The sequence below is a fragment of the Paenibacillus glycanilyticus NBRC 16618 genome (genome assembly GCF_004000805.1).
Lineage (GTDB): Bacteria > Bacillota > Bacilli > Paenibacillales > Paenibacillaceae > Pristimantibacillus > Pristimantibacillus glycanilyticus.
This window is the reverse complement of sequence record NZ_BILY01000016.1, coordinates 1-57671: the sequence shown is the minus strand read 5'-3', so window position 1 is coordinate 57671 and position 57671 is coordinate 1. Positions and strand designations below refer to the sequence as shown.

The window sequence follows — 57671 nt, the reverse complement described above, 5'->3', positions numbered from 1 at the left end:
TCTCGATCCTGCTGACATTGATCGCTTTCGCGGCTGTCGCCGGCGGTGAGATTAACACCGACTTCATCTACATCATTCTTATCGGCTGCGCAATCTTGCAAGTATTTGTACAGATGGCGTTCTGGATGCATATGAAGGATCGCGGCCATACGTTCGCGATTATCGGTATCCTGTTTGGCGTATTCGTCGTATTCACGTGTGTCATCATGGCGGAATATTGGGCTTGGTGGTAACGTTATTGCATAATTGAAAAGAGGAGGGTCCCCAATACAGTTACGGGCCCTCCTTTTTTGCAGATATTTGAAAGGAGCTGCCATCGATGCTTGGCTTACAGTATTTCAGCTTTGAAGAGTTGTGGACCCCATGGTTTTTGTTCTTCATGATCGCCGTTGTGATTCTCTACTTCTATCTGATTGGACCATGGCGGGAGAAGCATGCACCGCACGCGGATAAGGCGACAGTCTGGCAGAAAATCATGTTCGTGAGCGCAGCGGTCATGTTCTACCTCGTGCAGGGAGGCCCGTTCAGCTTGCTGGGCCACATGATGTTTACGTTCCATATGATAGACATGTCCGTCTCTTATTTGATTGTGCCGCCAATGCTGCTGCTCTCGGTACCACCTTTTATCTGGCAGAGAATGCTCGCTGCCCAAGGCTGGAAGAAGCTACGCTTTATGACGCATCCGATTGCGGCGATTTTAACGTTTAACATGTTGTTCTCGCTCTATCATGTACCGCTTCTAAACGATTATGTGATGACGCATTTCTGGCTGCACCGGCTTGTTTATTTTATCCTGCTTGTTGCGGCCATGTTGATGTGGGCACAGATCGCGAATCCGGTACCGGAATGGAATCGCCTTACCGATCTGAAGAAGATGGCCTATGTATTTGCCAACGGCGTACTCCTGACGCCGGCTTGTGCTTTTATTATTTTCGCGAGCACGCCGATGTATGCGGTATATAGCAATCCCGATACTTGGGTGAAAGCGATGGGGTATTGCGTAAGCGATCCTTCCCAGCTGCTTACGCTGTTTGATGGACCACAGTTTTTCAACCTTCTGGGAAGCCCGGAGGAGGATCAGCAGCTTGGCGGTATCGTCATGAAGCTGCTGCAAGAGTTCATGTACGGCGTCATTCTGGCTTATATCTTCTTCCACTGGTTCAAACGCGAGCATAAGGATGACGATGTAACAAATGCGACAAATGAAGCGCCAATTGATCTGCCCAACATGAACAAAGGCACGGTATAATAAAGCGGATAATTCTTTTTAGGTGGGATAGCATTGGACAAGTACACAATTTTTCCTACGATCAGTACGAGCTTTATCGTCATAAGCGCGATTCTGGTCGCGATCGGCTGGAATCTGGCTATTAAGCGGAGGCTCGATCAACATAAGAAAGTGATGATTGCCGCGGCTATTGCAGCTCTCATCTTCTTCATCATCTATTCGTCCCGGACCGTACTTGTCGGTAATACGGAATGGGGGGGACCGGATAGCTTAAAGCCTTATTACTTAACCTTCTTGTTGTTCCATATCGTTCTTGCAACGGTAGCAGCCGTATTTGGCATAACAACACTTGTACTGGGCTTCAGGGAGAAATACGCGAAGCACAGGAAGTGGGGAAAAGTCACTTCGGTCATCTGGTTCTTCACGGCGATTACAGGCGTTGCCGTGTATATCCTTCTTTATATGATGTATCCGGGAGGCCATACCAAGCCGGTTATTGATGCGATTTTTGGCTGGTAGGATTGTATTCCTGAAAAGCTAGAGTGTGTCTCAGTTCATGAGTCACACTCTCTTTTTTTGTCAAAATGGTAAAATCTGTTGACTCTTTAGCGTTGCTGTGTATATACTGTGTATAAGGATATACACAGTATAATGACTTTGCTTCGGAAGGAGAGAGGCTTTTGAATTTACGGCAAGGAGCCTGGCATATTGCTAAGCATGAGCTTACGCGGGATTGGGTTGGAATTTTATTTACTTTTTTATTTAGTCTGTATCTAGCTTTGATAACAATTGCGGTCTACAACGATACGGAAAGAATCATGTCTTGGGTGCTCGATATGATCTTTATTGTTACATTCCCAAGCTTGGCATTCGTAATGAACAAGACGACGATGCGTTTCTGGCGGGAGGATACCTTCACCGGCAAGCTGGCCGAATGGCGGACGCTGCCGATTCCGCTCTCCCACCTTGTAATCGGAAGAATGCTTCAGCTGGTTATGGTGCTGGCCTTGGTACTGACGTTATTTTTCACGACTCAATATATACTGGTTGACCGTCTGCATGACCATTTATCTGTCGGAGCTTATCTGTTGTTCGCTTTATTCTGGTATTTTTACGCCCTATCGATGGCTGTCTTGTACGTGTACTTTGAAATCGGTCATACCGGAAAGGCCTACGCGATGTTCTGCTATATCAGCGTTGTTATCTATGCGGCAATTTGCGCGGTGCTTGGTTTTTTCAATGCCGGTATCGTGCTTGGATTGCTGGACGGACTAGAGAAGGGACAATGGTGGTATACCGCAGCCGCATTCCTCGTATGCGTCATTACGATGTACTTGGGCTATATGATTATCAAAAAGCGGCTTAAGAGCCGCCATTATACAAAAAAGATTACGGTAAGCTCCTGATTTGGAAGAAGGTGAGACTGTGTGGCTGCCAATTCATATTAACGAACAAAGCGCGGAACCGCTCTATTATCAGATTGAAGTACAGCTAAGAGCGCTAATCGTAAGCGGGCAGCTGGAAGAAGGAACGTTATTGCCCTCTATCCGGGAGCTGGCGCAGCTGCTCAAATGCAGTGTGATTACGGTGCGTCGGGTTTATCAGGATTTGGAGAATGAAGGGCTGCTCCGGACGAAGCAAGGAACCGGAACCTATGTAGCCCGGATTGAGCAGAATGCGATGGACCGGTACCGTCTTGACGCGGTTACGGAAGCGCTCGAGGCGGCCGTTGAAGCCGGCAAGCTTGTACAATGCACGCGGGAAGAGCTGACGAAGCTGTTCCGGGAAGTGCTGGATCGAAAGTTTGGAGGGTAGAAGATGAACGAAAATGCAATAAGTTTGAAGGAAGTTGAGCTGCAACGGACGCATTTTCAACTGGGACCCATTCAGCTCGAAGTACCAAAGGGTTACGTGACGGCCATCGTAGGGCCTAACGGCTCTGGTAAAAGCTCAACCTTTAAGCTCATTCTGGATTTGATTAAGCCTCAAAAAGGGGTTATCAAGCTTCTGGGTAAAAACATTTCCGAGGATGAAGACTGGCAGACGAAGAGCAGAGTCGGTTTTTTGCCGGAGTTGTTCTCCCCGCATGATAATAGACTGAAGGCTTCTGCCAAGACGGAATTCGTGAAGAAATGGTATCCCGAATGGGATGTGAACCGTTATCAGGAGCTGCTTCGGCTATTTGAAGTCGATGACGGCATCAAGCTTGGCAAAATGTCCAAAGGGATGCGGCGCAAATACGAATTCGCATTAATTCTGTCGCATCACCCGGAGCTGCTTCTCTTGGATGAGCCTTCGTCGGGACTTGACCCGCTGGCTTGGCGGACGATGATTGATGTCCTTCACCGTTACATGGAGCCTGGCGACCGGACGATTCTGATGGCGTCCCATATCGTTGAAGAAGTGAAGCGTCTCGCCGATTATATCGTATTTATGATCCATGGGCGCGTGCTAGGCGTATACGAGAAGGATGAGCTGTTCGGAAGCTGGCATGCCTTCTACGTGCATGGGGAGCAGGTTAACCGCAAGCGGGTTCAAGCTATGCCGGGCCAATGCGGGATTGAGGATACTGGCGGCGGTATGCTCCGCGTTATTACGCGGATGGCTCCGGATGCGGAAGACTGGTGCGGGCAAGAACATATTACGATTACGCACCGGCAGGCTTTGCAGCTGGATGATATTTTGGCCATATTGGTTGAGCAGGAACGGACACGGCTCCGGGCATAATTTATTAGATTAAGAGGGAGGATTTATAGATGAAGCCATTAATAGTAGATCAAGTGCATAAGCAGTACGGTGAGAAGAAGGCGGTTAACGGAATCAGCTTTGAGGTGGAACAAGGGGAAATTTACGGATTGCTTGGAGCCAACGGTGCCGGCAAAACAACAACGATGCGGATGGTGCTGGGACTGATCTATCCGGATGAGGGCAGGATTTTGTACAACGGCCAGCCTTATACGCAAGAGCAACTCAGCATGCTGGGCTACTTGCCGGAAGAACGCGGATTGTATCCGCGCGTTAAGGTAAGCGATCAGCTGATATATCTGGCGCAGCTGCGCGGGATGAACAAGAAGGACGCGGATGCCAACCTGAAGCGTTGGCTGGACCGGTTCGAGGTTCCCGAATATTACGGCAAAAGAGTCGAGGAGCTGTCCAAAGGCAATCAGCAGAAAATCCAGTTTATCGCTTCGGTTATACATCGTCCGCGTATCGTTATTTTGGACGAAGCTTTCAGCGGTCTTGACCCGGTTAACGTGGAGCTGTTGAAGTCTACGGTTAAGGAATTGCGGGATTCCGGAACTACAATGCTGTTCTCGACGCACCGGATGGAGCATGTCGAGGAGTTATGCCGCAACATTACGATTCTTCATCGTTCGAATCCTGTTCTGCAAGGCAGCTTAAGAGACATCAAGAAACGTTACCCGCGGGAGAAGGTTGTTCTTCGCACGGAAGGAGAAGTTACCGGCCTTGAAGGGCTAAGCGGGGTAACCGGTGTGCAAAAGCATGAATACGGCTACGTGGTTGGCATTGCGGAGGAGAGCTCGGCGTCGAATATTTTGCGCCATGCCCTAGAGCAGACGACCATTCACAAGTTCGAGATTATGGAGCCGACATTAAACGAAATCTTTATTAAAGTGGTAGGCGGTGATCTGCATGAATAGTTTCTGGACGGTAGCAGGCTTCACGATGAAGAACAAGTTCAAGGGTAAATCCTTTCTCATTACGACGTTGATCTTTGTCGTCATCTTATGTATTGGTTCAAACCTGCCTTATATTATTTCTTTGTTTGATAAAAATAGCGATAAACCAGCTAACATTGGTTATGCCATTGATGCGCGTGCAGTTGAAGGCACCAAAATCGCGGAGCAGCTGCGCCAAACGTACGCCGGTCAAGACAAGCCGGCAATCAAGCTCATCGAGTATCCGGATACGGGCTCCACGGAGCAGAACGAGAAGACGTTAAAAGCCGCCGTCGCGGATAAGAAAATTAAAGGCTACCTGCTATTTGGTCCCGTCAACGAGACGGGGCTGCCTACCGTAACTTATAAATCCGAGAAGCTGATGGACGAGAAAACGTCGCAGGCGCTGGAGCAGGGCATTCAAATCGTAAAAACCGACATTGTCCTGAAAGACAGCGGATTGACGGATCAGCAAAAATCTATGCTGCTAAATCCAGTTGTTATTAATACGATGCAGATCGCGGCAAGTGATGGTGCAGGCGGAGCGGGCAATGGCAAGACCGAGTCTCAGCAAGGCGTGGATATGGGCTTTGTAACCCTTCTCTTGCTGCTCTTGTTCTTCGGTATTATGGTTTCCGGCCAGATGATTGCCTCGGAAATTACGGCGGAGAAAAGCTCGCGCGTCATGGAGATTATCGTTACTAGCGTATCGCCGCTAAAACAAATGTTTGGCAAAATTTTCGGCATGTTTGTGGTAAGCCTAACGCAAATGGTAGCTTACTTGGTTGTTGTCATTATCAACATCAACCTGCCGCATAACAACTCGGCGTTCATGCAGTATAATATTGATCTTTCGAAGGTGGATCCGCTGCTTCTGGTTTATGGCTTGCTGTTCTATGTAATGGGCTTCCTGTTGTACGCGACTTTATTCGCGGCGGTTGGTTCCATCGTCAGCCGTACCGAGGATCTGGGCCAAGCCGTTATGCCCATTACCATGCTGTCGCTGGCTGGCTTCTACATTACCACGTTCAGCATTTCCAGTCCGGATACGATGCTTGTAAAAGTCACTTCGTTTATCCCGTTCTTCTCGCCGTTCGTCATGCTGCTTCGCGTCGGTCTCGCCAATCCGCCAATCTGGCAGGTTATTGTCTCCATCGCGATCCTGCTCGTAAGCATTTACGCGGCGGGCTGGCTGTCCGCGAAGATTTACCGTACCGGCGTTTTGCTCTACGGTAAGCGTCCAACCTGGAAAGAGTTAAGGAAGGCTATGAAGGCATATAAAGTATAGCAATTATAGGCGGAAAAATTGGGAGTGAGTAAAGGTTATAGATTAGACAGTTTACAAGATAAAATAAGACAATTAAAATCAAAGAAAATGAGCCTCTAGAATCGCTTCTAAGGCTCGTTTTTTCGTTCAGAAAGCCATTTACAAACCCTGATAAAGATTTAGAGTGCCGTAAACATCATTAAGCTATTCCAGCTAATAGCTTGTCAATATTTAATTATTAATGGCATATTCACGAGGTGTTATACTGAAAAAAGGGTATAGCAAATAACCGTCCCTTTAGGCACAGGAAGATATTTCATGTGTTTCTATAGCTTGCTACTTAATCTAAACGGAACGATTCTTTCTTAGTCAAAATGGCAAAGATCCAGTGGATGAGTTTATTTACACAAGCGATTACGGCTACCCTGAACAGCTTTCCCTCAGCACGTTTTTTATCGTAGAACGCTCTTAATTTTTTGTTTCGGTTACTACGAATGCCACATCGCACGGCTTGAAATAGAGCTGAGCGAAGCCTCCTTGAGCCGTGTTTCGTGATTCTATTTTGGGTTGATACAAATTTGCCTGAAGAAAAAACACTTGGATCGACACCAGCGAAAGCTACTAGTTTCTTGGCATGTTCGAACCGATCGATCTCCCCGATCTCTGCTAAGATTGTTGCAGCAATCTTAGTACCAATGCCGGGAATCGATTGGATTAAATCATATTCGAGCAATTCTTCAGCCAGGGCATCTATCGATTTTACGAGGTCTGTTAGATGTTCCTGGTATTGAAGAAGTAATTTAATGAGTAGCTGAATAGAGATTAAATGACTTGGGAATGCCGTCTCTTTAAAAGGGTTACGCTTTGCTGCAGCCATTAGAATTTGAGCACGTTCCAGACACCATAAAGTGGATCGACCGCGTCCAGTAAGGCTTTGGATTGCTGCTGTAACTTCGCTCTCAGTCCTTTCTAGCACATCTTTGGATGTAGAGTACTTGGCCAGCAGTTTAAGTGAAACCTTAGAATACAGGTCACCAAACACGCCGCGATATTCGGGAAAAACCTGATCGAGTATAGCCTGGAATTGCAGTTTCACTTGGACATACATACCAGTTAAAGAATCGTATTGGCGCGTGAGATAGCGCAAATTCATGAGATGCTGGCCACGCTTTTTAATGGGCTCAAACTCTTCTTTATAAAATAGCATTCCGAGCTGAAAGGCATCCGCAGCATCCGTCTTTACCCGTCTAAGATTGGTTTTTTTGGCTTCAAATGAGATTAACGGATTAATGACAATGGTTATATACTGGTGCTCATCCAGAAACTGAACCACAGGGCTATGATAATGACCTGTAGCCTCCATAACAACGGAGGGACGTATTCCAGCAGCAGACTCTACATCTCTAATATAGTCAAGAAAGGATGCTAATCCCTCAAGATTATGCTGGAACTTAAAAAGACCTTACCGTAAGGTAATCCACGTTTTAAAAAGGCTTGTGCATGACTCTCTCCCTTAGAAATATCCACACCAATGACAGGATTCATTTCATCACTCCCAAAGTAAATTCACCGGCAGCCCCTAACCTTCTTGTTGTCCACACTATCGCATGTGATACGGGATCAATGTCCCAACCAGCCTAAACATGGTTTAACAAGTAGGGGGGACGAACAGAATAGCTTACGGGATCCGAGTCCCACGGGCAGTTACGTTCGATCCCCGGCTACTGCAATCTTACGACCCTACAAAAAAGAGGTCGACCAGAAAGATCTGGTGACCTCATAATACGAACGGGCAGTTTAGTGCGAATATAGTGTTTCAGCGTTTTAGGGAATAATAAGAACACATCAAGTTAACATCAACACAATTTCATAAATGAAGACAAGGCTATGCAGGGAAAAGAGGTAACATAATGCCTACATTAAAAGAATTTGATTTAGATATTCCTTATCCTCAACGAGATGGATCACCTGAAGATTATAAAGTGAATTGGAAGCAGAAAAGAGTTCAATTTAGGAATGAGATTCGCTGTATAGCTTCGCTATATGAACGTAATTTTGAGAAATATAAAACGGCGGATACGTGGAAAGTATTAATTGAATGTGTGGATGAAGTTACTGATTCAAGAGTATTAGACTTGCTCGGAGTTTGCACGACTCAGGTGCAATTTAATGTAGATTCATTTTTCTCCATGAGTGATCACCAAAAAAAAGAAACAACATTAGAGTTGCTGAGAAAAGGAATAGATAGAATTGTATCAGAAAAGAATTGGGATCCTTCTCCATTCGCTATAGCATTTGAAGAAATAATTAAAGCAGAGATGAAAAATGAGTGGTTCTGGAGAAAGCCGATTTCAAGTCCTGACAGAAGATTTAAAGCAAGGCTATACATTGTCCACGAAGTAACTGTTGTAAAAGGCTACTTAATTGTCTTCGATAAAACTAATCAAGAGATACTTCGCATTGAAGTTTTTAATGATCGACCAAACGAATGGGCGTATGTGTCTTACCTTGGCAAAATACAGTGGATATCTTCAAAGGAAGTTGCTCTTTTTAACAAAAAAGGCGAGTTAGTCCGCCAAGTTTCGTTATCGAGTGGTTAATCAAATACCAGTACCTTCATTCAACTATCCTTTACTAGTGTATTAGCTGGCAACCCCTTACCTCACAGACTCACAGCATCGCTTGTTATTCGGGATCTAAGTCCCAACCAGCCTAAACATGATCTCTACGAGTAGGGGGCGGACAGTATAGCTCACGGGATCAGCCTCCCAGGAAACGAACGTCCTGCCCAGCCTATCCGTAAGTTTACGCCCCAACAAAAATGAGGTCGACCAGTAAGTTCTGGTGACCTCATAATACGAACGGGACACGATAGTTGAATAGTTAAACTGATTAAGCTGCTGGAACATGATCGGCAGCTTTATTACGTTTAAAGGGCAGTTTAGTTCCATTTCCTGTATAATATCTAAATGTAGATTGGTGAAAAATAGACATTCTTAAGATAATGGGTTGGTGAAAAGTTTGAACTTATTTAAAAAAGTCTTAAACTTTGCAATTATTGTTCTTATAATAATTATCTTATATCTTGCAATTTTCCATGCCCCAACCACGATACTAGAAAGTGCTAAATTTAAAGTAACGTGGGGAAAGTATGCTCTTATATTGCTAATTCTTTTATTTATTAAATCAAGATTAAAGTGATGATAGCTGCTGTGTCCCCTGGAGCTAGGGCAGGTTGCGAGACAAGTATTAAACTTGGCTGACGAGATAAATTCATTAGTCGAACGTTCAACTAACGGTGAACGTTAGTTCAGAATAGTAATACAGCAGCTGATAAGAGGATAAGTTGTTAAAAGTGAGGTATAGGTTTGGAACAGAACAAAATGGAAGTAATAAAAATGAAAAGTAAATATTGTGACAATGACCATTATTGTATAGTAGTTGACGGGATGCCTCTTGACTCGATACTTCAATCTAGGAATCCAGAGGGGGATTACGAAGGCTTGATCCCCACTATTTTAGATTGGATAGATGAACCAAGGGAAAAGTCCCTTGTCTTAAATCGCTATACATCATCGGAACAAATTGTAATGCTGCCAATATTAATGTGTCCAGATGACTGTGACCTATGGTGTACTTTGGTTGTTGTAGAGGTTGTAAAAGAAGGCAATCTCATAAAGTGGAACAGAATTGGGTTGGACAGAAGTATTAGAGAGGAATTAATCAAGGGCTACGAGTGTATAGGAACAAGAGTAGATTGGTTGGCCAATTTTCCAAGCATGACATTTAATCAAGAAGAGTACTACGCTCAGTTAAATAAGTTATTGAGCTAACTGGGAACGCTAGTCTAGCAAGAGCCACTTGCTTACCATTATTACAAGCTAAAACAAGTGGCCTGCGTAACATAATGACAAAGACGACAATTTCTAACTTCTATTCCAACAGATTCTCTATACGGTCAGCACGAATCCAACTCATTTCCTGGATATCGATAATTGTTTTGAAGTTATCAATAAAACTATAACGGTCTTGGAGACTTTCCAATGACTCAATACTGAAGATTTCTTTCAATTTATCAATTTTATTTGCTTCAAAATCAAACAATGCAAAAGTATCCACATCCAGATGCTCAATAAGTTTTTTTAATTGGTCTACCTTGCTATTTTCTTTATAGAATTCCTCGATCATTTTCTCCCGAAAAGCGTCTGAATCAGGATTCACATAGAGCAATTCAATGGATTCTTTATCAGGAAACCGTTCTTGTACATAATTCTGTAATGCTATTTCGTCATTCTCATATGAAAAATCGAAAATAGATTGAACCTTATTCTGATACAGGATAGTAAAGCCCCAACCATGGTCTTCGAAATTATAAAAATAGAGTACTGGTACTTCAGAGGTTATGTTCATTACATCAGCAGGATAGATATCACTAACCTCGGTGTCCTTTGTAAAGAACACGCTCCAATTATCATTAATCGGTTTTATAATCAAGGGATTGGAGGCTTCTACAACTTTTTTATGATAATTCAAAACAAGATTGCCTGCAGTAAATTCACTCATATGTCTTCTCCTTAAATGCCATATTATTGATTAAGTGAATATTTCAATGGTGTTGGACGAATCACCTTCAATAACAGTTAAAAATTCGTTAAGGGTTACTGCCCTAACTGGGAACTATAGCTCAACAACACGGTAGCAGCCGGTATATAAAGATCGGCTGCTTTTTGCTGAACTAATGGGCAGGTTACAGGAACAAATTGTAGTATTGGGATGGTACTTCATTCATGGTAAATTTGTAGAGCAAAAGCATTATCATGAAGTGGAGTATAAATCATGAACAAACTTAAACTTGTAGTTGTTTCATTTATTGGATTCTTTATTGGGATAGCTGCTGTATTATTAATATTGATATCTAAAGTATTCCTCCTACAGGTATTTCAGCATTTAATAGGATAACCCGGACTATTTTAGTTCAAAAAAACAGCGGCCTAGGCTGTTGTTTTTTTGAATTAAAGGGCAGGATTGTTTAATGGTGCTAAGTGGTTATAAAAATTATTAACTTGTTTATTACTTCGAGCGATGAGAAACTTATAGTTGTTTTGATCGACATGGGAGGGAAACACTGAATTGGTTTACATTCAATTTCTTATCATTCTCTCTGTTGGATTATTAATGACCATAAAACCTGATGTCATTTGGACAATAAAAGAGAGCTGGAAGTCAAATGATGCGACCGAACCTTCTGATCGTTATATTTTGATAACGAGGATTGGTGGTGTCTTACTTATTATTCTAAGTTTAATTATTGTAATTGCTTATCAGTTTATATGAGATTATTTATGAAGTCATACACAGATTGCCTAATTTGTTGCCTCTTGCACTAACTGGGAACATTAGTTCAAAACAACAAAATGGCAGCAGATCGTGCTCAAAGGTAATCCTTCATTGGCAAACTGTAGATAAAGGATCTGGTCTCAATAGTATCTATAAAAACACTGAATATCTCAATTGTATATATGAAGTCTCAGTAGCAGCTATAAATTGTCTTGGATTCAGCATGTTTTAGGCTCACTCGTAACTGTCACTCACAAAACAAATCAGACTGCAAATCATGCAATCTGATTTGTTTTATTATCGAGCTCTTCTGTGGTCCGAGTAACACTTCCGCTTTGCCTATAATATGATGAGTCTAGAAAGCTAAAGAGGTGAGTCAATGGCAGTTGTAAAAGCCAGGAGTCGCGATATCGATATGTTGGCAAGGTTACTCCGCGCTGAAGCTGAGACCGAAGGCGAAATGGGCATGCTGCTTGTTGGAAATGTCGGCATTAACCGTATAAGAGGAAATTGCTCCGATTTTAAAAATATCCGGACAATTCCCCAAATGATTGAGCAGCCTCATGCATTCGAAGCATTGCAGCATAGTTTGTACTATCAGGGTGCGAGGGACAGGGAACGCCGTCTGGCGCAACGGGCAGTGAATGGGGAGCGGAATTGGCCGGGAGAATTCTCCCTATGGTATTTCCGTCCGGGATCGTTCGAGAATCCCGGACCATGCCCGGATACCTGGTACGATCAGCCGCTCGTAGGACGCTGGAAGAAGCATTGCTTCTATCAACCTACCGTGAAGGAATGCGAAAATATATATAATACGTAATTAGCTCATAAGGAATTCTTAATCTCATTTAGGCCGCGTAAATCGCGGCTTTTTTTGTTTTCTATTGCGCAGTCAAAATTTGCGGACCTTCGGCCGTAATGGCAATAGTATGCTCGTATTGAGCGGCAAGCTTATGGTCCAACGTTCGAGCGGTCCATCCGTCGGAATCGATTGTCATCAAGTAGGTGCCTTCGGTGATCATGGGCTCAATCGTGAACACCATGCCTTCCTTGATACGGGGGCCTTTTCCGGGCTTGCCGACATGCATATAAGTCGGCTCCTCGTGCAGGTTACGGCCGATACCATGGGCGAGTAGGTCGCGCACGACGCCGAAACCGTGTGATTCCGCATGCCGCTGAATCGCGCTCGTCACGTCGCCGAGCCGATTGCCTGGCAGCGCCTGCTCGATGCCCAGGTCAAGGCATTCCTTCGTGACACGCATCAACTTCTCGGCTATCGGGGAGATTTGCCCGACCGCGTAACTCCAGGCCGAATCGCCGAGCCAGCCATCGAGCTCAGCGACCGTGTCGATCGTGACAATATCGCCTTCCTCAAGCGGTTTATTGCTAGGGAAGCCATGCGCGATCACATCGTTCGCGGAGGCACAGGTCGCGTACGGATAGCCTTTATAGCCTTTTTGGTAGGGCCTTGCGCCGTGCTTCCGCATAATTTCCTCGAATATGCGCTCAATCTCGTTGGTGGTAATACCCGGTTTGATAAGCGGGGCAATTGTACGATGGCACTCAGCCACCACTTGGCATGCCTTGCGGATAGCCTCGATTTCATGCATGCTTTTTAAAATGACCATGTTCGTATCAGGACTCCTTCGTAATAGCTTGCATAGCGAGTAGGGCGATTCGATCAACGTCCAGGCCGGAATTGCCCGAATAGTAGTGCATCCCGCAGCAACCGACCAGCACGGCGAGCATATGGTCAACGCTGTCGTCTTCGCATTGGGCGATTGATTGGAGTGGAACGTACAGCCGTTCCATAAAATTTCTTTTGGCGAGCTGCCGATCTTTTTCAGGCAAGCCAGCATAATGTTCCGACGCCATTTTATAGACGAGATAGGCGCGGGCGTCCGACTGCCACAGCCGAAGCAGTGCTATGCAATACGCCAATAACTGGCGGTCATCCCGAGAGCTGCCGCTGTTGTTTTTCCACTCTGCTGTTACTTGCTCGCATCGCTCGAAGCCGCTTTCTAACACATCTTCTATTAACAAATGCCGGTTGGGATAATAATGGTATACGGTGCCGTAACCAAGCCCCGCCTCGCGGGCGACGTCCCGAATATCAAAGCTGCCGCCCGTGCGGAAGTAGGAGCGAGCGGCTACGTCCAGAATCTGTTCTCTGCGCTGTAAACGTATCTGCTCATTTTGTTCTTTGGTACGGGGACACATGACGTGTTACCCTCCTTATTTAGACCTGCATATTTGTCGATATAAAAATAGTAACGCATGAAGCGGCGAAATGCAATTGTTGTCCGGAGTGTTGCGGTAATAAGCCGTTCATTTAAGTAGCCTTGAGTCTGAACCATATCGTGCTTGGGTTTTTCTTATATTCTCCAGTATTGAGATTCTGCTAGAAAGAGCAGGACAGTGCAACAAAAGCGGAAAATGAAGCGTATATAAATATTGCATTTTATTGCTATATATGGATTATGGAATTGCTATTAAGCTCGTCCAAGGAAAGGGGACCTTAAATGAACCCGGTTATGCAGCCCAAAAGGTACCGCTTAAAAGCCTGCTTCACAATCATTGGCATAATTGCCGCAAGCGCAGCCATCGCCTTGTTCGCCAGATGGTATTTTTTCGAGAACGTCCTAAAAGTGGATGGAATCGCATATAAAACAACCAGCAATGAAGCAAATCTCATCACCTACAAGTCCTCCTATGGTCCAGACATTAAAGTTGTCATTAAGGACCCTGTCCGGGAGGTATATATCGAAGAGGAACTATTTAGAGTGATTAGATCGCAAGGGCCTGAATCGACCGAATATAAGGTGGAATATGCCGATGGGCACTATTACACAATCGTGGACCAGGATGGTTCTCTAATGACTTATGATGAACGCGGAGAGCCTTCGATAATGATAGCCGCCTATGAAGGCAATAAAAGAATTTTGGGGGAGAACGATGAACGTTATTGGCCCTCTTGGATTTTGTTGGCTGCCTATCCCGATTATCAGCCGGAACGGGGAAACCTCTTCGCTTTTATTGGAGGGCTCGTGTTGATTGTATATGGCTGGTGCCTCTTTAAGTATGAGTGGTTTCAGAATTTCTTGTTCCTGATTTCCCTTAAGTGGATATGGACGAATAGCCAAGAGCCCAGCGATTTTTATTACTTTTCGTCAAAAGCAGGGGGAATTGTCGTAATCGTACTTGCTATGTCACTGCTTATCAAATCATTGTCGTATTAAGGATTTCCAAACCACCCGCCGAGGTGGTTTTTCTGCATAGCAGGTTCTATTCTCCAGCGCCTATTTGCGATTTTTCTTGAAAACGGAAACGTGAGCTGCCTCACGCGCGTATATGCCCAATAATGCCTGCTTTTGTCAGTATTTAAAACGATGAACGGTTTTGCTAGGAATTAAACTCTTAGCCATAAAATTCTAGCCCCAAGATTTAACAGTGTTGTACAATGATAGTGAGACGAGATTTTGGCAAAGGGGTGTTCGATTAAGCGTGACCAGATACATAAAACTGCTTGGTTTGACACTTGGTGTCGTAGCGTTGAATATTGTCGTTTTCTCCCGCGGATTTATTGGAATCGAGATTGGCGGCAACGCGCTCTCCTCGGCAATCGGCGTGACTTTTCTCGTCGCCAGCGCCATCACGCTGACTTATGGGTGTTATTCCTTCCTATTTAAAGCCAAGGCAGCTCTGCCGGTGAAGGAGATGAAGACGCATGACGATTATGTCGAGGCATTATCTCGCTTCCGGCGCATTAAGGTTTTAGAAGAGGATATCGGCTTGGCTTTACGTCAGCTGGAACGCATGCAGAAGAAAAGAAACACGCTGCTCGAGGTTTTGAAACAGCGATTCGATCCCTCGGAACTAAGCTATAAGAAGTTTTCCTCCGTCATCTACGAGGTGGAGAAGCTGTTCTATCTGAACGTCAGGAGCATTCTCAATCGGCTGCATACGTTCGACGCATCGGAATTCGAAAGCGTTTCGGGGCGGAAGCCGTCGCCATTATCGCCGGAGCTATTGCAAGCCAGAAAAAACGTGTACGGCGAATATCTTTCCTTCACCAAGCAATCGCTCGGCACTAACGAGGAAATCTTGTTAAAGCTGGATCAGCTCATGCTGGAGATCTCCCGCTTGGATAGCCTGGAGCCGGGCGACATCGACAGCATGCCTTGCATGCAGGAAATCGACACGTTGATCAAACAAACCCAATACTACAAGAATTAAGAGGTGACCTGGATGCAAAGAAAAGGTAATTTCTTGTTAATCTCCGTTGTTCTTCTGGTGGTCGTCTTCGGACTTGTTTACGCCGGGGTAACCTTGACCTCCAATCTGGGCAAATCGAAGGCGGAGGTGACGGCCGAGAATGCCGGGGATCGATTAAACAAGCTGTACAAAAAGATCTCCCCGGCCGTTGAAACGCCCGTGAAGGGCCAGATCGACCTGGACCCCGTCGATGTCGCCGCTTCCTTACCCGACATCGGAAAGTTTCCTATCACGGTGAACAACACGAACGACAATTTCGTCGAGATTTTCTCCTCCACGGAAAAGTCGGGAACGGGCGTGGACGGATGGCTGACGGACGTAGCGACCGAGTTTAACAAGGCGAATATAACCGTGAACGGAAAGTCCGTGTCGGTAAAGATTCGCAATATCGCCTCGGGCACGGCAGCGGACTACATCAAATCCGGTAAATACGTACCCGATGCGTTTACTCCTTCGAATGAGCTATGGGGCGAAATGGTTCAGGCAAGCGGGGTTAAAACGCAGCTCGTGACCAAGCGTTTAGTCGGCAATGTTCCCGGAATCGTCATTGCCAAAGCGAAGTACGACGCCATGATCGACAAGTACGGCTCCGTCAATATCCAATCCGTAACGGAAGCTATCGCTAATAACGAGCTCTCCATGGGCTATACCGATCCTTTCGCAAGCTCCACAGGCTTGAATTTTCTGGTAACAGCACTTCATACCTTCGATAATACCAATTTGTTGAGCGATAAAGCTGTGCAGGAGTTTGAAAAGTTCCAGTCCAATGTGCCGTTTATCGCCTCTACGACCATTCAGATGCGCGATGCGGCCAAATCGGGCGCCCTGGACGGATTCGTCCTTGAATACCAGACCTACGTCAACGCCGCGGACTTGAAAAGCGGGTACGTATTTACGCCGTTTGGGTTCAGGCACGATAGTCCGCTCTACGCCTTAGGCGATCTGCCGCAGGAGAAGCTGGATATTCTCAAGAAATTCGCCGAGTTCGTTACGCAAGACAAATACATGAAGTCCGCGCAGGAAAAAGGATTTAACGGTCTTGAAACCTACAAATCGGAGCTTGCTCCCGTGGATGGCGACATGCTTATATCTGCGCAGAAGGTATGGAAAGAGAAAAAGAACAGCAGTAAGCCGATCACCGCGGTTTTCGTCACCGACGTTTCCGGAAGCATGGACGGCGAGCCGCTCAATCGTTTGAAAGAGTCGCTGTTGAAAGGGCAGAAATACCTGGGCAGGGACAACAGCATCGGTCTCGTCTCGTATTCGGACGGCGTTACCATCAAGCTGCCGATCGCGAAGTACGACACGAATCAGCAGTCCTTATTCGTCGGAGCGGTGGAAAGTCTGCAGTCCGCCGGCGGTACGGCTACCTTCGACGGAATCGTTGTAGCGCTGAAGCTGCTCGAGGATCAATTGGCCATCGATCCCAACACCAAGCCTGTCATCTTCGTCCTTAGCGACGGCGAGACGAACCAGGGCTATACGCTGCAGGACATCAAGGGATTAATCGAGACGTATAAGATCCCGATCTACACGATCGGCTACAACGCCAATATTCAAGCGCTGCAAAATATCTCCAGCATTAACGAAGCGGCCAGCATTAACGCGGATACGGACGATGTCGTGTACAAGATCGGCAATCTATTCAATGTGCAGATGTAACCAATTCGAGGGGGGATTTCAATGGCATTTTCGATGAACGTATCTAGTCCGGAGGAGCTGAAGGCCGAGATCGAGCCTACCATACAGCCATTGCCGGAGGAAGAGGCGAAGCTGAAAGAAGAAGCGGATTCCAACGTTAAAATGATTATGACGATGGATGTCGAGTCGCTGGAGCAGCGCAAAGAGATTCTTCAATCGATCGACGCCTATGGGCTGAACACCATGAAACGCTCTTCCGACAAAAACACCCTGCTGCAGGTCTCGGTCGGTAATCTTGCGAAATCCGGCGATGAGGGCGGCCCGGTTGCGAAGGGGTTAGCCGAATTGCATACGCAGCTGAAGGATCTGGATCCAAGTATGATCGACTTTGCCAAGAAAGGATTTCTCGGCAAGCTATTTAATCCGCTGAGGGCGTACTTCCTCAAGTTCGAGAAGGCCGACGAGGTGATTGCCGATATCGTGGTGTCGCTGGATAAAGGCGGTGCCGTGCTCAGAAACGACAATACGACGCTGGAGCTCGAACAGCATGAAATCCGAAAGCTGACCAAAACGCTCAAGAAGGAAATTCAGCTTGGGATGTTCATGGACGAATCCATCGAAGCCCAGATCGAAGCGGCCAAAAGCCGCAGCGAAGACCCCGAGAAGATTCGGTTCATAACCGAGGAAATCCTGTTCCCGATGCGCCAGCGGGTCATGGATTTGCAGCAAATGCTGGTCGTCAATCAGCAAGGGATGTTGGCATACGAGGTCGTTATCCGCAATAATAAGGAGCTCATTCGCGGCGTGGACCGGGCGAAGACCGTTACGATTTCGGCTTTGAAAATAGCTGTTACGGTGGCGAGCGCCTTGTACAATCAAGGTATCGTTCTCAAGAAAATCGAATTGTTGAATCAGACCACGACGAACCTTATCGCCGGCACGTCCCGGATGCTGAAGGAGCAAGGCGTTGCCATTCAACAGCAAGCCATTGAAGCTACGGTCTCGGTCGATACGTTGAAACAAGCGTTTGCGGATGTACTGTCCGCGTTTGATTCCATCAGCTCGTACAAACAGCAGGCACTTCCGAAAATGAGGGAAACCATCAACCAGTTCAGGACATTGGCCGACGATGGCGAGAAGCATATTTTGCGGCTAGAGAAGGGTAATGCTTTGGGGCTGTAAAGAAGCATTCCAGCAGAAAAGCGACCGTAACGGGTCGCTTTTCTGCATGCTCCTAAACAGCTGTTCTGAATATAGGATTAGCTATAGCTTAATCGAATGAGTTTTTTGCTTGCCGCGGCCGTTCGCCAGCGTTTTACTGACAGAAGGCTTGGCTTGCCCGCTTTCAAGCGTAGCGTTGACCTCTCCGCCCAGAATAATAATATTGGAGCTGATGTAGAGCCAGATCAGCAGGATGATAATGCCGCCAATGCTTCCGTACGTTTTGGAATAGTTGCCAAAGTTATTGATATAGAACTGGAACAGCAAGGAGGATGCGATCCAGCCAAAGGTCGCAAACAGAGCTCCCGGAAGGGCAGCTTTGAAAGGAACTTTGCGGTTGGGTACAATCCAGTAGAGCAACGAGAAAACAACAATCATGAACGAAATGGGAAAGACGTATTTCAATGTGCCCCAGACGAGTCCGAAGCCTACCGGGGAATTGAACCAATCGAATAGAAAATTACCGATAACCTCTCCGAAAATAACCAAAACAATCGCGAGCAAAATGGCCAGGGCCAACACAACCGTTGCCGCAAGCGAGATCGCTCTCACTTTCCAGAACGGGCGGTTTTCCTCGACATCATAAGCTTTATTGACACCTTTAATGACCGCGTTAACGCCATTGGACGCTGACCAGAGCGTAGCGATCATACCGATTGATAGCAGCGTGCCTCTGCTGTCCTTCGTTACCTCTTGCAGAATCGTTTGAATCGCTTCACCCGTTTGCTGCGGAAGCAGGCGTATAAGCTCAGCGACGACACTGTCTCCGGACAACCGGACAAAGCTCATTAAGCTCACCACAAAGATTAGAAACGGAAAAAAAGATAAAATAAAGTAATATGTAAGCTGTGCTCCTAGAGCAGGAACATCGTCATCGCGAAAACGGCTGTACAAATTTTTGAAAAACGGAAGAATCGCAAACACTCGTTTCATTGCTCTCACCCCTCTTATTTAGAAGGTAAACAAGAGAGGCCTAATGTTAAACAGGATTTGAGAAAACGAATACAGGAGAGTCGAGTAATTGACGAGACGAAGAGGAGGAAAACGAAATGAAGACGATTAGACGCATGATGGACCACCTGTACTGGGCGGACGGGCGAATTTTGGACGCGCTCGAGGAGAGTGAAACGAAGAACAAGGATCTACTGAAGCTGGTTCGGCACGTCGCTGTTGCGGAGCAAGTCTGGCTGTCCCGATTGCAGGGCAGGGGCAGCGCGCAATATTCATTGTGGGAGGAAGCGGAAGACCTGACGGCGATCCGGACGATGTTCGAAGAAAACGCCGAGCAATATCATGTTTATATCGAAGGGCTTGAGGAATCGGAGCTGGACGAAATGATTGATTATGCGAATCAGAGCGGTGTTCCGTTCCGAACATCCGTCCGCGATATTCTGCTGCAGGTCCTCCTACACGGGCAATATCACCGGGGACAGATCAACCGGGCACTTCGGACCCTATCGGCAGAGCCTGTCCAAGTCGATTACATCACGTTCGCGAGGCTATAACTTGCTATTCTTTCCGCTCTAATCTTGCCACTTCATCATCATGTAGAGCTGCTCGACGCTTCAAGAGCTCATAGGTCTCGCTCCATTCGTCAGGGTATCTTGTCCGTTGAATGCGCTTATGCAACTCACCTAGAGCATGCTCTACATCCTTTCTAAATTGTTTCCATACCATCATAGCTTTGTGATAGCCACCGTTATCAGTAGCATTCACTACGTCATAACAGAGTTTATCTTTTTTGGAGATCTCCATGCTGATTTCATCAACTTTAAAAAGAATTTCCTTTTTGAGTTTGGCGTCATACTCCATAGTCGCGATCATTTCGGCCATTATAGAAAGGATAGAGGTATTATTTTGAGATAAGTGATTTATACGTTCAGCGAGTTGGGGCGTCATCGGTTTTTCCCTCCTAGCATCGGGGATAGATGAATAAGATACGGAACCATTCCGGTTCTATACCATACTGTTCGTTAGAAGGGGATTTTTTCAGTCACAAAGAGAAAGGTCCGGAAGGTTAAGCGAAGGAAGAAATTTTATTTTGCCTGTTGACAGCAGTACGAATTTGTTATATCTTTAATTCAAGATATTTAATTTAAAGATAACAGCCAAATCAAATGTACAGCAAAATGCAATGGGCATGAAGGAGTGAGCAGAAAATGGGTAATCTTTTATGCCATATATCTTTAAGTTAAGATAACTGAATTAAAGATAAAATCGATTAAACAAAGGAGCCTACGATTATGATTGCTATTCTGGGACGCATTAACGAATTGAGCAGAAAACAGCATGCTGAAGGACTTAACGAGCAGGAGACAAAAGAACAGGCAGAGCTTCGCAAGGAGTATATTCAGCAGATCCGAGGTCAAGTTCACGATATGCTGTTGGGTGTCTCGATCATCGATGACAATGGGTATGACGTAACTCCGAAGAAGCTGGCTGCCGACAAAGCGATTTTGCTAAGAGATGAACGCCAGACGGATTCACTTATTAATTAAAATTGGGGAGATGAATGAAAATGATGGATATGGGACTTCTTATTATTCGGGTAGTGGTAGGTTTGTTGTTTGTTGGGCATGGTGCACAGAAATTGTTTGGCTTGTTCGGAGGATACGGTCCGAAAGGGACGGGAGGCTGGATGGAATCGGTTGGTATTCGTCCCGGCGTTGTTATGGCGGTCTTTGCGGGAATGTTGGAATTGCTGGGCGGCGCACTGTTCACCGCTGGACTGTTCACCGTAGCGGCAGGAGTAATGATTGTGCTCACCATGGCAGGCGCTATAGTGAAAGTGCATTTGCCTAACGGCTTGTGGTCAACGGCAAACGGGTATGAATATCCGCTGGTACTCGTTGCAGTAGCGATCGGCGTAGCGCTGACCGGAGCAGGGGCTTATTCGCTGGATGCCTTGTTGTTCTAAAGGTACGTTGACTGGATGAGATAACAACCGCTATAATTTTCTTATTATGCAAAAAAGTTTCTTAGGAAATGGAGGGAGCTCGCATCAAGCTAAAAGAAATCGCAAAAAAAGCAAACGTTTCGATTAGTACGGTATCCAGAATCATTAACAACCAGGGCAATTTCAGCGAAGAGACTCGCAAAAAAGTATTGGATATTGCCAATGAGCATTTAAAGCCGGGGATTGCTCCCTCCAACCAGGTTGGAATATCTTATAATATCGTCGTTATCGTACCGGGCAACAATGACTTTTTCGATAACGATCCGTCTACCTCCGCCGACTTGAATCACTTAAAGGATGAGTTTGAAGCATACGGACATCAGGTTCATATCGTGAAGCATTATTCGGACTCGCAGTCGTCTCCGGCCTATAAGCTTTTGGGCGAGGAGAAAGTGGATGCTGCCATCCTATTCGACCCGGTTGAGGGCGATAAGATGTATGAGGAATTGAATAGACTCGGGATCCCTTATGTGTTTACGAACGGAAGAACCTACAATACGGGGCAAAACTATATTGACTACGACAACCGAAAAGGCGCTTACGAGGTGATCCGTTATTTGCACGGATTAGGCCATCGGAGAATCGGAATGATTGCGGGACCCCGCAATCATCTCGTCAATTTGAACCGGCTGGACGGATGCAAAGACGCATTCCGCGATTTGGGGATGCCATGGACCGACGCCAATGTGGCAATGGGCGCGTTTGATCCCTCGCACGGTTATGAAGCCGTGAAGCAATTGATGCGGGAACAGCCGTCTATCACCGCGATTTTCGCGTTTAACGACATTATTGCGTACGGGGCCATGAAGGCTTTGGCCGAAATGAACCTCCGTATTCCGAAAGACGTTTCCTTGGTGGGCTTTGATGATCTGAAGCTGTCGGAGTTCATGGTTCCGCCGTTAACGACCGTAAGAAGGTTTAGATACGATATCAGCTCCGTCATCGTAAAAGTGCTGACTGAATTGATAACAAGCAAGAACATTTCCGAAGTTTACATTAGCCTTAAGACCGAAATGATTGAGCGGGAATCCTGCTCGAAAGCGGCAGGCAAAGCGTAATAAACGGATGTGAATAGCCGTCCTCCGATCGCCGGATCGGAGGACGGCTATTTTTGTTTTTAGATTGACGAGGTAAACGCTGGTAGAATATACTAAGAGCGCAAATAAGTTGCGCAAATTATTTGCGTAAATTTCATCACTATGGGAGGGATGATTGATGAGAAGGATAGGTTCCAGGGCAATTTTGAAAGCGTTTACCGTTTTGCTGTTGTTTGTGTTATTGACAGGAGGTTCGTTTGCCTTTCCGTTTCCGGATAAGGCGTCAGCAGCCGTTGGCGCAATCACGGTTAATTTGACGGAAACGCAAGAGGCGTTCAAAAACCCCTTAATGGGATTTCGGCCAACCCGCTTTTTGAATGACACGAGTTTCTCGAATCATGAATACGGCACTGTGTTTAAGCATTACATCAAATACACCGATTTGGAGAATGCGGCGTCAGACTCCGTTCAGAAGATCAAGGATTGGAGCAATACAGCTTGGGCGGGGATCGAAAGTCAGAACAAAAAGGTTATTCCTCGCGTAGTCATCGTTTACCCGAACACCGGAGAATATTGGCCGGAAGGCGTTCCTCACGGGGACGTGGCTACGCAATGGACAACGGACACCTTGAAAAACCGTCTAACCGCCTTCATCCAGAAGCTTGGCCAAGCTTGGGATAACGATCCGAGAGTGGCCTACATCGAGCTGGGGCTATGGGGGAATTGGGGAGAGCATCATATTTATCCGGATAAGCTTGCGGACGGGACCGACCGGATTCCGCTCGCCTTCCAGACCGCATTAGGCAACGCGGCTTCGCAGGCGTTTCAGAACAAGAAGGTGCAAGTGCGCTATCCCGATACCTTCCAAAATTTCAACTTCGGATTTCTGTGGGATTCGTTTGCCTTAATCGATGACCTGTCGGGAGGCGAAGGCATTGCGGCGAGAAATGTCTGGAGAACGCAGGTTAACGGCGGGGAGGTTGCTTACGATTGGGGGCAGAAAAATATTCAGCCGGGTGATTCCCCAAACGATACGTTAAGCGATCCGAACCATCGGAACTACGTGATCGACTGGATCAAAAAAACGCATACCACCAGTCTGGGCTGGATTGATTTGTACGATGCGAACAATTCCGCCGTCTCGCAAGGGGCTGCGCTGATGCAGAAGGAATTCGGCTATCGGTTCGTCATCAACCAGGCTACATACTCAGGCAGCGTGCAGCCCGGCGGATCCATGAATGTGTCCTTCTCGGTCGTGAACAAAGGCTCCGCGCCGTTCTATTATAACTGGCCGGTGGAAGCGAGCTTGCTGAGAAGCGACCGCACGGTTGCATGGAAGGGGATTTTCAGCGGCACGGATATACGGAACTGGATGCCGGGCGACGATTGGAACGCCGCGACGCGTCAATACAATCAAGCGCCAGCCGTTCAACAGGTTTCGGGTGCCTTTACGATTCCGTCCAATATGGCGGCGGGAACCTACACCCTGGCGCTGACCATTCTGGATCCGGCCGGATATAAGCCTAGCGCCAGATTCGCGAACTCGAACTATTATACGGGCGGAAGAACACCGCTTGGCAAAGTGGGAATCGGCATGGATCCCTCTGATCAGAACATCGGACCTTTCGATCAGCTGAAGCCGGATAACACGCTTTCGTACAGCTTGAGCCAGACGCCTTATGATGGCGGCTACAGCGGCGGAGGAAGCGCGGATACTCAAGCGCCAAGCGTTCCGGGGAATTTGACGGTCAGCGGCACGAGCTCGAGCAGCGTCAGCTTGTCGTGGTCGGCTTCAACCGACAATGTAGGCGTGACCGGTTATGACGTTTATCGCGGTGGAGTATGGGCAGGGTCTGCGACAAGCACCACCTTCACCGATACCGGATTAAGTCCAAGCACGAGCTACGTCTACACCGTCAAAGCCAAGGATGGAGCGGGGAACGTATCCGGCGCAAGCGGCTCCGTAACCGCGACCACCAGCGCTTCCGGAGGTGGAGGCACTTTGACCGCTTATGAAGCGGAGGCTTCAGCGAATACGCGGACCGGAGCGGCGGTCATTTCCGCGTGCAGTACCTGTTCGGGTGGCTCCAAAGTGGGGTATGTCGGCAATAATGACGGTACGCTGCAATTCAACGGAGTGAGTGCGTCAACTGCTGGAACCTACACCATGACTGTTTCTTACCTCAGTGGCGAAGCCCGCTCCGCGCAAATACGGGTTAACGGAGAATCGCCGGTTACGCTGAGCATGCCTAGCACGGGTAGCTGGACGGCCATTGGCACCGTTCAGACGCAAGTACAGCTGAATGCAGGCAATAACACGATTCATTTCTCCAACCCGACAGGCTGGGCGCCTGACTTTGACCGTATTCAGATTAGCGCCGGCGGCGGCAGCGGGGATACGCAAGCGCCTGCTGCGCCAACCAACGTAAGCGTCTCGGGCAAAACCTCAAGCAGCGTCAGCTTGGCATGGAGCGCTTCGACGGATAATGTCGGCGTGTCGCAGTATGTCATTTACAGAGACGGGAATCAAGCAGGCACCTCGACCTCGACCAGCTTTACGGACAGCGGATTAAACGCCAATACGGCATACGCGTATACGGTCAAAGCAAAAGATGCAGCGGGCAATTTATCGGCAGCCAGCGCGGCGGTTAATGTAACGACCAATGCCGGAAGCGGCGGAGCCACTGGCTTGCTGGTCGATAATTTCGACAATTCGCCTAGCTGGCCGGGAACCAATGATCTCGGCAAATGGGCGGGCGCAAACAGCTTCGCCAACAATGCGGGCGTTATTGATTCGGGGGCTCTGAAGCTGGAGTATAACAACAACGGATGGTTAGGCACGGATATTACCCAGGATGTGGGAAGCTACACCAAGCTGGTCATTCGCATCAAAGGCGCAAGCGGCGGGGAACAAAACCATATGCAGCTCACGATTGGCGGAGTGACCAAGACATTGGGTGATTTCAGCGGGGATACGGTTACGGCTAGCTACAAGGATATTGCTATTAATTTGGCATCGAACGGAGTAGACCGCAGCAGCCCCGGACAATTGACGATGACCTTCTGGCACGGAGGCAATAGCACGGTCTGGATAGACGAGATTCGTTTCGAATAAAAAATAAGGCTGGCCTGCGGTTGCGCAGGCCAGCCTTATCGTTTTTTTTTATACCGCGGTATCGCTTGGCATAGTACCGGTTGCATTTGACGCAAAAGATTGACGGAAGAGCTTCATGTCGACGAGTGCGCCGCCATTCAGCCTTGAATTCTCGGCAGCAAAAGCCATTAAGTGGCTCTCCAACGAGGCTTGCGCGGAGGTCAAGGTATCGATGTACCTTTCATGCCGGAGATCGGACACGAATTGCCGCATGATGCCGTCGTCGCCGCCTTGATGACCGCTCTGGCTCCTAGGGATTTGAATAACCGACAACGTGCCGGAGGAGAAATCGAACAGCTCGATACGGCCGTTTAACAGATCGCCGCGAATTTCCCCTTTTGTCCCCATGATTTGAACGATGCGGTTAATATCCCGCGTAAACCCGCTCATGCTGAACATAACGGTAACGCCATTCTCGAATTCCATGTTTACCGTCTGATGATCGACGACGTTATTATCCGTTCTGTAAACGCATTTGCCGTAAGGACCTTCCAGGATCGCCTTCATTCTGTTCGTTTCGGTAGGAGGATCCGCGATAAGCGCCGCAAAATGATTCGCTTTCGTGTCCTGCATGTAGAATCGCAATGCGGAATAAGGGCAGGTCGATTCCACCGCGCAGCCATCCGTGCAGCGTTCGGTCGACCCTTCGGGCGCATTCTCAACCCGGAAGTGGCTTAACGAACCGAAGGAGCTGACCTTCGCGCAGTCGGCATCCACAAGCCAGCGAATGAGATCCATGTCATGACAGGATTTGGCCAAGATCATTGGACTGGAGAGCGTATCGTTACGCCAGTTGCCCCGCACAAAGCTATGAGCGTAATGGAGGTAACCGACATTTTCGTTATGTTGAATGGACATGACGTTTCCGATGGAGCCGTCTTGAATAAGCTGCTTCATTTTTTGCCAGAAAGGGGTATATCTCGAAACGTGGCAGATCGAGAGCAGGCGTCCCTCTTCGCGGGCCACGGCCTCCATGGCTACGCATTCGCTTGGACTGTTCGACATCGGCTTCTCCAGCAGGACATGATACCCTTTGCGGAGAGCGGCTATCGTAGGCTCGTAATGCATCTGGTCTTGCGTGCAGATCAGAAGCGCATCGCAAAGCTTGGGCTTGCCCAGCAATTCTTCCCATGTTGAATAGAGCTGATCCGCAGTTAAGTTTAGCGCTTCCGCAAATCTCGTTCTTCTCTCTTGGCTTGGTTCCGCGACTGCGACGACCTCAACCTCGCTCGGAAATCTTTGAACATAAGGCATATAGGACAAGAAACCTCGCGCACCTGCTCCTATAACGGCTAGTTTGATTTTTTTCATGTAAAGATCACCCTCCTCGAAGCAACGATTTAGATTTTTCGATACCACGGCAATCGGGACAGCGGCGCATGTACTTCTAGCTGGATAGGGCCTTCTACTACACTTTCGTCATCGCCGAGCCATCGACCTTCCGGAAATTGGATCATTCTAGTAAGTTGTCCTTTCATTAATACCGGGGCTACCAGAATAGAGTCGCCAACCATGAATTGATCCTGGATTGCATGGTAGCCTTGATTCGGAAAAACGAATTCCAAGCTGCGCAGGATCGGCAGTCCATCCGCGGCAGCCTGATTCGCAAGCTCGAGGAGAGCGGGGCCAAGCTTTGTCCGGAGCTTCACCGCATCCATGCACCAGGATAATTCTTCGCCGCTCAGAACCCGCCAAGGAGCCATGGAGAACTGCATAGCGGGGAATAAAGCCGAGCACTGAACAAAACGGATAAAAAGTTCGGAATCGAATCGGAAATGAGGCGAGTTGATATCGCCATCCATTCCTCCGCCAATCATATCGGGACAATTATACGCATAACCCATGAGGCCTTGAGCAATCGCATTGGGGATAAGTCCCCCGAGCCCTGTCGCATCCCACGTGTGCGTCTTATCGCGCTGCCGCTGAATAAGCGCTTGGCCTCCAAGCTTCCAGCACATCCGCAGCTCGCTAAGCCCGTATCCGATTCCCAATCGCGCGTAAGCCTCGCAATCTTCCATCGGGAGAATAGGACGCGACCATTCGACGTCCCGGGAAACGTCATTCAGCAGGCCGGGCAGTATAGGCTCGCCCGCGTCCAGCTTGAAGCCGTCAACTCCGTAATCCTCGATCAGCCTGTCCAGCTGCCGCTTGAACCATGCGGAGCCTTCCGCGCGGGTATAATCCACGACCCCGCTGTACCCGTTCCACCATCTTCTTAAGACAGGCGTGCCGTCCGCATGCTTCATCAACAGATCTTGGCTCATTAATTGCCGGAAGGTGATGCTGTCCGGACTCACGTACGGGCATACCCACAGCATGACCTTAAATCCTAATTCATGCAGGGCCTGAATCATTCGGGCTGGATCAGGGAAACGATGCTTCTCGAAATCCCAGGTTCCGTAATCCTGCATCCAATTATCGTCAATGATCAGGACGCCTGGGGGAAAGCCGTTCTCGATAATAGATTTCGCGTACTGAATAAGCTTCTCTTGCGTCGGCTCATAGAACATTTCCACCCAAGTGCAGTATTGCGGCGCCGTAAAGGCCATTTCGTCCGGCGTAACGCCGGAAGGGGGGAAATGGTTGACGCAGGCATGCCGGTAAGCGCCTTGAAGGGTGAAATGACCGTCTTCAATCGTAATTTTCTGCGAATGATCGATCGTCAAGGTACTCTCGTTAAAGGAGAAGGAAAAAGGCTCTTCGGACCAAATATATCTTCCTCGATTAGACAGCAATAAGGGGGAAGCTTGATTGTCGTCAGTCAAACGCAGGTCGCGCGAATGCGGCTGATCGCCAAACGGCATAAGATGACCCTCATTGATAACGCCTCCCCACCAGAATTCTCCGGGCTCCCGTTGCAGTGCAGTGATTGTCATAGTAGACACTCCCAATTTGTTTTATGAAATAATTTGCGCAATTATTTACTGATATTATGGAGGAATCTATATTTGAATGCAAACCTTTTTTCATCTTAACAATAAGGCATTCGATCTTAAAAATGAGGCATTTAAAGCGTTTGTAGAAATCGATTAAACTAAATGTGTAAGAGGCAAGGGTGATGCTGATGATAGAGTTTACGCAAAATTTTTGCCTAAACAATTTATTGGGGGGATATCAAATGGTGAAAAGAAACAAATTTTCATTCATGCTCGTGCTTGTCCTGATGGTTCTTTCCTTAATTACCGCTGCATGCAGCAACAGCTCGAACAACGCGCCAACGAGCAAACCGGACGACAGCAAGAACGGCAATGCCGGTGAGGCAACGGATGCACCTAAAAAGAACGTAACGCTTACCTATGCCATCTGGGATAAAATTCAGCAGCCGGCTATGGAAGCGATCGCAAAAGAATTTACGGCGCAAAACCCAAATATTAAGGTTAAGGTCGAAGTTATCCCATGGGCCGATTATTGGACAAAAATGTCAGCTGCCGCTCCTGCGGGGACGCTACCGGACGTGTTCTGGATGCACGGAGGTCAATTCGCAACTTACGCCTCCGGTAAATTCCTTGAGCCGATCACAAGCAAAGTAGCAGCCGGGGAAATCGACCTCAATAATTACGCGGCGAATCTTGCTTCCATTTATACGCTGAACGGCGAGAACTATGGCATCCCTAAAGATTTCGATACCATCGGTCTGGCTTACAACAAAGAGCTGTTCGATCAAGCGGGCATCCCTTATCCGGACGACACTTGGACTTATGCCAAGCTGGCCGAGGTTGCCAAGCAGCTGAGCCAGCCTGACAAGGGCATTTACGGCTTTGGAGCCAAGATGGATACGCAAACCGGCTATTGGAACGATATGCTGGCTAACGGCGGCAAAATCATTTCCGATGATATGAGCAAATCGGGGTACGACGATCCGGCTTCTATCGAAGCTTTGCAAGCCCGCTATCAAATGACGGTTGACGGCGCTTCTCCAACTCATCAGCAAATGACGGATATGGAAGCAACCGAGATGTTCAAGTCCGGCAAGTTAGCGATGATTTTCGACGGATCCTGGCGGATCAGCGATATCGACAGCAGCGACATTATCAAGGGGAAATGGGATTGGGCGAAACTGCCTATGGGCAAAGTGAAAAGAGCCAATATCATTAACGGCCTTGGCAACGTGATGTCCGCAAGCGGCAAAAACAAAGAAGAGGCTTGGCTGTTCCTCAAGTTCCTGGGCTCGCAAAAAGCAGCGGAAATTACGGCGGAGATGGGCGCGGCTATTCCGGCGTACAACGGCACGCAGGAGGCATGGCTGACTTCAAGACCGTATCTAAATTTGAAAGTATTCACGGAGCAAGTAGCCGACGCAACTCCGTATCCAAGCGGCTCGATGTCGTATCCGGTATGGTTCGCAAAAGAGCCTGAGATTATGTCGCAGGCATGGGGCGGAGCCATCTCGGTAGAAGAAGGCGCCAAGAAGGTTGCGGAGATGATGAATCAAGCAATCGCGGATACTAAGTAATTAGGTAAGTATCGTTAAATTAAAGCGGAATTCGGGAGACGTTCCTGCAGCCAGGAATGTCTCCGATGAATAGGGAGTGGTGAAATTGAATTCCAGAAGCAGGTATGTGTGGGCTTATTTCATGATCGCGCCGACTCTCATAGGCACATTGGTTTTCTGGGGTTGGCCGGTTATCCAATCGATCCTGTTAGGCTTCCAGCACTCGGAAAATTTCGGGACCGTCAATCATTGGGTTGGATTCGATAACTATGCGAAGTTATTCCGCGATAAAGAGTTTTGGCAAAATCTGCGCAACACTTTGGTATATGTAGCGATGTTTGTACCCCTGACGCTTGTGCTTTCAACCTTATTTGCCGTACTGATGAATACGAAGATCAAAGGGGTATCCCTTTATCGCGTCATCTTTTTCCTGCCGCAAGTGACCATGCCTGCCGCGGCAGCGATGGTGTGGGTTGTCCTGTTCGCTAAAGACTTCGGCCTCATCAACCATTTGCTGGGGACGCATATCGCATGGCTGTCCAATGGCCATTATGCCATGCTTGTGCTGGTTATCGTAGGCGTATGGGGAGCCATCGGCATGAATATGCTGCTTGTTCTCGCGGGCTTGCAAGGGATACCGAAATCGCTGTATGAAGCAGCGGATATCGACGGCGCCAAGCGATTCAACAAGTTTCGGTATATTACCATTCCGATGCTCACGCCAACTCTATTTTTCACCAGCATCATTCTATTAATTGGAGCTACGCAGATTTTCGACTCGATCTATCTGATTATCGGGAAGACGAATGTTGCGCTTCCGTCGGTTCGCTCTCTTGTGTATGCCTATTACCAGAACAGCTTCATTTATAATGACCGCAATTACGGCGCTGCCATTATCAATATTTTGCTGGTGATTAACCTTGCGCTGACAGGCATTCAATTCGCATTCCAGAAAAAATGGGTCGTCTACGACTGAGAAAGGGGGAGGACGCAACTATGATCAGCTCATCGGCGAGGAAGGCTCACCTCGTTGTTCACATCATTCTTATTATCAGCGCCATCGCTATGCTTGTTCCGTTTGTATGGATGGTGCTGACTTCGCTGAAGACAACGACGGAAGCCACGCAGATTCCGATCCGTTATTTACCGGATGCCCCCAGCTTAAGAGGATATATAGAGGCGATTAAGCAATCGGAGTTCCCGCATTATTACCTGAACACGGTTATATCGGCGGTCATGAAGACCGTGTTTCCCGTTATCTTTAGTTCCATGGCGGCTTATGCTTTCGCCCGGATCCGGTTTCCGGGAAGCTCGATTCTGTTTATCTTGATTCTCTCGGTCATGATGGTGCCGAATCCCGTGTTTTATACGCCGCAATATATGATGATGAGTGATCTCGGACTCGTCAACACCGTTACCGCTTTGTGGATTGCTTCCTTAATCAGCCCGTTTGCCACTTTCCTTCTAAGGCAATTTTTCATGAGCATATCCAAGGAGCTGGAGGAAGCGTCGGTTCTGGATGGCTGCAATCCGTTCCAAATTTATTGGCATATCATGCTTCCTTTAGTCCGGTCCGCTTTGGTAGCCATCGTTATTATTCAATTGCAGTGGGCTTGGAACGAGCTGCAATGGCCGCTTATTATCAACAGCTCTCCGGAGAAGATGACCTTGTCATCGGGCATAGCGACGTTAGTGTCCATGTTCGGAACGGATTATCCGGTGTTAATGGCAGGCGCCTTTATGGCGGTCGTTCCCATGATTATTCTCTTCTTTATCTTCCAAAAACAATTTATTGAAGGGATCGCCTTCAGTGCTACAAAAGGATAATGGGTATCCGGACTTCTGCGAGTCCGGATAAAACCTGTTTCAGCTTGAATGACGGACAAAAGGGACAACATTTAAAGCTTATTATTGACAGCGCTTTCAAATAGCAAAGAGGAGGATTTCGATGAAACTGTTATCCGTGCACGATATTGGAAGAACATCGCTTAAAGCGATGCTCATTGTCGCCTTGTTATTGAGCACGCTTTTTGGGAATGCCGCGAGCAGGGTAAGCGCGGATCCGGAGCAACCGGCAATCGTATCAACCGCCGGTTCCGACATACCGGGGCTTATCGAGGATTTCGAATCCTATGCGGATGATGCGGCCCTTGGGCAGGCATGGACGGAAGCATGGTCCGACAAACCGGGCTCCGTTACTAGAGAGCTTGGACAGTCGAGCGGAAGCAACGGCCTCCGGCTGTCCACCGCAATCACGGATTCGACATGGTCGAATATTATTCATTCCATCCCTTCAGGCAAGAGGGATTGGTCCAAGTATGACGGATTAAGCTTCTGGGTGGACAATACAACAAACGACAATAAGGCTTTCAGCTTAAATGTCGCGCTTCAGACGCCTGCGGCGAAAGGCGAGTTCGGATTGAAGGAAGGTGGGCATGCCTTAACGATTGCGGCGGATGGAAGCTTGCAGCCGGCGGCGTTTAATGGAGCGTCGCTTAACGTTCCCGCAGGCTTCAAGGGTATTGTGAAGCTCTCTTGGGATCAATTCGTTCAATCCGCATGGCAATGCGACGGCGTTCAGGCAGACTGCGCAGCGGTGCTTGATCCAAGCGAAGTAACGGGACTTCAGTTCGGATACCCGCCAACAGGTTATCCGCATAACGTCATCACGATTGATGACATTATGCTCTATCGGGCGAATAAAAGTTTGGACGATTTCGAATCGTACGCGGACGATGCTGCCTTGCAGAACATCTGGCGGATCGACTGGGAATCCGGAGAACCGTCTACCCTTCGTACGATCGATCACGTGAATGTCTCGAACGGCAATCAAGCGATGAAGTTTTCCGTTTCCCCTCCTCCGGGCAAAACGGCATCCGATTGGGTAAACGTTAAACGCGTTGCCTTTAACGGGACGGATTCGGATTGGTCCGCCTTTGACGGGCTCACCTTCTGGGCCAATAACCAATCGCCAACGAATAAAAATATGGATCTGAATATCTCGCTTGTTACGGATGCGCCAAAAGGCGAATTCTCCTTGAAAGAAGGAGGAACCGTACAATTCTATCAGGGTGCCGAAGGCTGGAAAACAACTACTCTTGGCGGAGGCTCCCTATCCATTGCCGCAGGCTACAAGGGAATGGTGAGAATTCCTTGGAGCGCATTGATCCAGTCCGCATGGCAAGGCTGCGATGCTTGCGACGCGAAGTTTGATGCGAGCAAGGTTTTGCAAATTCAATTCGGCTTTGGCCCGAAAAATCAAGCCGACAATGTTCTCAGTATTGACCAAATTGCCCTCTATGCGTTAGCTGGCAGAACCGGCGGATCAGGAGGAGGATCAACGACCGAGCCTGTTGACCACCCGGCTCCTCCAGCTTGGGCAACAGCAGCCGGAACGGAGGCGCTTACGTATCGGAGTGCGCCGGTAGACAATCCGCTTAAGGGTCTCCTTCCTTTCTACGATGCTTCGGAGGAGTCTTATTTCACCGAAGGCGATGATTGGAGAGACCAGCCAACGCAGCTGCCTTACAGCTTGGAGTTCTTCTACCTGCCGCTTAATAAGCTGATGAACAACCGGAATGATTTTAATTGGACGGAGCTGGACAAACGGCTTGAAGCCGTTGCAGCCAGAGGCAATCAGGCCGTATTCAGGATTTATCTGGACTATCCGAACAAGCCGTCCGGAATCCCGCAATTCCTTCTGGACGAAGGGCTGCAGACTTACGCCTATTCGGAATATAACAACGGTAAGGATGCAACAAGTCTAGCGCCTGATTATAACGATGAACATTTATTGGGCGCCTTGGACAATTTCATTGGGGCGCTTGGAGCCCGTTATGACGGCGATCCGCGTATCGGCTTCCTGACCATTGGATTGATCGGCTTCTGGGGCGAATGGCATACGTACCCTTACGACGGAAATATCAAATCGCCGAATTTAATGCCGACAGACGCCAACCTGAAGCGGGTTCTTACCGATATGGACAACGCGTTTAACGAAACGCAGCTTGTCTTAAGATATCCGATGGACAACAGCACGCTCAAAACCAAAAATTTCGATGTCGGCTATCATGACGATTCCTTTGCTTTCCAGACCCTCCCGCCAAGTCTCGGAGGCCAAGGCTGGCATTTCTGGGGCAAAGTCAAAGACGCTGGAGTGACGGATTTCTGGAAAACGAACAGCATGGGCGGAGAGATGAGACCGGAAATTCAATTGAAGATGTGGAACAATGATCCGCCGGTATACAATGAACCGTCGGCGCCAATCGAGGGGGCGCAGGGCGAAGATTATTACACCAGCCTGAACTTGACCCATGCTTCCTGGCTGATTACGCAAGGGGTATTCCAAACGCCGCTGGAGTCCGAACCGCTGGCAAGAGCTGTCGAAGGATCGCGCAGATTGGGCTATGAATATTACGTGCCTTCTGCCTATCTGGATGCTGCGGATGGAAATCTGAAGGTCGGCGTAGAGGTTGAAAACAGAGGGGTGGCGCCATTCTACTATAACTGGAAGATAGAGCTTGCGGCCAAATCCGAAAGCGGCATCGTGAAGGTATGGGAACCCGGTTGGGACTTGAAAGACCTGCTTCCGAATACAAACGGATTCGACAACAATAAGCTGTTCGAATCGACGAGCAATCCGGCTTTAAGCAACGGAAGCTATCAAATCCTGATGCGTTACGTGAATCCGTTAGAGGAGATCAACGCGGACGCCAAGAAGTTCCGCTTCGCTAACGAGGAGCAGAATAGTGACGGATGGCTGGAGCTAGGCAGCGTAGACGTAACGGATAGCACGGCCGAGGCTCCGGTCAGAGTGACCGGCTTGACGGCGAATACGACAAGCCAGCTTCAATTGTCTCCCGGTTCCAGCGCACAGATTAATGTCGCGGTTGTGCCGGCGGAAGCGGGCAACAAAAGAGTAGTATGGTCGTCGTCGAACGGTAAAGCTGCCTATGTATCCGCTGCTGGCCTGGTCAAGGCTGTCGGAATCGGCAGCACCGTCATTACGGCTAAATCTACCGACGGCAACTTGGAGAAGCAATTCGCGGTGACGGTTGCGTCCAATGATTCCAGCTCGAACCCGTCCTCCGGCGGAACAACCTCGCAGCCAGGGCCGGATTTAACGGATAAAGGCATCAAGCTGGGGCAAAATGCAGTAACTATTGTCCGGTCAACGGACGGCGTGACCGAAGCGGCCATTGACGCGAAGAAGCTCCAAGACGCCTTCCAGGCACTTCGCGGCAAGCCATCCGGCGTCAATTCCAATTCCGTTATTATCGAGTTGAAAAACAACGGCGGAAGCGTGAAGGTGAATATCCCATCGTCTGCCTTAGTGGATGCTGGGAAGGACCTATCGGATGCATCCATTCTTATCCTGACGGATTTCGGAAGCTACAAGGTTCCCGTCAAAGCTTTAGGCTTGGCCGATATAGCGCAAAAGCTTGGCGTAAGCCTTGAGAATATGAACTTAAGCATGGTTATCGATAAAGTTGCAGGCAGCACGGCGGATGTATTGGCTGAACAAGCAAGCAAGGAAGGGTTAACCTTGCTAGCTCCTGCCCTGGACTACAAAATCTATGCCCAGGCAAACGGACAATCGGTGGAGATAACCGGCTTCGGCAGCACCTACCTCGAGAGAACGGTTATTGTGCCGGGAGCCGTTAATCAAGCGAACGCGACTGCGCTTCTATTTAACCCGGATACAAGGACGTTTGCTTTTGTTCCATCCTTCCTTCAAGTTAACGGGGGCAGCACGGAAGTTGTCATCAAACGCAACGGGAACAGCATTTACGCGGTTGTTTCGGATTCGGGCAGCAGAACGTTCGCTGATCTTCAGGGACACTGGGCCAAGCCGGAAATCGAATTGCTGGCCTCGAAACGAATCGTAAACGGTACTGCGCCTGAACTCTTCTCGCCGGACAAACCGATTACCCGCGCGGAGTTTACGGCCTTGCTTGTTCGTTCCCTTGGGCTTAGCTCTCCGGCTGCGGGAACCGATTTCAGCGACGTAGCACAAGGAGACTGGTTCGCGGATGCGATTGCAGCGGCCGTTGATGCGGGGATCATTAACGGTTATACGGATGGTTCCTTTAAACCGAATGAACGAATCACCCGCGAACAAATCGCGGTTATGACAGCTAGAGCTCTGAACTATGTGAACAAACCGGTCCAAGCGAACGGCAATGCTCTTGAAAACTATAAGGATCAAGCTTCCATTAGTCCTTGGGCAAAAGCTTCGATAGCCGAATTGCTCACTGCTCGAATCATAAAAGGGAAGTCTATGGCGACCATAGATCCGGCAGCGAATGCAACCCGCGCGGAAGCCGCCGTTATGATCAAACGGTTTTTGCAATTCGTTCAATTTATGAATTAAGAAGCAGATGAATACGGGAGCACATGGCGTTAGCGCCCATGTGCTCCCGTTCTATGACGGCATATTCACGTTATTGGAATTAGTGTAGACTAGCATTGAGACTCGAGACTCTATGGTGAAGGGGAAGCCTTACAAAGATGAAGCGTGCTGTGATCGGTACCGTTGCGATACTTTTCTTAACTCTTTTATTCGCCTTGTTCAGCCATTATATTAACCCGGGCTCCTCCCAATCGCCAGGACCCCTTCATTCCGATACAGCGGATAACGAGGGAAAAGACGTACCGGAATCCTTTGTCACGCTGAAGGTGATTATGCCCGGAGACCAGTCGTCTCGCATGGGCGATTTTGTCGAGAATGAACTGAACGACCGGCTCAAGAAAGATTTGAACATGAACTTGGAATTGACTTATATTCCATGGTCCAATTACCAGCAAAAATTGGAGCTGGCCCTATCCACCGGAGAAGATTACGACTTGTTCTGGTATGGCGCGCCGTTCGTCTCCGTTTATTACAGCAAAGGCTATATTCAGCCGTTAGACGAGCTTCTAGGCCAATACGGGCAGGATCTTGTTAAACATATACCCGAGGATAATTTCAAGCAGAACTGGATCGACGGGAAGCTTTGGGCGATACCCTCCCAAGCCTTTACATCGGCCGGGAAATTCTCCTCCGTCATGGTCCGTCAGGACTTGCTGGAGAAGGTCGGCATGACGGACGTTGAGACGATAGCGGATCTGGAACAATTCTATCAACGCATGCACGCGATAGATCCGAGCTATTACGGTTATTTGGAAACCGACCGCGGGCATGAATTGTTATGGCGAGAGTTGACGGACAGGAACTATTCTTCCTTGGACGAGAGAATGCTGTTTATGGTGGACGAGGATTCGGGAGAGCTGCTCAGCTACGTGGAGTCCGATCTGTACAAGAAAGTAGCTCATTTACGCGAGTCCTGGGTGAACAAGGGGATTATCGACATGAACCTCGTGGGGAATCCGGCTGCGAAGATCGATCAGGAGAATGCGGGCAAGCTTCTTTTCCGCGTGGGCGCTGTTTCCCGGGCGATGGAAAATCTGCAAACGGCGCGGAATGCCGATCCGGAAGCGAGGCTCCGCGAGTACTATCTGGCGAAAGAGAAGCCCAAGTATATTACGACGCCAAGCAATGAAGCATTTATGATTACTTCCGCGTCGAAAAATCCGGAACGCGCGATGATGTTTATGAATTGGATTTTGCAAAGCAAAGAAAATTACAACTTTATTATTTACGGGGTTGAAGGAAAGGATTATGTGCTGGATAACGGTAAAATCAAGCAATTGACCAATGATCAGCTGATGTACGAATGGATGTGGCGGAACAAGGATTATTTTATCGCTCCGGCTAACGTAGAGGATGACGTGATCGAGGATATGCTTGCGAACGACGAGAATTCGCGCATCTCCAAGCTATCCGGCTTCCACTTCAACGAAGCTCCCGTTAAGAACGAGATCGCGCAAGTGATGGCGGTCTATAAAGAAAAATTCGAGCCTATCAACTTCGGGATAGCCAGTTACGACCAATATTATGACGATGCCCTCGCAGCTCTCAAGAAAGCGGGCTTTGATATTGTTTTTGCCGAATTGAAAAAGCAGTTCTCCGAATTTCAACGCCAGCATTAAATGCCATGAGCAAGAAGCTGAGAGGACGATCAGTCATGAGCAGATTCAACATATTTACCAAATTGATCGCTACGTTGTTGATTTTACTTATCCCGATCCTGCTCCTGTTTGCGGTGTCGAACCGAACAAGCACGGATGTGTTGACCGATGAAATTATAAAGGTGAAGCGGTATCAGATCGAAACGTTCGCCAATCAGCTCGACCAATTGTTCTTCCGGCTGGATACGTATAAGAAAATGCTGTACGAAAGCACGGACGTGCGAAATTTAGCGTATCCCGATTTATTGGACGATGTGCTGGGCAAATACAGAGTTAATCGAACCGTCTCGGAAGAAATTAACCGGCTTGCCGGTTACGGCGATTGGAAAGCCGTCATCGCGGTTCTCTATCCCAAGACCGGTATCGTCATCAAAAGCAACTCCAGCTTGAATGCGCTTCCGAAGGAGTTTCCCCTGCAGGATACCTTTTGGCAGTACTATTCCGATTCTAACGAGGATTATTTCATGGAAATCTTGTCTTATCCCGAGAACTCGGCGGAGACGGGCGAGGCGCGTATGCGGGTTGTGCTTAAATTCGGCGTATCCGCGCTTCGAAGCGCCTTGTCGGAATTCAAAGCGAATGGCTCGGGCGATCCGTTCCTGTACCATCCCGGAGCGGACCCTATCTATAATTATTCGGTTAACGTAAAACAAATCGACGAATTTCTTCCCCGGCTTAAGGAGATCGATCCCTCAACGGAAAGCGGGTACATGCTTCTTCGATCCGACAAAACGAAGTATCAGGTTCATTATCAGAAGCTGGAATCGCTTGGCTGGTATCTCGTCGACTATGTACCGATCAGCCATATTATGGCGCCGATCAGCCGGAACCAGACCATGTTTTACCTCATAAGCGGCATGCTTCTGTTCATGGGGGCTTATCTGGCGTTCGTGATGTACCGCAACATTCAAATTCCGTTTCGGAAGATGATGCGGAACATGAATCTGATCGAGAAAGGGATTTATTCCGTAAGGATGACGGATAAGCCCAAGGGGGAATACCGGTTTCTGTACGACAGATTTAACTCCATGGCCTCCAAGATCGAGGAGCTGATCGTGGATGTGTACAAGGAACAGCTCAGGTCCAAGGATGCAACGCTGAAGCAGCTGCAGTCGCAGATCAATCCGCATTTTTTGTACAACACGCTTGCTTATATCAAAAGCATGATAGAGCTCAAGGAAAATAAAGCCGCTATCTCGATGACCATGAACTTAAGCAAGTATTACCGGTATACGACCAAGACGGGAAGCAAAATGGTGAAGCTGCAAGAGGAGCTGGACTTGATCCATTTCTATCTGGAAATTCATTGCATGCTGAGGGATGACTTCGAATATCAGATCGAGATTGAGCCGCAGCTTGCGGAGCTCGAAGTTCCGCGGTTAATCGTACAGCCGCTTGTAGAGAATGTCATCCTGCATTCGTTCAATAACCAATCCGAATTCGGCATGATCCGCATTAGATGCTGGAGCGAAGAAGGAATGAACCATGTAGCGGTGGAGGACAATGGCACCGGGGGCGATTACGAAACGATTGAAGCGATGCGCAAGAAGATTCATTCGAGCAGCGAGGAAATCGAATCCGGTCTGAAAAACGTTCACCAACGCCTGCGGTTAATGTACGGCAGCGATTCGGGCGTACATCTCAGCAAATCGGAGTTAGGCGGACTATGCGTGCAACTAAGCTGGAGCGGCAAGGAAGGTGTGTAAGCATGTACGAAATTTTGATTGTGGACGATCATACGCATTTGGTGGACAGCTTGGCCATTGGACTTCCGTGGGAGCAAATGGGGATTTCCAATGTCTACAAAGCCTATTCAGGCGAAGAAGCCCTGGAGCTGCTGAATTACCGCTCCGTCGATATCGTGGTAACGGATATTCATATGAACGGGATGACCGGACTTGAATTGATTGCCCGAATCAATGAGAAATGGAAAAATACGAAGGCGGTTATTATAACCGGCTATGATGAATTTCAATATGCGAGGGAAGCGATTCAGCAGCAGGTATGCGACTATCTATTAAAACCGGTATCGAATGAGGAATTGGAGCAGACGCTGCGCACCATTATCGATCGGATTACGGAAGAAGGAAACGAGCTGCTCAATCAGCAGAAATTCGCTTACCGGTTCCGCGAAAGCCTGCCAAAATTAAGAGAAATGTTCCTGTTCGAATTGTTATCCGGCAAAAGCTACCCGTTATCGGCTTTGCAGGACAAGCTTCAATTGTACGGACTTCCTTTTTCCGCCGAGAAGGAAGCCATTCTCTTGTGCATGAGAGTAGAGGAAGACTATTCGAATACGGATCTCTATAGTCTTTCGTTGATCGAATATGCCATGTTTAATATTGTGGAAGAGGTTTTTGCGGACAAATATCATGTGGCGTATTGCAAGGATTCGCATGATTATTTGATTTTTCTGGTTCAGCCTAATCCGTCTGTGCAATCAGGCAGAGACCACTCTGCGATAATAGAAGACTTGGCGAGGCTCTCCCAGCATCAGATCAAGCTTTATTTGAAGTCGAAGGTTTCCGTTGTGCTTAGCGGCTGGGGCGGGTTCCCGAACGACATTTTGCCCATGTACCATTCCGCATTATCGATCTACACCGATTATATCGGCTACCAGACCGAAAGCTTTTTTGACGCGAAGCAAAAGAAAGAGGTTTTCGAAATCCAGCCGCTTGCGGAGCTTTATCGTTCCCAAACGTTTATGGAATTGATCGATTTGGAGCAGTGGAACGGATTCGAGAGCAAGCTTAACCGGATATTCGAAGAGCTTGAAGGCGCGGGCGGCGGAGCGCGCGAATACGGGCTGCAAATCTACGTTACCTTGCTGCAAACCTATTCTTATTATTTGCACAAGAAGGGCAAACGAATTTACGAAGTGTTCGGAAGAGAAATCGATAAGATGCTGAAGATTGATGCCGGCTGGAGCGTGGAGCCGTTAAAGGAATGGGCTTTCGGCAGCTATGTTCAAATCAAAGCTTATAGCGACAGCCGTTCGGACAACATACGGTCTGACCTGATGGAGCGAATCCGCCGGTTCATACAAGAAAATATAAAGGATATAACTCTTCAAACGGTGGCCGATCATGTCAATCTGCATCCCGTCTATGTATCCAACCTGTTTAAACAGGAGACAAAGGAAAATTTCTCGAACTACGTGCTTCGGCTGCGAATGGAGAAAGCGGTGCAATTGTTGAAGCACAAGGACTTAAAGATAAGCCAAATCGCCCATGAGGTCGGCTACCAGAAGCCGCAGTATTTCATTAAGCTGTTTAAGACCCAATACGGGATGACGCCGCAAGAGTTTAAGAACGGTTTATGAAAAGTGGGCTAAAGCTTTTACTCCCTCGAAGCAATCCTTTTTCTATACGCCTGGGGAGATATATTCTCGGCTTGCTGAAATGCCCGCGAGAAGTGATGCTGGTCCTGGAAACCGATCATTCTGGCAATCTCCTTCAAGGGATAGGAGGTTAGCATAAGCAAGTCTCTTGCCCGCTGCAGCCGAACGTGACGGACGTATTTTACGGGGGAAATGCCGTAAGCGGCTTGAAAGAGAGTACGGAGCTGCTCCTTGCTAAGCGATACAAAATCGGCCATCTCGTCCAGGGTAGGAGGTTCATGCAGCCTCTTCTCCACGTAATCGCATACCTCAAATACCCGGTTATCGAAGGCGACAGGTTCGTCGGGCAGGCGGGACCGGAGCGTCTGGCATAGCAATTGCACCCATAACGTACCCTTGGCGCGAATCCGGAGATGGCGAATCGTCTGATCCGTATTCAGCTTGAACACCGGATAGGACCCGCTTCCTTTCTCCATGGATTTCACATCCTTATCGTCGAAGAGCTGGATGAAATCGTTGTACTCGTCCGCGAGGCATCTCCATTCGGCGATGAGCCGATTAATCTCCTCCTGCGGGATATCGGAGACGATAGGGGGGAAGCTGTAGGACCGGATTAAATCAATGACGCCAATCGTAGCTTCGCAGGCAAGAGACAGGTAGCAAAAAGGCTCATCTTGACCAACCTCCTTCCAGGACTGCGCCGATTTCGAGGGGATCGATACGATATCGCCGGCCTTCACCTTGTAAGGGACATGGTTCAGCTCAATGGTTGCCGTGCCGGACAGGACGAGCCAAAAGGCGGTGTATGGAAAAATAAACAAATGGCGATGATGGACATCCGTTAATCGCCATTCCTTCAGCCAGCGGATGTTGATGTTGACATGATCAAGCGAGCTTTGATTGCTGAATTCCATAAAGTTGTTCATTTCCCAATCCCCCTTAACTATAAAAATCTGTATTTTTGAAACATTAATCTTCATTTCTGATAAATACTCGAAAAGGGCTAGATGCTATAATACTAAACATTGATAAGCATAAATACAAGTAATCCAGCAGGAATAGTGAACTTGCATTTCAGACCGGAAAACCGGATGGCGCGCTGCTTGTCTCAACATTATCTATTGGCAGGGGGAAGCCTATATGAAAAAAGTTACGCTTGGTCTTGCGGTAGTGCTCTCAACGGCAGCTATCTTATCGGCATGTTCGTCGGGGAATTCGGAGAGCAGTGCCAGCAGCGCTAATGCTTCTTCGAACGGTACGGAAAAGTCAGAGAAGGTAACCTTGAAATTCTGGTATCCGGGAACGGACGAAATTTTGACAGGGGCGGTTAAGGACGTCATTACGAAGTTCGAACAAGCCCATACCGATATCCATGTGGAGCCTACGTTTATCCCTTGGGCGGATTATTTTCAGAAATTGACGGTCGCTTATTCGGGAGGTCTGCAGCCAGACGTTCATGGCTTAGGCTTTGGTCAGCTCATCTCGACGGTAAATCAAGGTAAATACCTGGATTTAACGCCATACATTCAAAAGGATCAGTGGGCGGGCGAGAAAGATTTCTTCCCTGATATTCTTGAGGCGGGACAATATAAGAGCGGTCAGTACGGCCTGCTTCTTCCGGAAATCCGGCCGCTTGCGTGGCGCAAAGATTTCTTCAAGGAAGCCGGTCTTGATCCCGAGACTCCACCTAAGACATTTGACGAGATATTCGATTTTGCAGAAAAGCTTAAGGTCGTAAATGGGGGTACAACGGAACGCGCGGGCATTGATATTCAGACATCAAACGGAGAACAATCGTATTTATCGCTGCTGTTCTTGCTCGGCGAAGACTTCTACGATGCGGATGGTAACCCTACGTTTGATTCGCCAAAATCGATAGAGCTGGTGCAAAAGATGGTTGATTTATATAAATCCGGCGCCATTATTCCATCGAACCAGCAGCAGATAAACGGCACTCCGTTCCAAAACAGCCAAGCCGCCATATCCTTCACCTCCGCGCAAGGCATTGCGGAGCTCCGGAAAACGGTTGGGGAAGAGAACATCGGATGGGCACTGCCGCCGGCAGGTCCCGAAGGGGAACGAACAGCCCTGATGCTTGGCACATTCCTGACTGCCGCCCAGAAGACGAAGCATCCGGAAGCAGCCTGGGAGTTTATCAAATTCTTCTTCGAGGATGACAATGTACTGGAGTTTACGACAAAGACCGGCGCTATTCCGCCGCTTCAATCGTTGAAGGACGACTATGTGAAGCTAGGCCCGGCGTACGCTGCGGCATTTGAGGCTTTAAACGACGCGAAAGGCTATGGTGCCTCCGGAAATTGGGCAATTAACGTGAAATATTTGCGCCTCGCGCTGGAGGAAGCCTATAACGGGATCCGTCCTGTTGAAGAAGCTTTGAAGGCGAACGCGGATCTGGCAAGAGAGGAGATCGAGAGCGCCAAGTAAGGGAGATTAAGAGGAGAGCGGCCCTGAAAGTCATAACGGGCTGCTTTCCCTGTCCGGGAGGCACGACTAATGAACAAGGGGTTAAACCGCTTCATTCCGTATATGCTTATATTCCCAAGCGTCGTTTTGTTCGTATTGTTTATTTTGCTGCCGATCGTTTGGGTGCTCTATTTAAGCTTTACGGACTATACGATGCTGAATGCTCCGGAATGGGTAGGCTTCAAAAACTTTGAACGTCTGTGGGGAGACGAAATCTTTCATCGGGCTGTGAAAAATACGGCGTTGTATTGGATCGGTACAGTTATTCCAAGCATGGTTATCGGGCTTATCCTGGCTAACTTGCTGGCCTTGAGGCTTCGGGGGCTCGCCCTGTTTCGGGCATTCTTGTACTTGCCTGGGGTTATTTCATCCGTAGCGGTCGCGATGACCTGGTTGTGGTTGTTTGATCCGCGCCAAGGACCTATTAACGGCTTCCTTAAGTTAATCGGTTTGGAAGGCCGCAACTGGCTGCAGGACCCGAAGACTTCGCTAAGCTCCGTTATTCTCATTGGGATTTGGGTTGGCATCGGTTACGCCATGATTATTTTTCTCTCCGGTATTCAGAGTATCTCGGAAAGCTTATATGAAGCCGCAAGTCTCGACGGGGCGTCCGGCTTGCGCAAGTTCTGGCATATTACAATACCGCTGCTTAAGCCGATGACGCTGTTCCTGTTTATTACCGCTACGATTCGTTCTTTCCAGGTATTCGATCTTGTCTTCGTGCTGACGGGAGGCGGTCCGGCCAATTCCAGTACGACCGTCGTTACCCAAATCGTAGGGGCCAGCTTCCAGGAGTATAAAATGGGCTATGCGTCGGCCATGGCCGTATTCCTCCTCGCTGCAACCTTTGTTGTGACGGTTATTCAATACGCCGTGGGCAGCCGGAATGCGTCGGCCGAATAGAGGTGAACAATGAAACTGACAAAAACAGAACAAGGCATGGCGTATTTCGTCCTTGTCTTGATCTCCGCGATAACGGTCTTACCGCTTCTGATAGCTTTCTTCACCTCCATGAAGGGAGATGCCGAATTTTCGCTTGGAGCCATGAGTCTCTTGCCGGAAACCTGGCATCTGGACAATTATGCGAAAGCTTTGCAGAAGGGGGATTGGCCTACTTATTTCAAAAATACCGCAATCGTCACGATTGTTGTCGTAATCGGAAGTCTGCTGATTAACTCGCTTTCGGGCTTTACTTTCGCACGTATTTCCTTTAAAGGCAATCAGCCTATCTTCCTGGCCATGCTGGCGGGGATGATGGTGCCTGCACAGGTTGTCATTATCCCGCAGTTTCTGATTATGAAGTCGATTCCGCTATTTGGAGGGAATAACTTTCTTGGCTCGGGAGGCAACGGCTGGCTGGATAGCTATTATGCTCTGATCATACCCGAGTTGGCAGGGGCATTTGGTATCTTTATGGCACGTCAGTTTTATTTGCAGTTTCCGAAGGCGCTTGACGAGGCGGCTTTTATTGACGGAGCGGGCTATCTGCGTTTATTCTTTACGATCTATTTGCCGCAGAGCGGGCCGCTGGTTGCGACGCTTGGCATCTTCAAGTTCGTTAGCGTATGGAATGATTTCTTTCATCCGTTAATTTACACGAACAGCGAGTCGATGCGGACGCTTCAGCTTGGCCTGCAAGTGTTCCGGGGCGAGCATGGAGTTCAATACAACCTGCTCATGGCAGCGTCCCTGCTCGTATCGCTTCCGATTATCGTGATGTTCTTCGTGTTCCAGAAGCAGTTCATTCGCAGCGTTATGGCGTCCAGTGTGAAAGGATGAGGAATAGATGAAAGCCATTATGGTCATGTTTGACACGTTAAACCGGCATATGTTATCTGCATATGGCGGGCCGGATTGGATTCGCACCCCAAATTTCAAGCGATTGGCGGAACGGACCGTTGTGTTCGACAAAAGCTACGTCGGGAGCATGCCCTGCATGCCGGCCCGCCGCGAGCTGCATACGGGAAGATATAATTTCCTGCATCGCAGCTGGGGACCGCTCGAGCCCTTTGACGATTCCGCAATCGAACGATTGGGTGAAGCGGGCGTATATACCCATTTAATTACCGACCATCAGCATTATTGGGAGGACGGAGGCGGGACCTATCATCCGCGTTATCAGTCATTCGAGCTGATCAGAGGCCAAGAAGGAGATCCATGGAAGGGAGAGGTTCGTAATCCGGAAGGCGTCAATCTGAACAACCTTCATCCCATTGCCCGCAAAATGTACCGTCAGGATCGGATTAACCGCAAATATATTGTAGACGCCGGTCAATTTCCGCAGGCGTTGACGTTTGCCGGGGGGCTGGAGTTTATCGAGACCAATCATGAGGAAGATAACTGGTTTCTCCAGCTTGAGACGTTTGACCCGCATGAGCCTTTCTACAGTCCGGAGGAATTCAAGATGCTCTACGAGCATGAGTATGAGGGTCGGCTTGCCGATTGGCCCGTGTATGGTCCGGTTACGGAATCACCGGAAGAAGTAGAGCATATGCGCTACGAATATGCAGCCTTGCTGACGATGTGCGATCATTATTTGGGGAAAGTTCTTGATACGATGGACCGCCTTGATCTGTGGAGGGATACGCTGCTGATCGTAAACACGGACCACGGTTTCCTGCTAGGCGAGCATGAGCAATGGGCCAAATGCGTACAGCCATTCTACAATGAAGTAGCGCATACGCCGCTCTTTATCTGGGATCCGCGGACAGGAGTCAAGGGCGAGCGAAGAAACAGCCTGGTGCAGACCATCGACCTTCCGGCGACGCTGCTCGACTTCTTCCAAGTGGAGCTGCCGAAGGATATGCAAGGGAAGTCATTGCGTTATACGATTGAGAAAGACGAGCCGGTTCGCGAAGCAGCGTTGTTCGGCATCCACGGCGGGCATGTTAACGTGACGGACGGCCGTTATGTGTATATGAAGGCGGCGGCGTCCAAAGACAATACGCCGCTGTACGATTACACGTTGATGCCTACGCATATGCGCAGCCGGTTCCATCCGAATGAGCTGCAGCAATTGGAGCTGGCCAAGCCATTTACATTTACGAAAGGCATCAAAACGCTCCGCATTCCGGCAAAGACTTTTGGAAATCTGCATGAATACGGTACTTTGTTATTCGATGTCGAACTGGATCCGCGGCAAACCCAGCCTTTGGAGAATGCGGAGGTTGAGGCAAGGATGGTAAAGCTGCTGACACAGCTGATGAAAGAGAACGATTCGCCAGTCGAGCAATATGAACGACTAGGTCTTGAGAATACGTAAAAGTAACGAATCAAAACCAACTGGTTTCCAAATGAAGCCAGTTGGTTTTTGGCGTGAGCTGCAATCCTCCATATCCGCAATATCCAAACCATGGTATTATTCTGATAGATAGGTAAACTAGCTTGGCTATAACGTGAATGAATGAGTCAGCCATAATGGGGAGGAAGATTCAGCGATGAAATTTGGGATCAGCACCTATAGCTACTATCAAGCGCTTCAATCAGGGGAAATGGACGTTATTGACGTCATTGCCACGATTGCCGAAATTGGCGGCGAGCATGTTGAAATTGTGCCGCTTGGCTTCAATTTGACGGAGAATTCGGAATTAATTGATGACATCCGCCGTAAAGCGGACGAGGTGGGCATTGCTATCTCCAACTATCTGATAGGAGCCAATTTCGCCGGTAAAAGCGAAGCGGAATACGAGCAAGAGATTGAGCGCGTTATGCGGGAAGTGGATATTGCGGCTAAGCTTGGCGTTGGTCTGATGCGCCACGACGTGGCATCGTCGCCGGATACGTCGATCCGAAATTTCAACAACGAGCTTCCCAAGCTCGCAGAGGCTTGCCGCCGGATCGCCGATTACGCGGCTGCGAAGGGAATTACGACAACGGTTGAAAATCATGGTTATTTCCTTCAAGCCAGCGATCGTGTCCAGGCACTCCTGCATGCAACGGACCGGGACAATTTCAAAACAACGCTGGACGTCGGCAACTTCGTTTGCGTAGACGAAAATCCGGTTGTTGGCGTCTCCAATAATATCGAGTATGCGGCTATGGTACATATTAAAGATTTCTATGTGCGTCATCCCGAAAGCGACCTTGGAGACGGCTGGTTCCGCTCCGCACGCGGCAATTATTTGCGTGGAGCCATTGTAGGCCAAGGCGATATCGACATGTGCCGGGTGCTCGGCATTGTGAAAAGCTCCGGCTATGACGGCTATATTTCCGTTGAGTTCGAAGGCTTGGAGCCATGCCGTTTCGGCGTTCAGCAGGGACTCAATCAATTGAAGAAGATCTGGCAATCTCTTTAATAAGGCCTTAACAGAGGAGCGATACTAACGCTCCTCTTTTTGTTCGCGATATAGCAGTAAATTTGTTTCCCGCTATTCCGATTTAACATAAGGAGTGTATAATCACTACTAGAAAAAGACGGAATGTAGGTGGATGCCATGCTGTCGCTAAGAGATCACTTCCAACATGAACTGTTCGTGAATCAAAATAGCGAGCTGACGCAATTTTTATTAAACCGGATTTTGAGCATGAGATCGGAATTCGTCTGCATTACGACCTTCCATGACGGCGAATTTATTTACGCCAACGATTCCGTTGTTCGAAGGCTGGGCTATAGTGACGAAGAGCTGCTTAAGCTTAATGTTTTTGATCTGGGGATTTGGACGAACGCGGTGGAGCGGGACAATGTCATGTCCGCTTTGGAGGAGAGCGGATTGATCCAGGATTTAGAGATCGAGGTCAGAGACCGGCAGAATAATATCGTGACCTGCGTCCTGAATTTGGAGTTGATCAACATCTTGGCGAAGCCGTGTATTCTGATCGCGGGCAGAGACATCTCAATCGTGAAAGCCATCGAGAAAAATAAATACGATGAAATGAAAGAAGAGCTTCTGCAGACGGTTCGTTCCGTGAACGGCTTTGTGATTCAAATGAAGAAGAGGGAAGACGGCGAGCTTTATTACGTCCTGGCCGAAGGGAGAATCGCGGAGGAGCTTGGTTATACGACGGCTAACAGCTATGGGAAAACGGTCAGGGAAATATTCCCTTTCCTCTACAAGACGGAGGGGCAATATTATGACCGGATTCTCCAAGGGGAAACGATCAGCTTCGAAACCGAGCTGCACGGAAGAAGCTTATACAAGACCTTAATCCCTTATTACAACCAGGGCCGCGTAACGGGAATTATTGCAACGGCCGTCGATATTTCCGAGCGGAAAAACATTGAAAAGATGCTGCGCTTGTCGGAGATGAATGCGGCGCTTGGCGAATTGGCTGTTGGCGTGGCGCATGAGATTAGAAATCCGCTGACGGGCATAAGGGGATTTGTTCAGCTGTTAGGCGAAACATTGAAAAGGTATGGCATTGAGAAAGAGCAGCGCTATGTCGAGCTCATCCAGACGGAGCTTTCCCGCATTAACGATCTGGTCAGCGAAATGTTATGGCTCCGCAAGCCCAAAGAGAGCAGCATGGAAACGATCGATATGTTGAAGCTGGTAAACGATATTCTTCCCCTCATCCAAGTGGATACGAATATGAACAATATCCAGATGGACACTTACGGGGTTGTTGCCGGCAGGTCGATTAAAGCCAATGTCGCTTTATTGAAGCAGGTCATTTTGAATCTATGCAAGAACAGCATTGAAGCGATGGAATCGGGAGGCAGGCTGGTACTTGGGCTGCGGGAAGCAGATCATACCGTCACTTTGTTCGTTCAGGATTCGGGGCCGGGAATTCCGCCTGACGTGATGGATAAGCTGTTTACGCCGTTTTTCACGACCAAACAGTCAGGCAATGGCTTAGGGCTGTTTATCTCCAAGCAAATTATTATTGAAATGGGCGGGGAACTGACGATAGAGACGAGTTCAACAGGGACCGTCGTGTCCGTTACTTTTCCCGTGGAGATGGATAATGATCAGGATGAAGAAAAGAGTATTTGATCGCGAAAAGATCAAATACTCTTTTTTGCCAGTATTCCTTTTTACTCGTTATGCGTGTCGATGATTTCTTCCATTACGGAGGAAGGCTCCTGACTAGCTGCAAGCACCTCTTGGTCGGTCTCGCTGGTGCCTTGCATTTGTTCGGCAGCTTGCGCTTGACGGTTTAATTGCTTCTCTACTTGTCCGATTCCATGAGCGCCTTGATGGCCGCGGCTTGATGTCATAGGTTTCTCCACCTTTCTTCTATGTCGTGCAACCGGTATATTAATCGGCCTGAATAGTATATCCAGCTAAACCAGAATAATGATCGGAAGTATCATGGGTCTGCGTTTTGTTTTGGCGTACAGGAATTTTCCGACCGACTCTTTCAAGCTTTGCTTGTAGAGATTCCAAGGCTTATGGAGCTTGTTCTCCTTCTCCAGCAGCTGTTCCATTTCCTGAAGTGTGATCCGGTGTACTTCCTCCATTAATCCTTCCGATTCCTTGACGAATACGAAACCGCGGGAAATAATGTCCGGTCCGGAGACAATCTTGTTGTCGTTCTTCCCGATCGTAACCACAATAATGAGAATGCCGTCGGCAGACAGCACCTTGCGGTCGCGCAGCACCACGTTGCCTACATCGCCGATCCCTAGCCCGTCGACGTAGGTATCTCCATTCGTAACGCTTCTTTCGTGAAAAGCCTCCGAGCCTGCAAAGTCCACGACATCGCCGTTATTCAGGATAAAGATATTGTTTGCTTTTACCCCAACGGATTCGGCTAATTCGCGATGCAAGTGCAGCATCCGGTATTCGCCGTGTATGGGAATAAAATATTGCGGCTTCATAAGCGTAAGCATCAGCTTCAGCTCTTCCTGGCTGGCATGTCCGGATACATGCATGCCGGTGCTTGATCCGGAGCCGTAAATAACCTTGGCTTTTCTCTCGAACAGATTGTCCACGATTCGGGCAACATTCCGCTCGTTCCCCGGAATAGGGGAGGAGGCAAAAATAACGGTATCGCCCGGATGAACGGCTAGCTGCCGATGATTGCCGCTGGCAATCCGCCCCAATGCGGCCATAGGCTCGCCTTGACTGCCCGTGCACATCACCGTGATTTCATTTCGTTTGTATTTATTGACTTCGGCAATGTCCACCAGCATATTGGAAGGCATATTAAGGTAGCCCAACGTAGAGGCGATATCCACCACATTAACCATGCTTCTGCCGGCCAGGGCGATTTTTCGGTCAGTTTTGACCGAGGCGTCAATAATTTGCTGAAGCCGATGGACATTGGATGCGAATGTTGTGATAAAAATCATGCCGTCCGCATTATAAAAAGCTTCCTGAATATTCGCCCCAACCAGACGCTCGGATGGGGTAAAGCCCGGACGTTCCGCATTGGTGCTTTCGGATAACAGCGCTAATACGCCGTTTCTCCCGATCTCTGCCATCTTGTGAATATCGGCGTATTGGTTATTGACCGGAGTAAGATCGAATTTGAAATCCCCGGTATGGACCACCGTTCCTTGGGGAGTATGGAATACGATGCCTAGGCAATCCGGAATACTGTGGTTAGTGCTGAAAAAGCTGACGGGAACCGTTCCCAAGGTAATCTCCGACTGCGGTTCAATCTGATGAAGGGTTGTTGAACCCAGCAGACCATGTTCTTTCAGCTTCCCTTTGATTAGACCAAGCGTAAGCCTTGTTGCATAAATAGGCATGTTTAATTGTTTAATAATATAGGGGATTCCGCCAATATGATCTTCATGACCATGCGTGACGACAAGGCCGCGGACTTTGTTCTCATTTTCGATGAGATACGTAATATCCGGAATAATCACATCAATGCCAAGCAAGCTTTCATCCGGAAATTTAGATCCGCAGTCTACAACGATCAGATCTTCGCCGCATTCGATGACGTACATGTTTTTTCCGATTTCATTAACCCCGCCAAGAGGGATAACCGATAATTTGTGATTCTGATTTGCTGCCATGCGTGCCTCCGCCTATCCATGTTTGTTATTTCTTCATTTGGTTGGTTTACCCGTTCCCAAAGGCCATTATTCCAGAAGAGATTGATTAAAAGCTGAAGTTTAGTTATGATAAAAGAAGGAACATATGTTCCTATGTTCTCCGTTGAAGAAAGGGGATTGCCATGGCTGTCGAGATCAGAGATATCGTCTCCAAGAGTATTCTAAGCGAAGCAAAGGGTTACTTGGATATCGGCTTTACCCATTCCCTTAATCCATATAGCGGGTGTTCGTTTGCCTGCAAATATTGCTATGTGAGAGAAATGCCGATCCAGAAGTTCAAACAGATCCCATGGGGAGAATGGGTGGACATTAAGACCAATGCGGCGGACATTTACCGGAACGAAGTGAATAAGCTGCGCCGGAAAAATAAGCCGATCAATATCTTTATGTCCTCTGCAACGGATCCTTATCAGCCGATCGAGCGGGAAGCGGGGATTACAAGGCGAATTTTGCAGGAAATGCTGGAGGCTCCTCCCGATCTGATTCAGATTCAGACGCGCAGCCCGCTTATTAGGAAGGACCTCGATCTTATCGTGTTGCTCAAGGACAAATGCGAGGTTCTAGTATCGATGACGGTAGAGACGGACCGCGAGGATATGAAGCGGTTATTTGCTCCCTACGCGCCGGGCATCAAGCTGAGGCTGAAGGCTCTGAAAGAGGTGCATGACGCCGGGATAATGACGCAAGCTGCAATCTCTCCGGTGCTGCCTTTTACGCCGGATTTCCCAAAGGCACTGGAAGGAATAGCGGACCGGATCTGGATCGATACGCTAACAATCGGAGATGGTTCCATGGGGAAGAGGTCCAAGCGTTTAGGCATGCCTCAGCTGTTTGACGACCATGACCTGACGGATTGGTACCGCAGCGATATTCATTCCAGAGTCGAGTCGTACTTTCGGTCGTTCTATCCAGGCGAGATGATCCATGTGTCGAAGAGCGAAGCATTTCCGCTTAATTAAGCATGAATTTCAGTAGCCCTTTTTCGGTTTTTTGGTATGATGAATGTGGTAGATTCTTCAATATCTTATTGTTCGGCAGAGGGGGCCATATGAATGTTGTTAGGGCAAAATTCGAAGCTGGTCATGATCGGGGACTCCATTACGGATTGCGAACGGGCTAGACCTAGGGGAGAAGGGCTGTTTGGCGCTATCGGGAAAGGGTATGTGTCGTTGGTGGATGCGCTGTTGACCGCAGCTTATCCAGAGCTGGGTATCCGCGTGGTGAACATGGGAACAAGCGGCAATAACGTTCGGGATTTAACGGACCGCTGGGAAACGGATGTGCTGGATCTGAAGCCGGACTGGCTGTCTATTATGATCGGCACAAACGATATTTGGAGGCAATATGATTTGCCCGCTCAGACCGAGCAGCATGTCTACATAGACGAATATGAAGAGAAGCTGGAGGCTCTGGTGGAGCGCACCAGACCAACGCTTCAAGGGCTTGTGTTAATGACTCCATTCTATCTTGAGCCGAACGAAGCGGATCCGATGCGCAGAACGATGGATCAATACGGTCAGGTTGTCCAAAAGCTGGCATCCAAGTATGATGCCCGTTTCGTGGATACGCAGGCGGCGTTTAACAAGGTGCTTGGACATATTTATCCGGCAACTCTCGCTTGGGACCGGGTTCATCCCAATATGTCGGGTCATGCCGTGCTTGCCCGGGCTTTTCTGCAAGCGATTGAATACGATTACAACCGCGGGTTGTAAGGCGGCATGATGTAACCTTTTGCTTACGCTCCCCGTCTGTTTTGGAAAGGGTGAATGGGGGAGAACGTTATTAGAGCGGGTATTGTACTTCTGTTCATCCTTCTGCTTACCGCATGCGGGGGCAAGGCGCAGGAGAAGGAAATCGACGCTGACATAGAAGAGAGGATGAATCATCCAAAGCTTGTGCACAAGGACGACATGTTCGAGTTTAAGCTGAATATCGAGAAAACGTCCTTTGCTGCTAATGAGCCCATTCCGTATTCCGCTAGTCTGACGTACGTTGGAGACGACGATTCATTTACCGTCTGGGGTGGACATACAGTCGTCGGATTCCGCATCACGGACGGATTGGAATTTGATATGCAGGGAGTAAGTACGACGGAGCTGACGTCAACGAAGCTTATAAAGGGCAAGACGGTTGACTATCCTTTCGTGAAGAGCGGCGGCTATAGCAGCGATGACCCAAAGGCGGGTTTCTGGCGGGAGTTTTACTCCGAGAAGGAACTAATTCTATCTCCGGGAAACTATTTGATAGAGGCCGTGTGTCTATTTTCGTTGGACGAATCGGTCGTTCACAGTCATTACAACACAAGCGTCTATACGATGATTACGGTGAAATAAAAGAAAGGACCACTGCTGGCAGTGGTCCTTTCTTGATTTTGTTCTAATGAGCCCGGCTTGGTTTAGCCTTCTTTAATTCTTTATGGCCATTCGGATTCGACGATTTGTTAAGCTCTGCAATCAGCTTGTCGCCTTCAACGTCCAGGTTTGGAAGAATGCGGTCCAGCCATTTCGGCATACCCCATGCTTTGTCGCCAAACACGGCCATAATAGCCGGAACAAGTGCCATGCGGACGAAGAATGCGTCAATAAGAATACCGATGGTGAGGGCAAAGCCGATTTGCTTCAGCATAATATCTTCGGTCAGAATGAACCCGGCGAAGACGGATACCATGATAACGGCTGCCGCCACAACGACGCGGCTTGCTTGCTTATAGCCATCAACCACGCTAGTTGTTCCTTTATGTCCATGGACATAAGCTTCCCGCATGGAACTGACAAGGAAGACTTGATAGTCCATCGCAAGGCCGTACAGGATGCCGGATACCATAATCGGCATAAAGCTGAGAAGCGGGCCGCCGGTATCAAAGCCGAACAGATCATGCAGCCAGCCCCATTGGAACACTGCGGTTGTAATCCCGAAGGTAGCGAGGATACTAAGCAGGAAGCCGATAGTTGCTTTCACCGGAACGATAATGGACCGGAATACGAGCAGCAGAATGATCAGCGACAAGATTAGAATGATGCCGATATAGAGCGGGAATACCTCAGCCAGCTTTGCCGACATATCGATGTTAATCGCGGTGAAGCCGGTAACGCCAAGCGTCACTTTGTTAGATTGCGAGATGCTGGAGTCTTGATCGCGTAGCTCTTTTACGAGCTTTTTGGTCTCGTCGTCCGTAGGACCCGATTTCGGAATAACGCTGATAATCCCGATATCGCCGGTCTTGTTAATGCCCATTGGCGTAACAACCGCAACATCGTCATGCTGTTGGATATCCTGCACAAGCTTGCCGAGAAGTTCAGGCGTAACCTTGTCGGAGGAGCTTGCAGGCTCGGCAACGAGCAGAAGCGGCGAGTTAAAGCCTTTGCCAAAACCGGCCGAGATCGCGTCAAAGCTTTGTCTAGCTGGCGTATCCAGATTTGCGGTATCGCCGGATGGCATGCCTAATTTCATGTTGGCTGCCGGAATGGATGCCGCTCCAAGAATAACAATCACGCCTACAATCACAAGCCAGCGGCGTCGTACAACTCCGCTTGCCCAGCGATGAGCCGTACCTTGACGGGCAACACCCGCTTGTTCGTTGTTTTTCTTCCGCGCTTTCTCGGAAACGATCCGTTCGCCAACCAGACCAAGCAATGCCGGAAGCAAAGTCAAGGCTACAAGGACGTTAATGAAGACACTTGCTGCAGCAACAAGCGCCATAGCGGTCAGGAAGTCGATATTCATAACAACCATGCCGCATAACGCGATAATAACGGTTAACCCCGCGAAAAATACCGCACTGCCAGCCGTACCAACCGCACGGCTTGCCGCTTCGCGGGCGCTAAGGCCCTGATCCAGGATCATGCGGCGCTGGCGGTTTACGATAAACAGGGAATAGTCGATGCCGACGGCTAGACCAACCATCATAGCAAGCGCCGGCGTGATGTCGGTCATCGGAATAAATTTGGAGAGGGAATAAGCGCCCCCAACGCTAATGCCTACACCCAGCAATGCGGTTACAAGCGGAAGACCGGCCGCAACAACAGAGCCTAGCGTAATAAACAGAACAACCGCGGCAACAACGATACCAATTCCTTCTGTAGCTCCGATTGCCGGTTTGCCTACAAGCGTATCGCTTGGCAGGGCTTTAATGCCCAGGTTTGCTTGTTCAACAGCCGTAACGTCATCCACGACAGAGTCGATTACTTCCTGCGGAAGGGACATTTGCTGCACGGTGAATTGGAATTGGAACAAAGCGACGTTGCCGTCAGCTGAAATCATAACGCCGGGTACCGGATTGCCTTCAACAATCAACGGACCGTATGGAGCAGCCGCAGCCGCTTGAGATGGATCGGTCTGCGTGGCGCTTTGCGAAGCGTTTTGCTGCTCGCTGCCGGCAGTCGCATTGCCGGATTGAGCCGCATCCGTTGCCGTTGCGCCTGCCGCGGCAGCTGCTTCAGCCGGATTAATGACATATTCAATGCCGTACACATCGGTAATAGCTTTCGTAATCGCTGCTATACGATCGGGAGTATCCAGCCGTTCGCCTTTCGGCGCGGTAAATACAACGCTTGCTTGCCCGCCCGAAGCTTCCGGCAGTTCTTTTGCCAGCTGATCCAATACCTTTTGCGCTTCCGTGCCCTTGATCTTCATTTCGGAGCTGGTGTGAATGCCGTTAATGCCGATTAGGGCGCCAACAACGCCAAGAATGGCGATCCACGCAATGATAAAATGCCAAGGCTTGTTATAAGCGGTTTTGCCTATTTTGTACAGGAAAGTCGACATAACAGTGTGGTTCTCCTTTTATATAGGGAATAAAATCTAAAAACCGTTTTTCAAGTAGTTAAACATGTCATCTAAATATTGATCGAGCGGGATAGAGTCCGGCGACTCTTCCGCTGATTGACCCGGGAACAGGATGTTGCCGCTGCCATACAGCATCGGAAGCGCGGCGCCGTAAGAAGCGCCAACGAGCAGCTGAATGTAGCCCTTAGCATAGTTGTCTTCGAACAAATCGAGCAGCAATTGCTCGGCCATGCCTTGATGGCTATGAAGAGCGCTGAGAATGTAAGGCTCCAGGGTAGGGTGCTGTTTGGACAGCTTTACGAGCTCGCGCGTTTTTTTGAACAGGCCAGCGGTAAGCTCCATCCGGACCAGATGCTCCATAACCTCAAGCGGAGTGGAGTTCTCCGTCAATCTCTCGATGAGCTGCTGCACCTCATCCACGTTGTTGAAGGCGGAAGCCCCCATAACAACCGCTTCTTCCTTGCAGGAAAAATGATTCGCAAACGTTCTTCTCGAATATCCCGCGCGCTGCACAACATCCTCCACTACAAAACTGTCCATCCCGCGTTCCATCGCGAGATCAAATGCCGCCTCCGCAAGCGCATTAGCCGTTGCTTCTCTTTTGACATCACGCAAGCTTTGCTTGTTCATCGTAGACCGGCCGCGTGCCTTCACCTCTCTTCGTTCGTTGCTCAATGGGCAACAATTGTATAAGTATATTATTGCCCAATGGGCAATGATGCACAACGGGCAGAGTTTGACGGTTTTGTGGCGGAAGCTGTTGCAGCAGGCAAAAAGCCTGCTACAGCGCAGCCCGGTGCTCGGCGCGCCCGCGGG

General features: G+C 48.6%; 49 protein-coding genes and 1 pseudogene (1 of these 50 running past the window's edge). 37 read left to right on the top strand and 13 right to left on the bottom strand.

Going from position 1 to position 57671, the window contains the following annotated elements:
* The 8 genes from PGL01S_RS14650 to PGL01S_RS14615 form a co-directional block, all read left to right on the top strand.
* On the top strand, positions 1–233 hold the 3' portion of the coding sequence (locus PGL01S_RS14650) for a cytochrome C oxidase subunit IV family protein (RefSeq protein WP_015846850.1). Its footprint begins 85 nt before the window's first position; only the last 233 of its 318 coding nucleotides appear in the window; its start codon lies beyond the left edge, outside the window; it ends in the stop codon at positions 231–233.
* 86 nt (positions 234–319) lie between these two features.
* Positions 320–1249, top strand: coding sequence for a cytochrome c oxidase assembly factor CtaG (gene ctaG, locus PGL01S_RS14645; RefSeq protein ID WP_127495360.1), 930 nt, complete (start codon positions 320–322; stop codon positions 1247–1249).
* A 33-nt stretch (positions 1250–1282) separates the two neighbouring features.
* Positions 1283–1747: a DUF420 domain-containing protein gene (locus tag PGL01S_RS14640; protein WP_015846848.1), complete on the top strand. Its 465-nt coding sequence runs from the start codon at positions 1283–1285 to the stop codon at positions 1745–1747.
* A 161-nt stretch (positions 1748–1908) separates the two neighbouring features.
* Entirely contained in the window at positions 1909–2634 is a 726-nt protein-coding gene (locus tag PGL01S_RS14635; RefSeq protein WP_127495359.1) for a hypothetical protein, read from the top strand.
* Between the two features lie 19 nt (positions 2635–2653).
* Positions 2654–3043, top strand: a complete 390-nt coding sequence (locus tag PGL01S_RS14630; protein ID WP_127495358.1) for a GntR family transcriptional regulator — start codon at positions 2654–2656, stop codon at positions 3041–3043.
* Positions 3044–3046: 3 nt separating this feature from the next.
* Positions 3047–3955 carry an ABC transporter ATP-binding protein gene (locus tag PGL01S_RS14625; RefSeq protein WP_127495357.1) on the top strand — a complete coding sequence of 303 codons (909 nt, stop codon included), beginning with the start codon at positions 3047–3049 and terminating at the stop codon, positions 3953–3955.
* 29 nt (positions 3956–3984) lie between these two features.
* Positions 3985–4890, top strand: coding sequence for an ABC transporter ATP-binding protein (locus PGL01S_RS14620; RefSeq protein WP_127495356.1), 906 nt, complete (start codon positions 3985–3987; stop codon positions 4888–4890).
* Complete coding sequence (locus tag PGL01S_RS14615; protein WP_127495355.1) at positions 4883–6196, top strand: ABC transporter permease; 1314 nt, start codon at positions 4883–4885, stop codon at positions 6194–6196. The genes PGL01S_RS14620 and PGL01S_RS14615 overlap by 8 nt, the downstream gene beginning before the upstream one ends.
* Before the next feature lie 319 nt (positions 6197–6515).
* On the opposite strand, the pseudogene PGL01S_RS14610 reads toward PGL01S_RS14615, so the two are convergent.
* Positions 6516–7720 (bottom strand): annotated as a pseudogene (locus PGL01S_RS14610) (IS110 family RNA-guided transposase).
* 365 nt (positions 7721–8085) lie between these two features.
* Between PGL01S_RS14610 and PGL01S_RS14605 the strand changes: the two are divergent.
* Both PGL01S_RS14605 and PGL01S_RS14600 read left to right on the top strand, forming a co-directional pair.
* Entirely contained in the window at positions 8086–8775 is a 690-nt protein-coding gene (locus PGL01S_RS14605) for a hypothetical protein (RefSeq protein ID WP_127495354.1), read from the top strand.
* 768 nt (positions 8776–9543) lie between these two features.
* Complete coding sequence (locus PGL01S_RS14600; protein ID WP_127495353.1) at positions 9544–10008, top strand: hypothetical protein; 465 nt, start codon at positions 9544–9546, stop codon at positions 10006–10008.
* A gap of 100 nt (positions 10009–10108) precedes the next feature.
* Here the strand turns inward: PGL01S_RS14600 and PGL01S_RS14595 are convergent, their stop codons facing one another.
* Entirely contained in the window at positions 10109–10738 is a 630-nt protein-coding gene (locus tag PGL01S_RS14595) for a hypothetical protein (RefSeq protein WP_127495352.1), read from the bottom strand.
* A 567-nt stretch (positions 10739–11305) separates the two neighbouring features.
* Between PGL01S_RS14595 and PGL01S_RS31610 the strand changes: the two genes are divergently transcribed.
* Both PGL01S_RS31610 and PGL01S_RS14585 read left to right on the top strand, forming a co-directional pair.
* Positions 11306–11509 (top strand): DUF6199 family natural product biosynthesis protein, encoded by a 204-nt coding sequence (locus PGL01S_RS31610; protein ID WP_127495351.1) that lies wholly within the window; start codon positions 11306–11308, stop codon positions 11507–11509.
* 382 nt (positions 11510–11891) lie between these two features.
* Complete coding sequence (locus tag PGL01S_RS14585; RefSeq protein WP_127495350.1) at positions 11892–12332, top strand: cell wall hydrolase; 441 nt, start codon at positions 11892–11894, stop codon at positions 12330–12332.
* Positions 12333–12393: 61 nt separating this feature from the next.
* On the opposite strand, the gene map is transcribed toward PGL01S_RS14585, so the two are convergent.
* Positions 12394–13140: a type I methionyl aminopeptidase gene (map, locus tag PGL01S_RS14580; protein ID WP_127495349.1), complete on the bottom strand. Its 747-nt coding sequence runs from the start codon at positions 13138–13140 to the stop codon at positions 12394–12396.
* Positions 13141–13147: 7 nt separating this feature from the next.
* Positions 13148–13732 (bottom strand): TetR/AcrR family transcriptional regulator, encoded by a 585-nt coding sequence (locus tag PGL01S_RS14575; protein WP_127495348.1) that lies wholly within the window; start codon positions 13730–13732, stop codon positions 13148–13150.
* A gap of 302 nt (positions 13733–14034) precedes the next feature.
* Here PGL01S_RS14575 and PGL01S_RS14570 point away from each other — a divergent pair, with 302 nt between their 5' ends.
* The 4 genes from PGL01S_RS14570 to PGL01S_RS14555 all read left to right on the top strand — a co-directional run bounded on the left by PGL01S_RS14570 (position 14035) and on the right by PGL01S_RS14555 (position 18610).
* Entirely contained in the window at positions 14035–14751 is a 717-nt protein-coding gene (locus tag PGL01S_RS14570; RefSeq protein ID WP_127495347.1) for a DUF6199 family natural product biosynthesis protein, read from the top strand.
* A 265-nt stretch (positions 14752–15016) separates the two neighbouring features.
* Positions 15017–15748, top strand: a complete 732-nt coding sequence (locus PGL01S_RS14565; protein WP_236013521.1) for a hypothetical protein — start codon at positions 15017–15019, stop codon at positions 15746–15748.
* Between the two features lie 12 nt (positions 15749–15760).
* Positions 15761–17449, top strand: a complete 1689-nt coding sequence (locus PGL01S_RS14560; RefSeq protein WP_127495345.1) for a vWA domain-containing protein — start codon at positions 15761–15763, stop codon at positions 17447–17449.
* 21 nt (positions 17450–17470) lie between these two features.
* Positions 17471–18610: a toxic anion resistance protein gene (locus PGL01S_RS14555; protein ID WP_127495344.1), complete on the top strand. Its 1140-nt coding sequence runs from the start codon at positions 17471–17473 to the stop codon at positions 18608–18610.
* Positions 18611–18691: 81 nt separating this feature from the next.
* On the opposite strand, the gene PGL01S_RS14550 is transcribed toward PGL01S_RS14555, so the two are convergent.
* Complete coding sequence (locus tag PGL01S_RS14550; RefSeq protein WP_127495343.1) at positions 18692–19582, bottom strand: YihY/virulence factor BrkB family protein; 891 nt, start codon at positions 19580–19582, stop codon at positions 18692–18694.
* Between the two features lie 116 nt (positions 19583–19698).
* On the opposite strand from PGL01S_RS14550, the gene PGL01S_RS14545 reads away from it, so the two are divergent.
* Positions 19699–20154 (top strand): DinB family protein, encoded by a 456-nt coding sequence (locus tag PGL01S_RS14545; RefSeq protein WP_127495342.1) that lies wholly within the window; start codon positions 19699–19701, stop codon positions 20152–20154.
* A gap of 4 nt (positions 20155–20158) precedes the next feature.
* Here the strand turns inward: PGL01S_RS14545 and PGL01S_RS14540 are convergent, their stop codons facing one another.
* A complete protein-coding gene (locus PGL01S_RS14540) occupies positions 20159–20548 on the bottom strand; it encodes a hypothetical protein (RefSeq protein WP_127495341.1) in 390 nt (129 codons plus the stop codon).
* A gap of 344 nt (positions 20549–20892) precedes the next feature.
* Between PGL01S_RS14540 and PGL01S_RS14535 the strand changes: the two genes are divergently transcribed.
* The 4 genes from PGL01S_RS14535 to PGL01S_RS31255 all read left to right on the top strand — a co-directional run bounded on the left by PGL01S_RS14535 (position 20893) and on the right by PGL01S_RS31255 (position 25757).
* Positions 20893–21147, top strand: a complete 255-nt coding sequence (locus tag PGL01S_RS14535) for a DUF896 domain-containing protein (protein WP_127495340.1) — start codon at positions 20893–20895, stop codon at positions 21145–21147.
* Positions 21148–21167: 20 nt separating this feature from the next.
* Entirely contained in the window at positions 21168–21566 is a 399-nt protein-coding gene (locus PGL01S_RS14530; RefSeq protein ID WP_127495339.1) for a DoxX family protein, read from the top strand.
* A gap of 68 nt (positions 21567–21634) precedes the next feature.
* Positions 21635–22663 carry a LacI family DNA-binding transcriptional regulator gene (locus PGL01S_RS14525; RefSeq protein ID WP_127495338.1) on the top strand — a complete coding sequence of 343 codons (1029 nt, stop codon included), beginning with the start codon at positions 21635–21637 and terminating at the stop codon, positions 22661–22663.
* A gap of 157 nt (positions 22664–22820) precedes the next feature.
* A complete protein-coding gene (locus tag PGL01S_RS31255) occupies positions 22821–25757 on the top strand; it encodes a DUF4832 domain-containing protein (RefSeq protein ID WP_127495337.1) in 2937 nt (978 codons plus the stop codon).
* Positions 25758–25805: 48 nt separating this feature from the next.
* Here the strand turns inward: PGL01S_RS31255 and PGL01S_RS14515 are convergent, their stop codons facing one another.
* Both PGL01S_RS14515 and PGL01S_RS14510 read right to left on the bottom strand, forming a co-directional pair.
* On the bottom strand, positions 25806–27107 hold the full coding sequence (locus PGL01S_RS14515) for a Gfo/Idh/MocA family protein (RefSeq protein WP_127495336.1): 1302 nt from the start codon (positions 27105–27107) through the stop codon (positions 25806–25808).
* A gap of 29 nt (positions 27108–27136) precedes the next feature.
* Positions 27137–28672 carry a glycoside hydrolase family 31 protein gene (locus PGL01S_RS14510; RefSeq protein ID WP_127495335.1) on the bottom strand — a complete coding sequence of 512 codons (1536 nt, stop codon included), beginning with the start codon at positions 28670–28672 and terminating at the stop codon, positions 27137–27139.
* Between the two features lie 242 nt (positions 28673–28914).
* Between PGL01S_RS14510 and PGL01S_RS14505 the strand changes: the two genes are divergently transcribed.
* From PGL01S_RS14505 to PGL01S_RS14475, 7 genes are all read left to right on the top strand, one after another.
* Positions 28915–30249 carry an ABC transporter substrate-binding protein gene (locus PGL01S_RS14505; RefSeq protein ID WP_164775477.1) on the top strand — a complete coding sequence of 445 codons (1335 nt, stop codon included), beginning with the start codon at positions 28915–28917 and terminating at the stop codon, positions 30247–30249.
* An 85-nt stretch (positions 30250–30334) separates the two neighbouring features.
* Complete coding sequence (locus PGL01S_RS14500) at positions 30335–31204, top strand: carbohydrate ABC transporter permease (protein WP_127495333.1); 870 nt, start codon at positions 30335–30337, stop codon at positions 31202–31204.
* 20 nt (positions 31205–31224) lie between these two features.
* Entirely contained in the window at positions 31225–32055 is an 831-nt protein-coding gene (locus tag PGL01S_RS14495; RefSeq protein WP_127495332.1) for a carbohydrate ABC transporter permease, read from the top strand.
* A 121-nt stretch (positions 32056–32176) separates the two neighbouring features.
* Positions 32177–36601: an S-layer homology domain-containing protein gene (locus PGL01S_RS14490; protein WP_127495331.1), complete on the top strand. Its 4425-nt coding sequence runs from the start codon at positions 32177–32179 to the stop codon at positions 36599–36601.
* Between the two features lie 137 nt (positions 36602–36738).
* Entirely contained in the window at positions 36739–38259 is a 1521-nt protein-coding gene (locus PGL01S_RS14485) for an ABC transporter substrate-binding protein (RefSeq protein ID WP_127495330.1), read from the top strand.
* A gap of 35 nt (positions 38260–38294) precedes the next feature.
* Complete coding sequence (locus tag PGL01S_RS14480; RefSeq protein WP_164775475.1) at positions 38295–40004, top strand: sensor histidine kinase; 1710 nt, start codon at positions 38295–38297, stop codon at positions 40002–40004.
* A gap of 2 nt (positions 40005–40006) precedes the next feature.
* The gene (locus PGL01S_RS14475; RefSeq protein ID WP_164775474.1) at positions 40007–41620 is read left to right on the top strand and encodes a response regulator transcription factor; all 1614 of its coding nucleotides are present in this window, start codon (positions 40007–40009) and stop codon (positions 41618–41620) included.
* 17 nt (positions 41621–41637) lie between these two features.
* On the opposite strand, the gene PGL01S_RS14470 is transcribed toward PGL01S_RS14475, so the two are convergent.
* On the bottom strand, positions 41638–42564 hold the full coding sequence (locus PGL01S_RS14470; protein ID WP_164775473.1) for an AraC family transcriptional regulator: 927 nt from the start codon (positions 42562–42564) through the stop codon (positions 41638–41640).
* A 214-nt stretch (positions 42565–42778) separates the two neighbouring features.
* Here PGL01S_RS14470 and PGL01S_RS14465 point away from each other — a divergent pair, with 214 nt between their 5' ends.
* The 6 genes from PGL01S_RS14465 to PGL01S_RS14440 all read left to right on the top strand — a co-directional run bounded on the left by PGL01S_RS14465 (position 42779) and on the right by PGL01S_RS14440 (position 50055).
* Positions 42779–44083, top strand: a complete 1305-nt coding sequence (locus PGL01S_RS14465) for an ABC transporter substrate-binding protein (protein WP_127495326.1) — start codon at positions 42779–42781, stop codon at positions 44081–44083.
* A gap of 69 nt (positions 44084–44152) precedes the next feature.
* Complete coding sequence (locus tag PGL01S_RS14460; RefSeq protein WP_127495325.1) at positions 44153–45025, top strand: carbohydrate ABC transporter permease; 873 nt, start codon at positions 44153–44155, stop codon at positions 45023–45025.
* Between the two features lie 9 nt (positions 45026–45034).
* The gene (locus PGL01S_RS14455; protein ID WP_127495324.1) at positions 45035–45901 is read left to right on the top strand and encodes a carbohydrate ABC transporter permease; all 867 of its coding nucleotides are present in this window, start codon (positions 45035–45037) and stop codon (positions 45899–45901) included.
* A gap of 7 nt (positions 45902–45908) precedes the next feature.
* The gene (locus tag PGL01S_RS14450) at positions 45909–47384 is read left to right on the top strand and encodes a sulfatase (RefSeq protein WP_127495323.1); all 1476 of its coding nucleotides are present in this window, start codon (positions 45909–45911) and stop codon (positions 47382–47384) included.
* A 175-nt stretch (positions 47385–47559) separates the two neighbouring features.
* The gene (locus tag PGL01S_RS14445; protein WP_127495322.1) at positions 47560–48417 is read left to right on the top strand and encodes a sugar phosphate isomerase/epimerase family protein; all 858 of its coding nucleotides are present in this window, start codon (positions 47560–47562) and stop codon (positions 48415–48417) included.
* Positions 48418–48555: 138 nt separating this feature from the next.
* Entirely contained in the window at positions 48556–50055 is a 1500-nt protein-coding gene (locus PGL01S_RS14440; protein ID WP_127495321.1) for a PAS domain-containing sensor histidine kinase, read from the top strand.
* Positions 50056–50096: 41 nt separating this feature from the next.
* On the opposite strand, the gene PGL01S_RS14435 is transcribed toward PGL01S_RS14440, so the two are convergent.
* Positions 50097–50279 carry a hypothetical protein gene (locus tag PGL01S_RS14435; protein WP_127495320.1) on the bottom strand — a complete coding sequence of 61 codons (183 nt, stop codon included), beginning with the start codon at positions 50277–50279 and terminating at the stop codon, positions 50097–50099.
* A 66-nt stretch (positions 50280–50345) separates the two neighbouring features.
* A complete protein-coding gene (locus PGL01S_RS14430) occupies positions 50346–52031 on the bottom strand; it encodes a ribonuclease J (protein ID WP_127495319.1) in 1686 nt (561 codons plus the stop codon).
* 161 nt (positions 52032–52192) lie between these two features.
* On the opposite strand from PGL01S_RS14430, the gene PGL01S_RS14425 reads away from it, so the two are divergent.
* From PGL01S_RS14425 to PGL01S_RS14415, 3 genes are all read left to right on the top strand, one after another.
* Positions 52193–53029 (top strand): SPL family radical SAM protein, encoded by an 837-nt coding sequence (locus tag PGL01S_RS14425; protein ID WP_127495318.1) that lies wholly within the window; start codon positions 52193–52195, stop codon positions 53027–53029.
* A 93-nt stretch (positions 53030–53122) separates the two neighbouring features.
* Positions 53123–53782 carry an SGNH/GDSL hydrolase family protein gene (locus tag PGL01S_RS14420; RefSeq protein ID WP_127495317.1) on the top strand — a complete coding sequence of 220 codons (660 nt, stop codon included), beginning with the start codon at positions 53123–53125 and terminating at the stop codon, positions 53780–53782.
* Between the two features lie 54 nt (positions 53783–53836).
* Positions 53837–54403 (top strand): hypothetical protein, encoded by a 567-nt coding sequence (locus tag PGL01S_RS14415; RefSeq protein WP_127495316.1) that lies wholly within the window; start codon positions 53837–53839, stop codon positions 54401–54403.
* 43 nt (positions 54404–54446) lie between these two features.
* On the opposite strand, the gene PGL01S_RS14410 is transcribed toward PGL01S_RS14415, so the two are convergent.
* Positions 54447–56834, bottom strand: a complete 2388-nt coding sequence (locus PGL01S_RS14410) for an MMPL family transporter (RefSeq protein WP_127495315.1) — start codon at positions 56832–56834, stop codon at positions 54447–54449.
* A gap of 36 nt (positions 56835–56870) precedes the next feature.
* Positions 56871–57485, bottom strand: coding sequence for a TetR/AcrR family transcriptional regulator (locus PGL01S_RS14405; RefSeq protein WP_244935594.1), 615 nt, complete (start codon positions 57483–57485; stop codon positions 56871–56873).
* Between the last annotated feature and the right edge of the window lie 186 nt (positions 57486–57671).

Coding starts and splice junctions, on each gene's coding strand:
- PGL01S_RS14515 (WP_127495336.1), bottom strand. CDS start 27,107: ATGAAAAAAATCAAACTAGCCGTTATAGGAGCAGGTGCGCGAGGTTTC.
- PGL01S_RS14450 (WP_127495323.1), top strand. CDS start 45,909: ATGAAAGCCATTATGGTCATGTTTGACACGTTAAACCGGCATATGTTA.
- PGL01S_RS14445 (WP_127495322.1), top strand. CDS start 47,560: ATGAAATTTGGGATCAGCACCTATAGCTACTATCAAGCGCTTCAATCA.
- PGL01S_RS14440 (WP_127495321.1), top strand. CDS start 48,556: ATGCTGTCGCTAAGAGATCACTTCCAACATGAACTGTTCGTGAATCAA.
- PGL01S_RS14410 (WP_127495315.1), bottom strand. CDS start 56,834: ATGTCGACTTTCCTGTACAAAATAGGCAAAACCGCTTATAACAAGCCT.
- PGL01S_RS31255 (WP_127495337.1), top strand. CDS start 22,821: ATGAGAAGGATAGGTTCCAGGGCAATTTTGAAAGCGTTTACCGTTTTG.
- map (WP_127495349.1), bottom strand. CDS start 13,140: ATGGTCATTTTAAAAAGCATGCATGAAATCGAGGCTATCCGCAAGGCA.
- PGL01S_RS14595 (WP_127495352.1), bottom strand. CDS start 10,738: ATGAGTGAATTTACTGCAGGCAATCTTGTTTTGAATTATCATAAAAAA.
- PGL01S_RS14615 (WP_127495355.1), top strand. CDS start 4,883: ATGAATAGTTTCTGGACGGTAGCAGGCTTCACGATGAAGAACAAGTTC.
- PGL01S_RS14510 (WP_127495335.1), bottom strand. CDS start 28,672: ATGACAATCACTGCACTGCAACGGGAGCCCGGAGAATTCTGGTGGGGA.
- PGL01S_RS14415 (WP_127495316.1), top strand. CDS start 53,837: ATGGGGGAGAACGTTATTAGAGCGGGTATTGTACTTCTGTTCATCCTT.
- PGL01S_RS14620 (WP_127495356.1), top strand. CDS start 3,985: ATGAAGCCATTAATAGTAGATCAAGTGCATAAGCAGTACGGTGAGAAG.
- PGL01S_RS14550 (WP_127495343.1), bottom strand. CDS start 19,582: ATGAAACGAGTGTTTGCGATTCTTCCGTTTTTCAAAAATTTGTACAGC.
- PGL01S_RS14475 (WP_164775474.1), top strand. CDS start 40,007: ATGTACGAAATTTTGATTGTGGACGATCATACGCATTTGGTGGACAGC.
- PGL01S_RS14470 (WP_164775473.1), bottom strand. CDS start 42,564: ATGAACAACTTTATGGAATTCAGCAATCAAAGCTCGCTTGATCATGTC.
- PGL01S_RS14485 (WP_127495330.1), top strand. CDS start 36,739: ATGAAGCGTGCTGTGATCGGTACCGTTGCGATACTTTTCTTAACTCTT.
- PGL01S_RS14425 (WP_127495318.1), top strand. CDS start 52,193: ATGGCTGTCGAGATCAGAGATATCGTCTCCAAGAGTATTCTAAGCGAA.
- PGL01S_RS14575 (WP_127495348.1), bottom strand. CDS start 13,732: ATGTGTCCCCGTACCAAAGAACAAAATGAGCAGATACGTTTACAGCGC.
- ctaG (WP_127495360.1), top strand. CDS start 320: ATGCTTGGCTTACAGTATTTCAGCTTTGAAGAGTTGTGGACCCCATGG.
- PGL01S_RS14625 (WP_127495357.1), top strand. CDS start 3,047: ATGAACGAAAATGCAATAAGTTTGAAGGAAGTTGAGCTGCAACGGACG.
- PGL01S_RS14435 (WP_127495320.1), bottom strand. CDS start 50,279: ATGACATCAAGCCGCGGCCATCAAGGCGCTCATGGAATCGGACAAGTA.
- PGL01S_RS14465 (WP_127495326.1), top strand. CDS start 42,779: ATGAAAAAAGTTACGCTTGGTCTTGCGGTAGTGCTCTCAACGGCAGCT.
- PGL01S_RS14560 (WP_127495345.1), top strand. CDS start 15,761: ATGCAAAGAAAAGGTAATTTCTTGTTAATCTCCGTTGTTCTTCTGGTG.
- PGL01S_RS14460 (WP_127495325.1), top strand. CDS start 44,153: ATGAACAAGGGGTTAAACCGCTTCATTCCGTATATGCTTATATTCCCA.
- PGL01S_RS14525 (WP_127495338.1), top strand. CDS start 21,635: ATGGAGGGAGCTCGCATCAAGCTAAAAGAAATCGCAAAAAAAGCAAAC.
- PGL01S_RS14505 (WP_164775477.1), top strand. CDS start 28,915: ATGGTGAAAAGAAACAAATTTTCATTCATGCTCGTGCTTGTCCTGATG.
- PGL01S_RS14540 (WP_127495341.1), bottom strand. CDS start 20,548: ATGACGCCCCAACTCGCTGAACGTATAAATCACTTATCTCAAAATAAT.
- PGL01S_RS14555 (WP_127495344.1), top strand. CDS start 17,471: ATGGCATTTTCGATGAACGTATCTAGTCCGGAGGAGCTGAAGGCCGAG.
- PGL01S_RS14545 (WP_127495342.1), top strand. CDS start 19,699: ATGAAGACGATTAGACGCATGATGGACCACCTGTACTGGGCGGACGGG.
- PGL01S_RS14455 (WP_127495324.1), top strand. CDS start 45,035: ATGAAACTGACAAAAACAGAACAAGGCATGGCGTATTTCGTCCTTGTC.
- PGL01S_RS14585 (WP_127495350.1), top strand. CDS start 11,892: ATGGCAGTTGTAAAAGCCAGGAGTCGCGATATCGATATGTTGGCAAGG.
- PGL01S_RS14535 (WP_127495340.1), top strand. CDS start 20,893: ATGATTGCTATTCTGGGACGCATTAACGAATTGAGCAGAAAACAGCAT.
- PGL01S_RS14605 (WP_127495354.1), top strand. CDS start 8,086: ATGCCTACATTAAAAGAATTTGATTTAGATATTCCTTATCCTCAACGA.
- PGL01S_RS14430 (WP_127495319.1), bottom strand. CDS start 52,031: ATGGCAGCAAATCAGAATCACAAATTATCGGTTATCCCTCTTGGCGGG.
- PGL01S_RS14530 (WP_127495339.1), top strand. CDS start 21,168: ATGATGGATATGGGACTTCTTATTATTCGGGTAGTGGTAGGTTTGTTG.
- PGL01S_RS14480 (WP_164775475.1), top strand. CDS start 38,295: ATGAGCAGATTCAACATATTTACCAAATTGATCGCTACGTTGTTGATT.
- PGL01S_RS14420 (WP_127495317.1), top strand. CDS start 53,123: ATGTTGTTAGGGCAAAATTCGAAGCTGGTCATGATCGGGGACTCCATT.
- PGL01S_RS14570 (WP_127495347.1), top strand. CDS start 14,035: ATGAACCCGGTTATGCAGCCCAAAAGGTACCGCTTAAAAGCCTGCTTC.
- PGL01S_RS14495 (WP_127495332.1), top strand. CDS start 31,225: ATGATCAGCTCATCGGCGAGGAAGGCTCACCTCGTTGTTCACATCATT.
- PGL01S_RS14405 (WP_244935594.1), bottom strand. CDS start 57,485: ATGAACAAGCAAAGCTTGCGTGATGTCAAAAGAGAAGCAACGGCTAAT.
- PGL01S_RS14490 (WP_127495331.1), top strand. CDS start 32,177: ATGAAACTGTTATCCGTGCACGATATTGGAAGAACATCGCTTAAAGCG.